Genomic DNA, 54,053 nt, shown 5'->3' with positions numbered 1-54,053 from the left:
GTAGGCGACGCTGAACACCGCGAATAGCCCCCCGCCCCCGAGGATCAGCCAGGTCTCGTTGCCGTCCCAGATGGGGGCGACCGAGAGCATCATCTGATCGCGCCAATTGCCGCGCTCGGCCGCCGTGAACAGGATGCCGACGCCGAGGTCGAACCCGTCGATCACCACGTACATGGCGACCGCGAGCCCGAGCAGCACCGCCCAGACCAGCGGCAGCCAGAACGCCGCCCCCTCATATTCCAGACCGAATCCGAACATCCGCCCTCGCCGCTCCGGGACGCCGTCAGCTAACCACAGGCAGCCGCCGCAGGCCAAGCGGGTCGCAGCAACCGCGCGGGCCGGCCGTGCCCCGGAGCGGGCTCAGGGCGCGACGCCGCGCCAGCCGAGGGCGCGGTCGGCGGGCGAGAGCGTGTCCTGCGAGGCCGGATCGGGCACGGCGGGCACGGTCTGGCCGGCGCGCCGCACGAGCTCGGCGAGCGCCGCCTTGGCGACGCGCTCGCGGGCCTCGGTGGGGACCGAAGCGACGGAGGCCGCGAGGATCGAGGAGACCGCGTCCGGGACGGCTGCGACCGGGGCTTCGGACGGGCGCGCGTGTTCGCCGCGCTGCTGCAGGGCGAGATAGGAGAGCGCACCGATCACCAGCGCGGCGCGCAGCAGGAACGACATGGCCTCTCTCGCGAACTTCGGATACGGGGCGCGCGGGAGCCTCGCGCGGCAAGCCTGAAGCGCGCGTCAACGCCGTCCCGAAATCCTCCCGGATGGTAAATCCCGCCGGGTCAATCCGCGGGGGCGCCGGTTACCTCGCGGAAAGCATCCGGGCCGATCGGGCTCGCGCCGCAACACTCGTTTAAGCCGCCCCTGCGACCGTCAGGCCGTTGTTCGACGGTCGAACCGGAGGCGTGGGGACCGCGAGGTCCCGCGTTGCGCGTGCCAGTCTTGCGTATCAAAGATGTCCTCCCTTCGGTGATCGACGCCCGCCTCGCGAGCCTCGTCCACGAATCCGCCCATCGGGATCCGAACGTGCGCGACCGGCACGAGCGCTTCCTGGTGTCGCGGCTCGCGACGGGCGCCGTGATGATGGCGGCGCTGCCCCCCTACCTGCTCTGGCGCGGCGTGCCCTCCCTCATCGAGGCGATGGCGGTGGCGAGCCTGATCCTGCCGGTCCTGGCCGCGGTGATCCTGTCGCGGTCCGGTCATCTCTGGATCGCCCACGCGGTGGCCTCGATGGGGCTGACGGGTCTCGTGGTCTGCCTCGCCGGGATGACCGGGGGCGCCGGCTCGGCCGCCGCCGTCTGGCTGGTGGCGATCCCCCTCGAGGCCGCGGTCTCCGGCTCGAAGCGCTCGACGGTGACGGCCGCGGTGATCGCCGCCATCGGCGCCCTCGTTGTCGCCTGCGCCGGCACCTGGATGTCCCGCGCGCCGATCGTCGACGTCTCGGCCTCGATTGCGATGCCGGTCTTCGTCATCACGGCGATCGGCCACGTCGCCGCGCAGATCCTCGACCACATGCGCCACGAGCGGCGCTGGCGGACGCAGATGCAGGACAACGAGGCCCGCGACCGCATGCTGCTCTCGGCGATCGACGACCTCGTGACCTGGCACGACGCCAACGGGCGCGTGCTGGAGGCGAGCGCCTCGGCCGCCCGCTTCGTCGGCGTCGAGGCGCCCCGGCTGCGCGCCCACGGCCTGCTCGAGCGCATCCACGTCGCCGACCGGCCGGCCTTCCTCCAGGCGATCAGCGACGTCGCCGCCCATGGCCGGCCCGCCACCGTGCAGTTCCGCCTGCACCTCGACGCGGGCGCCGAGCGCGCCGACGGCGCCCGCCTGATCCATGCCGAGATGCGGGCGCACCGGATCGAGCGCAGCCTCGGCGGCGCGGCGCCGACGAGCGTCGTCGCCGTGACCCGCGACGTGACCGAGCACCGCCGCCACGCGGAGGAGCTGGAGCGCGCCCGCGCCGAGGCCGAGCGCGCCGACGAGGTGAAGAGCCGCTTCCTCGCCAACGTCACGCACGAACTCCGCACGCCGCTCAACGCGATCATCGGCTTCTCCGAGGTGCTCGGCGGCGAGGGAGCGGTCTGCCTCGGGCCCGAGCGCGCCCGGGAATATGCCGGCATCATCGGCGATTCCGGCCGGCACCTCCTCGACGTGGTCAATTCCCTGCTCGACATGAGCCGGATCCAGAGCGGCAATTTCGACTACGCGCCGGAGGTGATCGACGCCGCCGCGCTGGTGCGGACCTGCTGCGACCTGATGAAGCTCCGGGCGGACGATGCCGGGATCGCCCTCGTGCACGCCCTCGACCAGACCCCCATCGAGATCACCGCCGACGCCCGCGCCTGTCGGCAGGTCCTGATCAACCTGATCTCCAACGCGGTGAAGTTCACGCCGCGCGGCGGCCGGGTCGAGATCGGCCTGCGCCGCAGCACGACTGGCCTCGATATCGTCGTCTCCGATACGGGCAGCGGCATCCGGGCCGTCGACCTGCCCCGCCTCGGCACACCGTTCTTCCAGGGCGGCGGCGGCGATTACCGGCGGCCGCACGAGGGCACCGGCCTCGGCCTGTCCGTGGTCCAGGGGCTCGTCGGCCTGCACGGCGGCACCATCGCCATCGAGAGCGCGCCCGAGGCCGGCACCAGCGTGACGGTGACGCTGCCCCTGCAATGCCGCCCGGCCGATGCGCCGCTGGCCCCCGCCCCGGTCTCGACCGTGGTGCGCAGGGCCGCGGAGGCGGCGACGGTCGGCGCGAGTGTGGGCCGGCGCCCGCTCGGGCTGTTCGAGCCGGGGCCGATCCATCCGAGCGACCCCGTTCCGCTGAGACGGGCCGGCTGACGGCCCGACCGCAACGCAGCGCGCCCGTCCCGGATCCCGGGCGGGCGTGCAGCCATGAGGAGACAGGATGCCAGAGTACCGCGAGATCACCCTTCCGGCCGACGAGCGGGCCGTGCGTCGTGGCGCGGCGAGGGTCGCTCCGAAGGCGGCCCCCAAGCGCCGCGCGCCCGCCCGCCGGGCGGGCGGCATCGACTGGACGGGGCTGCTGCGCAGCGGCCTCGCCGGCACCCTGCGCGTCTGCCGCGAGCGGCCGGCGAGCGTGCTCGGCTCGCTCGCCGCGCTCGGGGCCGTCGCCGCGGTCTCGATGAACGCGCTGGGCTCGCAGGCCGGGCGCCATCCCGCCCCGATCCTGCCCAAGGTAGCGCTCCGTCAGGACGGCCTGCCGAAGCCGGCGCCGGAGAAGCCCGCCGACGGCCGCGCGGTCCCGGGGGCTCTCGCCGCGGCTCAAGCCGCCCCGTCCGCCGCGCAGCCCGGCGAGAAGCCGAAGCCCGACGGCGCGCCCGGCCGCGACGCGATCGGTGCGCTCATCCGCAACGACGAGACGACAGCCTCCGTCACCCCGAAGTCCGAGAAGGTCGAGAAGTCCGGAGCCGCCGTGCTCCAGGCGCAACGCGCGCTGATCAAGCTCGGCTACGGACCGATCAAGGCGGACGGCCGGATGGGACCGGGCACGCGGGCGGCGCTGGAGAAGTTCGAGCGCGACCGCAAGCTGCCGGTGAAGGGCGAGCCGGCCGGGCGCACGCTGCGCGAGCTCGCGGCGAGGGCCGGGTCGCCGCAGGGGTAGGGTCCGGTTGCCAGATGCGTCGGGCCCGACCATCTCGGGCGGACCACGAGGTCCGACCATGCCGCGCCTGCGCTCCGATTTCTTCGTCTCCGCCCATCTGCGCCGCCTCAACGACGCGGCGATCCCGGCGGTGCTACGCCGCCGGGGTGCGGCGGAGGCCGGCGCCATCTTCGTCAAGGTCGACCGCCTCGACGGCAGTGCCGACCTCTACGGGCCGGCGCCCCAGGCGCTGCTCGACGGGGACGATTCCGGCGACCGGCGCTTCAGCCCCCTCCTCCGGGGCGCCCCGCCGCTGGAGGTCGAGGAGCGCTTGAGCCGCGAGATGCGGTTCGATTCCGATCTCTGGGTCTTCGAGATCGACGACCGGGAGGGCCGCCACTTCCTCGATCTGGCGGAGTGAGTCCGCGGCCTCAGCCCCAGAGCGCCCGCTCGGGCGGATGGATGGTGCTGCCGTCGAACCGCAGCCCCGGCTCCCGATCGCGGGCGAGCAGCAGGGGGCCGTCGAGATCCACGTAGTCGGCTTGGTCGGCGAGCAGCATCGCGGGCGCCATGGCGAGGGACGTGCCGACCATGCAGCCGATCATGAGCGCCAGGCCCCGCGCCCGCGCCGCCTCGGCGAGCATCGCCGCCTCGGTGAGGCCGCCGGTCTTGTCGAGCTTGATGTTGATGGCGTCGTAGCGGCCGGCCAGCGCGTCGAGCCCGGCGCGATCGTGCAGGCTCTCGTCCGCACAGATCGGGATCGGACGGGCGATCTCGGCGAGCAGGTCGTCGGCACCGGCCGGCAGCGGCTGCTCGATCAGCCCGACGCCCGCGGCGACGCAGGCAGCAAGGTTCGCTTCCAGGGTCTCGGGCCGCCACGCCTCGTTGGCGTCGACGATGAGGCGCGCATCCGGCGCGCCCCGGCGCACCGCGGCGATGCGCTCGGGATCGCCGGCGCCGCCGAGCTTCACCTTGAGGAGCGGCCGGGCCGCGGCTCCGCGCGCCGCCGCCTCCATGCTCTCGGGACTTCCGAGGCTGAGGGTGTAGGCGGTGATCGCGGCGCGCGGCGGGCCGAGCCCCGCGATCTCCCAGGCGGGGCGCCCGGTGCGCTTCGCATCCAGGTCGAACAGGGCGCAATCGAGGGCGTTGCGGGCGGCGCCCGCGGGCAACAGGCCAAGCAGCCCGGCCCGGTCGAGGCCTGCGGCCACCGGCCCGGCCTGCGCCTCGATCAGCGCGGCGACGCTCTCCACGCTCTCGCCGTAGCGGGCGTAGGGCACGCACTCGCCGAACCCCGAGGCCCCCGAATCGTCGTCGATCCGCGCGACGACGACCACAGCCTCGGTGCGGCTGCCACGGGCGATGGTGAAGGCGCCCGCAATCGGGAAGCGCTCGACGGCGACGGTGAGGCTGCGGCTCATCGGATCCTCAGGCGGGCGGGAAATCGACGAGCAGGCGGTTGACCAGCCCCTCGACGCCGAAGCGCACCGGGTCGGTGGCGGGCAGATCGTGCTCGGCGGCGAGGCGCTCGAGTAGCGTCTCCGCCTCGGATGTCTCCAGCGCCTGGGTGTTCACCGCGATGCCGACCGGGCGGATCCCAGGGCTCGTCAGGCGCCCGAGCTGCACGGTGAGATCGATCACCTCCTGGATCGTCGGCAGCGGATGGGCGACGCCGCGCATCGTGGTGCGGGTCGGCTCGTGGCAGACCACGAAGGCGTCGGCCTGCGCGCCGTGCAGCAGCCCGAGGCTGACCCCCGCGAAAGAGGGGTGGAACAGCGAGCCCTGGCCCTCGATCAGGTCCCAATGCTCCGGGTCCGCGGCCGGCGCGATCCACTCGACCGCGCCCGAGATGAAGTCGGCCACCACCGCGTCGATGGCGACGCCTCTTCCCGAAATGAACACCCCGGTCTGGCCGGTGGCGCGGAAATCCGCATCGAGGCCGCGCGCGCGCATGCCCTTCTCCAGCGCCAGCGCCGTGTACTTCTTCCCCACCGAGCAATCGGTGCCCACGGTCAGCAGCCGGCGTCCGGGCCGCGGCGTGCCCTTGCCGGTGGCGAAAGTCTCGCTGGTATGGCGCACGTCGTGGAGCTGGCGGCCCCGGCGCGCGGCGGCTTCGGCGATGGCCGGCACCGCGCCGAGGCGGGCGTGCAGGCCGCTCGCCACATCGAGCCCGGCCTCCAGCGCCGCCACGATCTCGGCGACCCAGTGCTCGGGCAGCACGCCGCCCGCGTTGACGACGCCGACCACCAGGGTGCGACAGCCCTTCGCCAGCGCCTCGGGCAGGGTCATGTCGGGGATCCCGAGATCCGCGGCGCAGCCCGGCATCCGCATCTGCCCGATGCACCATTCGGGGCGCCAGTCGGCGATGCCGTAGGCCGTCTTGGCCGCCAGTGTGTCGGGCACGTCGCCGAGAAACATCAGGTAGGGCGTGGCGATCTGCATCCGGATGGTCCCTGCTCGCTCCGTCGGGCTCGGCGCGCCACTATGCGGGAACCGGTGCCCGGGGCAACGCCCGGCCGGACAATGCACGATCGCAGCCAGGGCATCCGCCGCCGCCTGCACCCCACCACTCTTGCGTCCCACGGCTCTTGCGCCCCACCGCTCTTGCGGCCGACGCCGATGTAGGGTGTCCTCACCGCCCCTCACGCCGCGAAGGCTCGTCGACGATGAAGATGTACGGCAACTGGCGCTCGGCCGCCGCCTTCCGGGTCCGGATCGCCCTGAAGCTGAAGGGCATCGCCTACGAGGAGACCTTCATCGACCTCGACGCGGGCGACCAGCACAAGCCGGAGTTCCGCGCCATCAACCCGCAGGGCGCGGTGCCGGCCCTGTTCGACGGCGACGGGCCCCCGCTGACGCAGTCGCTCGCGATCCTCGACTACCTGGAGGAGACGCGGGGCGGTCCCGCCCTGCTTCCCGCCGACCCGCGCGAGCGCGCCCGGGCCCGCTCCCTCGCCCAGGTCGTCGCCTGCGACACCCACCCACTCTACGTGCCGCGGGTGCGGACCTACCTGATGGAGGCCTACGGCCTGCCGCGCGAGCGCATGATGGAGTTCGTGCGCCACAGCTTCGTCACCGGGCTGAAGACCCTGGAGACGCGGCTCGCGACCGAGCCCGGCACCGGGCGGTTCTGCCAGGGCGATGCGGTGAGCCACGCCGACCTCTGCCTCGTCAGCCTCTGGGTCGGCACCGGGATCTTCGACGTCCCGACGGAGCCCTATCCGACTGCGCGCCGCATCGCGGAATCCTGCCTCGCGCTGCCGGCCTTCGCCGAATCCCACCCCCTCCGCCAGCCCGGCGCGCCCGCACCCTGAGCCGGCCGCGCGGGAAGATCTGGCACAGGGCCGGCCGAGTTGTGTAAGCAGGGCGTGACACGGGCGGCCGAGAAAGCCCGGTCGGCAGGCTGCGGGGAACGCGATGGTACCATCCGAGAACAAAAGCGGCCTTCACCGCATCGTCGTGGTGGGCGGCGGGGCCGCCGGTCTGCAGCTCGTCACGAAGCTCGGCGACAAGCTCGGCCGCAGCGGGAAGGCGCATGTCACGCTCGTGGACCGGGCGCGCACCCATATCTGGAAGCCGCTGCTCCACGAGGTCGCGGCGGGCAGCCTCGACATCGGGCACCACGCCGTCGACTACCTGCACCACGCCCACCAGCACCATTTCCGTTACCGTATCGGTCAGATGACCGGGATCGACCGCACCGCCCGGGTGATCGAGCTCGCCGCGAGTCATGATTCGGAGGGCCGCGAGGTCACGCCGCAGCGCACGGTGGGCTACGACACGCTGGTGATGGCGGTGGGCTCGACGACCAACGATTTCGGCACGCCGGGGGTGGCGGAGCACGCCATCGCGCTCGACACCCAGGCCCAGGCGGTGCGGTTCCACCAGCGCCTCGTCAACGCGATGCTGCGCGCCCACACCCAGAGCGGACCGGTGCGCCCCGGCCAGCTCCACGTCACGGTGATCGGGGCCGGCGCCACCGGGACCGAGCTCGCGGCCGAGCTCCACCGCACGATCCGCGACGTGGTCTCCACCGGCATGGACCGCATCGACCCGGCCAAGGATCTCAAGATCACCCTGGTCGAGGCCGCCGACCGCATCCTGCCCGCCGTGCCGCACCGGCTCTCCGGCGAGGTGATGGCGCTCCTCGCCAAGATCGGTGTCGAGGTACGGGTGCGCGCCCGCGTCACCGAGGTGCGGGCCGACGGGGTGGCGCTGGCCGACGGCAGCTTCATCCCCTCCGAGCTCGTGGTCTGGGCGGCCGGCGTGAAGGCGCCGCCCTTCCTCAAGGACATCGGCGGCCTCGAGACCACGCGCACCAACCAGCTCGTGGTGACGCCGACGCTCCAGACCACGCGCGACCCCGACATCTTCGCGATGGGCGACTGCGCCTACCTCGTCGAGGCCGGCTCCGACACGCCGGTGCCGCCCCGCGCCCAGGCCGCCCACCAGCAGGCGAGCTACCTGATCAAGCAGATCCCGGCCAAGATGGCCGGCCGGCCGCTGACGCCGTTCAAGTATCGCGACTTCGGCTCGCTGGTCTCGCTCGGCGAGTACTCGACGGTGGGCAGCCTGATGGGCTTCATCCAGGGGAAGAACATGTTCATCGCCGGGCTGTTCGCCCGGATGATGTACCGCTCCCTCTACAAGATGCACGAGCAGGCGCTGCACGGCACGGCCAAGACGGTGCTCGACGCCATCGCCCGCGCGCTGACCCGCCGCACCGAGTCGCGGGTGAAGCTGCACTGAGGCCGACCGATCCGGATTGCGCGGACCGGCATTCGGTGGTTCCGTCCGCGCCGGCCCGCAGGAGACGGGCCGTCAGGGAGTGACGCGATGGTGCTCGTGAGCGTGATGTACCCGGCCGGCGGCCGGTTCGACATGGCCTATTACCTCTCCCACCACATGCCGATGGTGCGCGAGCGCTGGTCCTCCTTCGGCCTGCACGAGGCGAAGGTGCTGCGCGGCGCCTCGACGCCGGACGGCGGGACCGCGCCGTTCCAGGTCATGGCACTTCTGACCTGGGATTCGGCCGAGTCCTTCGGCAAGGCCGCGGCGGCGCACGGCAAGGAGATCTTCGGCGATATCCCGAACTTCACCGACATCCAGCCGCAGGTTCAAATCAACGAGCTGCCCGAGGCGGCTGCGTGATCGACATCGTCAAGGCGGTCCAGGACAAGGATCCGAGCCTCGGCACCTGCGTGATCGTGCTGCGCGCCGATTCCCGCGCCCTCGACGGGGCGGGCCGGCTCAACGCCGAGGCGCAGGCCTGGCTCGACGCCCAGGCCCCCGGGGCGCGGTTCACGGAGGTCAGCGTGCTGCTCGCGCCCTATCCGGGCGCGATGCCGTCCGAGCGCACGGTGCCGGTGCTGGCCTTCACGGAATCCCGGCACCTCGCCGCCTTCGCCACGGCCTGGACCGCCGATCCTGAGCCGGAGGAGGACGCCGCCGTCTGAGGCGGCCCAGCCTCCGGGACCGTTCGGGCGCGGCGCCCGGCCGCCGGCCAGCTAGCGCCGCGCGGGACCCGGCGCCACCTCGGTCCGCGCCCGGAGCACGTCGATCAGCGCCCGGTCGCGCCGCGCCTCCAGCTCGGGGAGGGAGAGGCCGGCCGCCTCCGCCTCCACGCCCTCGGCGATCGCCGCCTTGACCGCTTCGGTCAGGCTCGGGCTTCCCAGGCTCGCCCAGCGGCGCTCCTGGCTCGGGCCGAGATGATCGAGATAGTGGCGGATGCCACCCGCGCCGCCGCCGAGATGGTAGGTCATGTGCGGGCCCATCGCGGCCCAGCGCAGGCCGGGCCCGTTGCAGAGCGCCGCGTCGATGTCGGCGACGCTCGCCACGCCCTCGGCCACGAGGTTCACCGCCTCCCGGTAGAGCGCCGAGGCGAGGCGGTTGGCGATATGGCCCGGCATCTCCCGCCGCAGGATCACCGGGCGCCGGCCGATCCGCGCGTAGAACGCGGAGGCGCGCTCGCCCGCCTCCGGCGTACCCGCCACGATCTCGACCAGCGGCACGAGATGGGGCGGGTGGAACGGGTGGGCGACCAGGACGCGCTCGGGGCGGGCGCAATCGCCGACGATCCGGCTGCGCAGCATCGCCGAGGTGCTGGACGCCACGAGCACGTCCGGCGGCAGGGCGGCGTCGATGCGGGCGAGCAGGCTCCGCTTCAGCGCCTCGTCCTCGGGGGCGTTCTCCTGGACGAAGCCGGCGCCCGCGAGGGCGGAGTCCAGCTCCGCGTGCGCGGAGAGCCGACCGGCGCCGTCGAGCCCGAGTTCGGCGAGCTGGGCGCGGGCGCGGGCGACGGCCGCGCGCAGGCGATCGCCGAAGCCCGGGGACGGATCCCAGGCCGAGACGTCGAGGCCGTGGGCCAGGAAGAGCGCGGCCCAGCTCGCGCCGACGGTACCGCAGCCGACCACGGCTACGCTGCGGATTTCATCCATGTCAGGATCTGCCCCGTCGTCTCCCACCCGCGCTTTACTTTCCGGGCGCCCCTCGCTTAGTCAATGGGACACCATCCGTATTCAGGATGCACAGCGGGCGGCACGACCCGCGATCCGGAGGAAGCCCATGTTCAAGCGCGCCGTCGCCTGTGCCGCCCTGTTCGCGCTCGCCGCCGCCGGCCCCGCCCGGGCCGAGGACGTGGTGCGGCTCGGCAACCTCAAATTCGCCCATTACGGCGCCATCTCCTACATGAAGGAGATCGCCCCGAAATTCGGCCTCAAGATCGACGAGCGCCAATTCGCCAAGGGCGCCGACATCTACCCGGCCATGGCGGTGGACCAGATCGACATCGCGGCGTCCGGCGGCGACGGGGCGGTGGCGGCGCGCGGCAACGGCGTGAAGCTCTACGTGGTGGCGGGCTTCGCCGACGGCGGCGTGCGCATCCTCAAGCGCCCCGACCTCCCGGCCAAGACCGCGGCCGACCTCAAGGGCCTGAAGGTCGCCACCGTCCGGGGTGGCACCCAGGACCTGATGCTCCTGGCCGAACTCGACAAGTACGGCATGACGTGGTCGGAGCGGCCCGGCAAGGACGTGCAGCTGACCTACTTCAACAACTACGCCGATCTGAACCAAGCGCTGGCGCAGAAATACGTCGACGTGATCTGCCAGAGCGAGCCGCAATCGACCCAGGCGATCAGCGCCGGCTGGGGCGTCGAGCTGGTCAAGCCCTACGACACCCCGATCGGCCGCCCAGTGCGCCCCCTGGTGATGACCGAGAAGATGTACAACGAGCGGCCCGAGGTCGCCGCGCGGGTGCTCAAGCTCTTCGTCGCCGCCACCAAGGCCTTCATCGACGATCCGGCGCTCGCCGAGAAGTACGTGCGCGAGCAGGTCTTCAAAGGCCAGCTCACGAGCCAGGATTTCCGCGACGGCATGGCCAACGCGACCTACACCTACGACGTGCCGGCCGGCCATATGCAGACCACCACCGACTACATGGTCAAGTACGGCCTCGGTAAGATGGTCAACCCGCCCAAGAGCGACGCCGAGTGGGTGAAGACGGATCTCCTCGACAAGGCCAAGGCCGAGTTGAAGACCAACTGATCGATGCGCCTCTCCTCGCTCCGCGGCGCCATCGTCCCGCTCGCCCTGCTGGTCCTCTGGGAGATCCTGAGCCGCACGGGCGTGTTCTCGCCGATCGTGCTGCCGCCGCCGACCGCGGTGGCGGTGAAGTGGTTCAACGGCCTGCTCCCGGGCCTGCCCTACGAGCCCGGCAGCCAGAGCTACGTCGCGTGGCTGTTCTCCGGCGAGATGCCGCACGACGCGGTCTCGAGCCTCGGTCGGGTGGTGAGCGGCTTCGTCATCGGCGCCGGCCTCGCGGTGCCGGTCGGGCTCGTGCTCGGCACGAACGACCGGCTCTACGCCCTGTTCAACCCGCTGCTGCAGGTGCTGCGGCCGATCCCGCCGATCGCCTACATCCCGCTCGCCATCGTCTGGTTCGGCCTCGGCAACCCGCCGGCCCTGTTCCTGATCGCGCTGGGCACCTTCTTCCCGGTGCTCGTCAACACCATCGCGGGCGTGCGTCAGGTCGATTCGATCTATATCCGCGCGGCCCGCAATCTCGGGGCCGGCTCGTGGACGATGTTCCGCCGGGTGATCCTGCCGGCGGCGAGCCCCTTCGTTCTCGCCGGCATGCGCATCGGCATCGGCACCGCCTTCATCGTGGTGATCGTGGCCGAGATGATCGCGGTCTCCGATGGGCTCGGCTACCGCATCCTCGAGGCGCGGGAATACATGTGGTCGGACAAGATCATCGGCGGCATGCTGACGATCGGTATTCTCGGCCTGATCATCGACGGGGCGATGAGCCGCCTGAACGACCATCTGCTGCGCTGGCACCGCGGCCTGGAGCGCTAGAGCCCGTCCCGATCGCCGCGCGGAAGGGAACGGCTCCGCGCTTTCGGTGTGGCGCGCGTCACGTCGCCGAACCGGCATCCACCTCAGGGGAAAGCACGCTCACGTATGTCGGCAGAGATCGTGGTCTCGAACGCCAGCAAGGTGTTTGGCAGCGGCAGCAGCGGCGTCGCGGCGCTCCAGGACATCGACGCCACCGTGCCGGAGGGGCAGTTCCTCTGCCTGCTCGGGCCCTCGGGCTGCGGCAAGTCCACCCTGCTGAACGCCATGGCGGGATTCACCCCCCTCAGCGCCGGCCGGATCACGGTGGGCGGGCGTCCCGTCATCGAGCCCGGGCCCGACCGGGGCATGGTGTTCCAGGAATACGCGCTGTTCCCCTGGATGAGCGTGGAGGACAACGTCCGTTTCGGCCTCGACGTGAAGGGCGTGCCGAAGGCGGAGGCCGCCGTCACCGTCGACCGCATCACCGCGACGCTGGGCCTCTCGGATTTCCGCAAGCGCTACCCGAAGGATCTGTCCGGCGGCATGCGCCAGCGCGTGGCCATCGCCCGCATCCTCGCCCTCGACCCGCCCGTGATGCTGATGGACGAGCCGTTCGGCGCCCTCGACGCGCTGACGCGGCGCACCCTGCAGGACGAGTTGCTGCGGATCTGGTCCGAGCTCGGCAAGACCATCGTGTTCGTCACCCACTCGATCGAGGAGGCGATCTACCTCGCCGACCGCATCCTGGTGATGACCTACCGGCCGGGCCGGATCAAACGCGACGTCGCGGTGACGCTGCCGCGCCCGCGCGACACCGCCTCCGGGGATTTCAACGCGATCAAGCGCGAGCTCGCCGGGCTGGTCATGGCCGAGCAGCAGCGCTTCACCGAAGCGGAGATGCACGCCCCGGCCGTCGATTGAGGCGCCTCGACGGAACCTCAGATTCGCCGCTTTCCTGACGGATCCGTCCCGGCCGAGGCCCTCGCCGGCGGAGCCGGCGCTCAGAGAGCATGGTCAGGCGACGGTGATCCGCTTCGACAACGTGTCCAAGATCTATCGGACGGACGGCAATCGGCGCACCATCCTGGAGCGGGTGTCCATGACCCTGAAGCCGGGGGTGAGCTACGGCATCCTCGGCATTAACGGCGCCGGCAAGTCGACGACGATGCGCATGATCGGCGGCGTCGAGGAGCCGACGAGCGGGCGAATCCACAGGGGCCTGCGCGTCTCCTGGCCGCTGGGCTTCGGCGGCGGCTTCCACGGAGCGATGAGCGGACGCGACAACGTCATCTTCGTGGCGCGCATCTACGGCGAGGACCCCAAGCGCGTGCTCGACTTCGTGGAGGATTTCTCGGAGCTCGGCAGCTACCTCGACGTGCCGATCAAGACCTACTCGTCGGGCATGGGCGCGCGGCTCGCCTTCGGGATGAGCATGGCGATCCAGTTCGACTGCTACCTGATCGACGAGGTCACGGCCGTGGGCGACGCGCGCTTCCAGCGCCGCTGCGCGGAGGTCTTCGCGAGCCGCCGCAAGAACGCCGACGTGATCATGGTCTCGCACGGCATGGAGACGCTGCGCGAGTGGTGCCACCAGGGGATCGTGCTGATCAACGGCCGGGCGATCGTCTACGAGAACATCAACGACGCGATCGAGGTCTACCATCGCCTGAACGCCTGAGGGGCGCGGCTCGGCGGACATGGTTTCGCCGCGGAAACGCGCGACATCTGCGTCCACGCCTCTTCGGCGGACCCGCAACGGGATGTGAACACCGCCCATGAACGTCGAGATCCGCAATCCGCAGGGCCAACCGCTCAGCACCGCGGACAAGTCGAACGCGGTCGCCGAGTCGCTTCGGCAATTCGCCCGGATGTCCCGCTTCGCGGACCGGAAAAAGGGCATCCGGTCCTATCAGACCCATGTCCGGCGCGACCCGTGGCTGCCGTTGCTGTTCGTGCTCTGCTGTGCGCTCCCGACCCTGGCGGCGGGCGTCTATTACGGGCTGATCGCCTCCGACCGCTACGTGAGCGAGGCACATTTCGCGATCCGCCCGGCGCTCGGCGGGGTCGAGAAGGCGACACCGGATTCGATCGGTACGAATACGGGCGTGCCGAAGGAGCTGATCGCCCAGGACACCCTGATCACGTGGCAGTACCTCTACAGCCGGCCGATGCTGGAGGCGCTCGAGGCGAAGCTCCCGCTCCGCACCTGGTTCAGCCGCGACAGCATCGACTTCTTCTCGCGTCTCGATCCTGAGAAACCGATCGAGAAGGTGCTGAAATACTGGCGCCAGCGCGTCGACCTCGAGGTCGAGAGCGGTTCGGGCATCATGAGCCTGACCGTCAACGCGTTCGACCCGCAGGAATCCCTGGCGATCACGAAGGCCGTCATCGCCGAGGCCGAGCAGATGGTGAACACGCTGACCATGAACGCCCGCGCCGACGCGGTGGCCGAGAGCGCGCGCGAGCTGAAGCTCGCGGAGGAGCGGATGACACGGATCCGCGTCGCTGTGCGCGACCTGCGCAACCGGGACGGCGTTCTGGACGCGCAGAAGTCCAACGAAGCCAACCTGAAGACGATCGGCGAGCTGAGGCTGACCCGCATCAACCTCTCGGTGTCGCTCAACCTGGCGATGCGCGACCTCGGGCCGAACTCGAACCGCATCATCGAGCTGAAGGCGCAGATCAAGGAACTCGATGAGAACATCGCGCGGCTCGAGAACCAGGCCACCAGCATGGACCCGGAGAGGAAACGCCTGCTCTCCGACGCGCTGACCCGGTTCGAGGCCCTCGACAACGAGCGCAAGGATGCCGAGAAATACTACGCCAGCGTGCTCGCGGCCAACGAGCGCGCGCGCATCATCGCGGCTCGGCAGGTCGAGTTCTTCAGCCTGATCGTGCCGCCGGTCCTCGCCGAATCGGCGACGCAGCCGCGCCGGCTCCTGATGTTCAGCCTGATCGCCGCCGGCTCCGCCGCCCTGTTCGCGGGCGTCGTGTTCGCCCGCAAGCAGATGGCTTGACCTGCACGCCTCCCGCGCGGATGGCGCGGGAGGCCGCTTTAGGGCTCAGCGTGTGGTTGAGCCGAGAGTCTGGCTCGGCGCGGGGGGCGAACCGGCCTGGCGCCCCGCCCCCGGATCCGCCTCGGTCGATCGCGCGGACACGTCCGTCGTGCTCGGGATCGCGCCCTCTGCGGTCGCGGCGCCCACCGTCCCGCCGGTCCAGCCCTCGGCGCGCCAGCCCTGCGCCCGCTCGTCGAGATCGATCGAGCCGTGCCGGTCGAGGATCGTCATGGCGCGGTCCGCGATCTCGTCGGGCGCACGCACCGTCACCAGCGTGCCGCCGCGGCGGACGCCCTCCGCGTAGGTCTCGGCCTCGTGCTGGCTCAGCCCCGCGCCCGTGAGGCCGCCGATCAGGCCGCCGGCCGCAGCTCCGACGCCGGCCCCCGTCAGGGTGGCGACGAGCCAGCCCGCGGCCACCACCGGCCCGACACCCGGGATCGCCAGCAAGCCGAGCCCGGCGAGCAGGCCCGCGCCGCCGCCGAGCACGGTGCCCAGCGTGGCCCCGGTGCCGGCTCCGTCCGCGGCATCGGATTCTCCGGGCTGATCGGAGGCCGGCTTGCGGGTCTCCAGCCGCTTGTCGGGATCGCTGGCGACGATGCTGATGTCGCCGTGCGGGATGCCCTCGGCCTCAAGCTTGTCGACGGCGCGGGCAGCGGCGTCGTAATCGTCGAACAGGGCGGTGACGGCGCGTGTGGCCATGGTCGGTCTCCTGGCTTGGGCGCTCTCCGCCGGGGCGGCGGAAGCGCGTGACTGCGGGGGCCTCGGGTCGTGCCGGCCGCCTCTCGCGGTTCGAGCGTCGGCGCCCGCGCGGGGCGACCGCGCGGCGGCGTTTTCAATGGGCGGCGACGCGGCCGCGGACATCCATCCCGATCCGGACGTCAGGGCCCGCCCGGGTCGCGGTGCCGGCCCAGAACCCGGCTTCGTCCTTGGTCAGGTCGCGCACCTCGTCGAAGCCCATCTTGCCCAGGCGCTCCCGGACCTGGGCCTCGGTGAAGCTGTTGACCCCGGGCTGGAGCAGCCTGCTGACGGCGCCCTGCCCGTCCGGCCGCATCGGAGCTCCATCGGCCTGGGCCAGCGCACAGCCCGCGATCGAGCTCGCGGCCAGGGCCGCCGCGAGGGCGAAGGGTCTCTGCATCGGCGCTCCGTCAGGCTTTCGTCCGGCGTCTCCCGTCTCAAGCCCGGGCGGCGGCGGCGGTTCCAGGGCGGAGGTTAACGCGGCGCTAACCATCCGCCCGGCAAATCTTGCCGGGTCCGTCCGGCGCGGACGGCGGCCCTGGACACGAGCGGGACATGAGCGAGACGGCAGCGGCGCCGGCAACAACCAGGGTCGGCAGCGGGCTCGCGGCCCTCGGCGGCCTGTCCATGCCGACGCGCGGGGATTTCCAGGCGCTCTCGCGGCGCTCGGACCTGTTCTTCGCCACCGCCGTGATGGGCATCCTGGCGGTTCTGATCTTCCCGCTGCCCTCGGTGCTGCTCGACCTGCTGCTCGCGGTGTCGATCATCATGTCGGTCCTGATCATGATGACCGGGCTGTTCATCGACAACCCGCTCGAGTTCACCGTCTTCCCGACGCTGCTGCTCATCGCCACCATGCTGCGGCTGGCGCTCAACCTCGCCTCGACGCGCCTGATCCTCGGCCACGGCCACGAGGGCACGGCGGCGGCCGGCCACGTCATCGAGGCGTTCGGCAACTTCGTGATGGGCGGCAACTTCGTCATCGGGATCATCGTGTTCGCGATCCTGATCATCGTGAACTTCGTGGTGATCACGAAAGGCTCGGGCCGCATCGCCGAGGTCGCGGCGCGCTTCACCCTCGACGCCATGCCGGGCAAGCAGATGGCGATCGACGCCGACCTCTCGGCCGGGCTGATCGACGAGAAATCCGCCAAGGCCCGGCGCGCGGCGCTGGAAGAGGAATCGGCCTTCTTCGGCGCCATGGACGGCGCCTCGAAGTTCGTGCGCGGCGACGCGGTGGCCGCCTTGCTCATCACCTTCATCAACGTGATCGGCGGCATCATCATCGGCGTCGCCCAGCAGGGGATGCCGATCGGGGCGGCGGCCAAGAGCTACACCCTGCTCACCATCGGCGACGGGCTGGCGAGCCAGGTGCCGGCTCTGATCGTCTCGACGGCGGCCGGTATCCTGGTGTCGAAGGCGGGCGTGCGCGGCTCGGCCGACAAGGCCTTGGGCAAGCAGCTCGCCCATTATCCCAAGGCGCTCGGCATGTCGGCCGGCGTCATGGTGCTGATCAGCTTCCTGCCCGGGATGCCGATGCTGCCGTTCCTGCTGCTGGCGGCAGGCTCCGGCTACGCCGCATGGCGCACCGCCAAGACGGCGCGGGAGGCGCCGCCGCTCGACGCCGAGGGCAAGCCGACCGACCCGACCGCGGCGGCCGGAGCCAAGGAGGAGACGGTCACCGACCTCCTCAAGCTCGACGACCTCAAGCTCGAGATGGGCTACGCGCTCCTCGCCCTCGTGAACGGCGACGGGGGCGACCGCCTCACCGATCAGATCAAGGCCCTGCGCCGCCAGCTCGCGGCCGAGCTCGGCTTCGTGATGCCCTCGGTGCGCATCCTCGACAACGTGCAGCTCGAGGCCAACGCCTACGTGGTGCGGGTCAAGGAGATCGAGGCCGGCACCGGCCGGATCTTCCCCGGCCAGTTCATGGCGATGGATCCGATGGGCGGGCAGGTGCAGCTGCCCGGCCAGCACATGCTGGAGCCGACTTTCGGACTGCCCGCCACCTGGATCGACGCGGGCCTGCGCGATCAGGCGCAGCTCAAGGGCTACACGGTGGTCGACGCCGCAACCGTCGTCTCGACGCACCTGACCGAGGTGATCAAAGCGCACGTCTCGGAACTGCTCAACCATGTCGAGGTGCAGAAACTGCTGCGCGAGCTGCCGAAGGAACACGGCGAGCTCCTGAAGGAGATCACCCCGAGCCAGATCTCGACCACGGGCATCCAGCGCGTGCTGCAGTTCCTGCTGGCCGAGCGTGTCTCGATCCGCGATCTCGGCGCCATCGTGGAGGGTATCGCCGAGGTGGCGGGCGGGGTGAAGAACCCGCGCGACATCGTCGAGCACGTGCGCGCCCGCCTCGGCCGCCAGATCTGCGCGCAGTATCAGGGCCCGGACGGCATGCTGCCGATCATCACCCTGTCGCCGGCCTGGGAGCAGGCCTTCCTCGATTCCATCGTGGGCGAGCGCGACGAGCGCTACCTCGCGATGCAGCCCTCGAAGCTGACGGAGTTCGTCACCCTGGTGCGCGACCGCTTCGAATCCGCCGCCCGCCAGGGCGAGATGCCGGTTCTCGTCACCTCGGCCCAGTCGCGTCCCTTCGTGCGCTCGATCATCGAGCGCTTCCGGCGCGAGACCCCGGTGATGAGCCAGGCGGAGATCCATCCCCGCGCGCGGCTGCGGACGGTGGGCTCGGTGTGATTGCGGCGCCCGGAGCCTGCCGTCCGAGGGGGTCGATGAAGCGGGCGGCCCGCCTCAGACCGTCTTCTTCTCCATGCGGCGCTCGATGGCGTGGGCGTCGAGGCCCGGCGCCGTGAAGGGCGCTTCCGGGGCGGTGGGGTCGTGCGGGCTGCCCTTGAGGACGCCGGCGAGACGGTTGCGCTCGTAGAGCAGCACGACGATCACCGAGATCACGAACGGCAGCCAGAAGTAGAACAGCCGGAACACCAGGAGGGCGGCGATCACGGAGGGCCGGGCGATGTCGGGCATCGCCACCACGAAGACCAGCTCGAACACCCCGAGCCCGCCCGGCGCGTTCGAGACCAGCGCCGCCGAGAACGAGGCGAGGAACACGGCGAGCACCACGAGGAAGCCGGGGTTCCCGGCCTCGGGCAGCGCGAAGTAGATGATGCCGGCCGCGCCGAGCAGTTCCAGCGGTGCCGCGATGAGCTGGCGCACCATGATGCGCGGGCGCGGATATTCGAGCTTGAAGGCGCGGATCGTCAGCGGCTTCAGGTGCAGGAGCGAGCCCGCGACGTAGAGGGCGACGAAAGCGAGCAGGCCGGCGCCGAGGATGCGGGCGGTCGCCGGGTCGGTCAGCACCGAGGGCAGGTAGCCGTTCAGCCGGGTCAGGGTGTCGGGCAGCACGGTGAGCACGAAGCCGCCGAGCAGGATGGTGCCGAGCCCGAAGGTGAACGAGCAGAGGGCGACGAGGACCGCGACCTGCGCGGCCGAGAGGCCCTTGGCCGTATAGGCCCGGTAGCGCACCACCGCCCCCGAGAACACCGAGGCGCCGATGTTGTGCGACAGCGCGTAGGTGGTGAACGAGCAGAGCGAGACGAAGAACCACGAGATGTGGCGGACGCCCAGGTGCAGCAGGGCGATCCGGTCGTACCAGGCGAGCGCCGCGTAGGCGACGATGGTCGAGAGGGCCGCGAGCAGGAAGCGGTGGACCGGAATCGCCGCGAAACTATCCCGGATCTCCGCGATGGAGATGCCGCGCAACTCGCGATAGAGCAGGTATCCAGCGACGACGACCGCGGCGAGGCCGACGATCGGCCAAATAAAATCGCTGATCTTCTTCATGGTACCCTTGCGCCCCCGGTGGCGATCCTGATGCGCCAGGACGCGGCGCCTCGCAAGCGGAGCCAGGGCGCCGCCTCGGGCGCGTCATGTCAGGCGATCATGACTGTTTCGTGCAAGCCGTGGCGGGGAATGCGGCGGGCCCCGGGCCCTGCCCGCCGCGTGCGGGCTCGGGGCCGGAGCGCCGGTCGGCTCAGGCGCGAGCCCGGGACAGGCCGATCCCGTCCATGGCCGCCTGCTCGCGGCCGGCCTCCGCGGCGCGCTCGGCGGAGCGCTCGCGGTCGTCCAGGATCTCGACCTTCTTGAGGTCCTCGAAGGCCTCGCCGAGCTCGGCCTTGGCCTCGGCGAGCTGGTCCTCCAGGGCGGCGGCGGACTGGCGCATGTTGTCCCGGCGGCCGGCGGCGGCGCGGGCATAGGTCGGGTACGCGAAGTGACCGGTATCGGTGATGCCGGCGCGCGCCTCCTCCTGGGCGATCTCGCGGTCGAGCTCCATCGCCATGCGCTGGAAGTCGGCCATCATCATCTCGATCTGGGTCACGCGGCGGCGCTTCTCGTCGACCTGGAAGCGCCGCAGGCGGATCAGCGTGTCACGCGATTTCATGGGGGACGCTCACTCCACGCTCAACGAGAGGCCGCGTCCCGGACGCACGCGCAGGACCCGCTCTCAGCCCGTGCCCACGATCTGGGCCAGCCGAGAGTAACCATCGCCGATGGACGTTGCTTCTTCCTTACCCTGACCCAGAAAAGCCTCCAGATCGGGCATCAGCGCCACCGCCTCGTCGACCTCCGCGGAGGCCCCCGCGCGATAGGCGCCGAGCCGGATCAGCTCCTCCATGTCGGCGTAGGTGGCGAGCACCCGGCGGGCGCGCCGCACCACGGGCAGGAAGGCCGGGTCGCAGGCGCGCGGCATGGTGCGGGAGACCGAGCGCAGCACGTTGATCGCCGGGTAGCGCCCGCGCTCGGCGATCGAGCGCTCCATCACGATGTGGCCGTCGAGGATGCCCCGCACGGCGTCGGCCACCGGCTCGTTGTGGTCGTCGCCCTCCACCAGCACGGTGAAGAGGGCCGAGATCGTCCCCTCCCCCACCCCGGGTCCGGCCCGCTCGAGAAGGCGGGGCAGCTCGCTGAACACGGTCGGGGTGTAGCCCTTGGCGGTGGGCGGCTCGCCGGCCGCGAGGCCGATGTCGCGCTGGGCCATGGCGAAGCGGGTGATCGAATCGATCATGCACAGGACCTTGGCGCCCTGATCGCGAAAGTGCTCGGCCACCGACAGGGTGACGTAGGCCGCGTTGCGCCGCATCAGGGCGGGCTCGTCGGACGTCGCCACCACCACGACCGAGCGGGCGAGCCCCGCCGCGCCGAGGTCGTCCTGGAGGAATTCCTGCACCTCGCGCCCGCGCTCGCCCACGAGCCCGATCACCGCGACGTCGGCCGCGGTGTAGCGGGCGAGCATCGACAGCAGCACCGACTTGCCGACCCCCGAGCCCGCGAAGATGCCCATGCGCTGGCCGGCGCACATGGTCAGGAAGGTGTTGATGCAGCGGATGCCGAGATCGAGCGGCCGGCCGACCCGGCGCCGCGCGTGGGCGGGCGGCGGATCGGCCCGCAGCGGGTAGATCGCCGGGCCCGGCGGCAGGGGGCCGAGCCCGTCGACCGGTCGACCGAGAGCGTCGATCACCCGGCCGAGCCAGGCCTGCGAGGGCCGCACCGCGCCTGCCGCCTCGTCGCGGACGAAGGCCGGGCAGCCGCGGCGCACCCCCTCGAGCGAGCCGAACGGCATGGCGAGCGCCCGATCGCCCTGGAAGCCGATCACCTCGCAGGGGATCAGGCCGTTGGCGCCCTCGACGTCGAGCCGGCCGCCGAGGCGCATCGCGGCCACCGGCCCCGCGACCTCGACGAGGAGCCCCCGGATCGCCACGATCCGGCCGTAGGTCTCGACGGGCTCGATTCGCTCCGCCGCCGCGCGGAGGGCGGCGAGCGAGGACGGCCCGGAGGGTTGAGGATTCTGCGACACCCGGCCCGCCTCTCAACGCTTCGTTTACCTCCCTCCTTAACACTGAGGTCATCGGGCTTGTAACGGGTCCGAATTCCCCGACTTTCGGGCGTCCTCTCCGAGGGCCGTCCGACGAGCCCGACCGGCGTTGCCGGGCGGACACAGGGAGAACGGAACCGTTACGGGCGAGGGACTTGACCAGGGGTTGGATACGATCTGCGCGCTCTCGACGGAGGCCCTGTGAGAACAGACCGTCAACGGCGCGGACAGGGTCTCGCAAGAGACTCAAAAGGATCGCTTGCAACCGAGAATCAGGTTTTGTTAACGATTAACCCATAGCGTCCACGTCAATCTCGGGGGAACGCTCGTCCACAGGCCGGTGGCGGGCGAACGACGGGGACGTGACGGAACGCTGATGCGGCCGGCCGGGCTGGGGACCGACGATGCGGGTACTTCTGATCGAGGACGACAGCGCCACGGCGCAGAGCATCGAACTGATGCTCAAGTCCGAGAACTTCAACACCTACACCACCGATCTCGGTGAGGAGGGTGTCGATCTCGGTAAGCTCTACGATTACGATATCATCCTGCTCGACCTGAACCTGCCCGACATGTCGGGCTACGAGGTTCTGCGCTCCCTGCGGGTCGCCAAGGTCAAGACCCCGATCCTGATCCTCTCCGGCATGGCCGGGATCGAAGACAAGGTGAAGGGCCTCGGCTTCGGCGCCGACGACTACCTGACCAAGCCCTTCCACAAGGACGAGCTCGTCGCCCGCATCCACGCGATCGTGCGCCGCTCGAAGGGCCATGCCCAGTCGGTGATCACCACCGGCGACCTCGTGGTCAACCTCGACCAGAAGACCGTCGAGGTGGCCGGCGCTCGGGTTCACCTTACGGGCAAGGAATACCAGATGCTGGAGCTGCTCTCGCTCAGGAAGGGGACCACGCTCACCAAGGAGATGTTCCTCAACCATCTCTACGGCGGCATGGACGAGCCGGAGCTGAAGATCATCGACGTGTTCATCTGCAAGCTGCGCAAGAAGCTCGCCAACGCCAGCCACGGTCGCAACTACATCGAGACCGTCTGGGGTCGCGGCTACGTGCTCCGCGAGCCGATGGACGGCGAGGAGCGCATCGCGGTCTGATCCGCCGAGGGCTCCGCCACGGACGACCGCGCTCGCGCGGAACAGGGCCTGCCGCCGCGATCGGGATCGCGCCGGCGGGCCCTTTCGTGTTCGGGTCTGGCCGATTCCGCGACGCGCCCTCGCCGGTCATTCCACCGACCGGTCGGTTCGTGCATCGGTGATTCCGCGCAGAGGGGAATGTTCGCGGCCCCTCCCCCGCGTCTTGCCAGAGACACTGATCGTACGAGCAGGACTACCGTCAGCAAAGGCGTAACGTGCCGGCTGGCTCAACGCGTCCGATAGGCGACGTTGCTGGGAACGCGGCAAAATCTGCAGCCCCAAAACGAGACGCGCGGCGACGCACCGGCATACCCGACCTTTACCGTATCGGACGCATGGTCCCCTGGTCAGTCGCGTAACCGGTGTTTGCCATGGCTTCCCCGCGTACCGTGGTCGCTGGCGCACCCGCCCGGAAACAGGTCTCGCGTGCCGGGCGGCCCGCGTCAGCGCCACGGATGGGTCTCGTACCCGCCACCCAGCGCCTTCCCCTCGACGAGATCCTCGTCGGCGACTGCGTCAGCGCCATGAACGCGCTGCCGGCAGCCTCCGTGGACTGCGTGTTCGCGGACCCGCCCTACAATCTCCAGCTCGGCGAGGGCGCGCTGCTGCGCCCCGACCAGAGCCGCGTCGACGCCGTCGACGACGACTGGGACAAGTTCTCGACCTTCGAGTCCTACGACGCCTTCACCCGCGATTGGCTGACCGCCTGCCGCCGGGTGATGAAGCCGAACGCGACCCTCTGGGTGATCGGGTCGTACCACAACATCTTCCGCGTCGGCAGCGCCTTGCAGGATCTTGGTTTCTGGATCCTCAACGACATCGTGTGGCGCAAGGCCAACCCGATGCCGAACTTCCGCGGCAAGCGCTTCACCAACGCCCACGAGACGCTGATCTGGGCCTCGCGCTCGGCCGACTCGAAGGGCTACACCTTCCATTACGAGGCGCTGAAGGGGGGCAACGAGGACCTCCAGATGCGCTCGGACTGGTTCATCCCGCTCTGCACGGGCGAGGAGCGCCTGAAGGGCGCGGACGGTCAGAAGGTCCACCCGACCCAGAAGCCCGAAGCGCTGCTCGCCCGCACCCTCCTGTCGGCGACCAACCCGGGCGACGTGGTGCTCGACCCGTTCTTCGGGACCGGGACCACCGGGGCCGTGGCCAAGCGCCTGGGCCGCCGCTTCATCGGCATCGAGCGGGAGACCGTCTACGCCGAGGCGGCGCGCGCCCGCATCGACGCGGTGTCGCCCCTGTCCCAGGCCGCGCTTCTGGTGGCCCCGGCCAAGCGCGCCGAGCCGCGGGTGCCCTTCCTCAGCGTGGTCGAGGCCGGGCACATCCGCCCCGGCGAGACGCTGATCGACGAGCGCCGCCGCTTCAAGGCGACGGTTCGCCCCGACGGACAGCTCGGGATCGGCCCCGTGGTCGGCTCGATCCACAAGATCGGCGCCCTCGTCCAGGGTCTGCCGGCCTGCAACGGCTGGACCTTCTGGCACGTCGAGCGCGGCGGCCGGCCCGTGGTGATCGACACGTATCGGGACGCGCTCCGGGCCGCGATGGGCAAGGCGGGCTGAAGAGCGTCACAGGGTGGGCCGCCATCGGGCGGCCGCCCTCACCGCCTGCGGCGCGCGGGCCTGCGCGCGGCGGGCCTCGGCTCCGGTTCCCCCTCGAACGACTCGTCGGCCTCGGGCGGCGGCGGCGGCAGCCTCGGGGCGGGCTTCGGCACCGGGCGGAAGCGCGGCTCCGGCTCGGCCACGGTCTCGGGCGCGTCGAAGACCGCGAGCAGCGGCATCGGCGGCGGGTCCTTCCGGGGCCTGCCCCGGGGCTTCTTCTGGGGTTCCGGCTTCGGGTCGAAGGCGTGGGCCAGGACCTTCTTCATCAGGCCGGGCAACGGCTCCTCGCCGAGGTCACGCCGGGGCGTGAAGCGCATGCCCGGCGGCGCCTGTGCGGCGAGCCCGACGCGGGCGAGGAAGACCGTCAGCTCCAGCGGAAAATGCGTGAAGCCGTGGCGGACGAGGCCGGGCAGGCGCTTCCAGCGCGCGTCGAGCGGCGCGTCGAGGAGCGCGCCCGCGGGGTCGTAATCCGGCTCCCAGGCGCTCGTCGGCGGCTCGGCCATGGTCCCCAGGAGTCCCTCGGCCGGGCGGGTCCGCAGCAGGACCGCCTCGTCGCCCGCGCGCACCGCCACGAAGGCCGCCCCCTTCCGCAGCGCGCCCTTCTGCACCTTGAGCTTGCGCGGATAGGTCTCCTGCATACCCGCGGCCCTGGCCCGGCACGGAGCCATCCAGGGGCAGAGGGCGCAGGCCGGGCGCTTGGGGGTGCAGATCGTGGCGCCCAGATCCATCACAGCCTGGGCGAAGTCGCCGGGCCGGTCCGCCGGCACCAGCCCTTGCGTCAGGCGCCGGATCTCGGGACGGCTCTGGGGCAGCGGGGCGTCGACCGTGAACAGGCGGCTCATCACCCGCTCGACGTTGCCGTCGACCGCGGCCTCCTGCCGGCCGAAGGCGATCGCCGCGATCGCGCCGGCCGTGTAGGCGCCGATCCCGGGCAGCTTGCGCAGGCCCTCGGCGGTGTCGGGAAAGCGCCCGGCCGCGGCCACCAGCTTGGCGCAGGCCTGGAGGTTGCGCGCCCGGGAATAGTAGCCGAGCCCGGCCCAGGCCGCCATCACCTGCTCCTCGGGCGCGGCGGCGAGCGCCGCCACGTCCGGGAAACGGGCGAGGAAGCGCTCGAAATAGGGACGGACGGCTGCGATCGTGGTCTGCTGCAGCATGACCTCCGAGAGCCAGACCCGGTAGGGCTCGGGCGTCTCGCCGGCGAGCGCGCGCCAGGGCAGGACGCGGCGATGCCGGTCGTACCAGGCGAGCAGGTCGGCGGCGCGCGGGGGCGGAGGGCCCGGGTCGGCTGGGGCGGGCGCTGGCATCGGCTCCGGTGATACCCCGCCGGGCGGGCCGGTTCCAAGGGCCTCCGGCCGGGCCGAGGCGAGACTCCCGCGTTAACGCGACGCGGGGTAAGGTCGGCGCCCCGGCGAAACGGAACTGCACTGATGGCGCGCGTCAAACCGCTGGCCGAGCTGATCGAGGGCTGCATCGGGCCGGCCTTCGCCGCGCAGGGCTTCGCCTCGACCGACATCCTGGCGGCCTGGCCCGACATCGTCGGCGAGCGGCTCGCGCGGTTCTGCCGGCCGGCCAAGCTCGAATGGCCGCGCAAGCGCCGGACCGGCTCGGAGGCGCCCGATTCCGGCACCCTGGTGGTGCAGGTCGAGAGCGTGTTCGCGATCGAGTTGCAGCACCTCGCACCCGTGGTGATCCAGCGCATCAACGCCCATTACGGCTGGGCCTGCGTCGGCCGCCTCGTGCTGAAGCAGGATCGCGTCGGGATCCGGGGCCGAGCGGCGCGGCCGGCCGAGGTCGATCCGGCCCGCCGCGGAGAGGTCGCCCGCGCGGTCTCGCACATCCCCGACGACGGGCTGCGCGACGCGCTCGACCGGCTCGGCCTGGCGGTGGTGGCCGCCCGCCGCGGCTGAGGCCCGCGCAAACGCGCCGCCTTGCCAGCCCCGGCGCGCACGATTAACCGCAGGGGGACAATTCGAGGACAACCGAGGGATCCCGGCGGATCTCGCAGCGGAGCCAGTCACGACATGATCACGCGGCGCGACGCTTTGAAACTCACCGGGCTCGCCGTCGGCGCGGCCGTCCTGCTGCCGAAGCTCGGCCTGCCGGCCCTCGCCCAGAGCGCGGATCTCTCGACCCTGATGCAGCCGGGACCGCTCGGCGACGTCTGGCTCGGACCCAAAGACGCCAAGGTCACGATCATCGAGTACGCCTCGATGACCTGCTCGCACTGCGCCGCCTTCCATCGCACGACCTGGCCGGCCCTGAAGGAGCGCTACATCGACACCGGCAAGGTGCGCTTCACCTTGCGCGAGTTCCCGCTCGACCCGCTCGCCACCGCGGCCTTCATGCTGGCGCGCTGCGATGGAGACGCGAAATACTATCCGATCACCGACCTGCTCTTCGACCAGCAGCCGGCCTGGGCCTTCCAGCAGAAGCCGGTCGACGCGCTGGAGCAGATGCTGAAGCAAGCCGGCTTCTCGAAGGAGAAGTTCGAGGCCTGCCTGAAGGACCAGAAGCTCTACGAGGCGGTCAACGCCGTGAAGAGCCGCGGGCTCGACACCTTCAAGGTCGATTCGACGCCGACCTTCTTCATCAACGGCGAGCGCTACAAGGGCGAGATGACGATCGAGGGCATGGAGAAGGTGATCAAGCCGATCCTCGGCGCCTGACCCACCCGGGAGAGCCGCTCCCGGGGCCCGTGAGACCCCGGTGAAGCTTTCCCGGAAAACCTGCCCGCGCGACGTCCCGAAAACGCCGAAACCTCAATCCGCGCAATGTCTTGATTGGTATTTCGGACGCCTTGACACGCCATAGGGGCGAAACTATGGTGCGCCGCGCTTGAAGGGGGCAAGCAGCGGTTCCCGTCCTCTCGCCAATGTGAGTTTTCGCCGTGAGCGGCAACGACGCAAGCGACGAGGGGAAGGCGGACCGCTCGCCGACGGACAGCGAACTCTCCGCGAGGCTCAGACGTCTCGAGACGCAGATCGACCGGAAGCGGCCCGCGGCTGCTCCCGATCCTTCGCCGCGTTCAGGGTCGTCTGCGCAATCCTCGCTCGGCCAGGCGATGACGCTCTCGACGGAGTTCATCGCCGGGGTCATCGCCGGCGGGATCCTCGGATGGATCTGCGATCATTTCCTCGGGACGAAGCCCTGGGGTTTGATCGTATTCCTGATGTTGGGCTTCGTGACGGGCGTCTACAACCTCATGCGCCTGTCGGGCTTCAACCGGTCGGACGACCGGAAGGGCCCGGGGCAACCATAAGATCGATCGGGTTCTCGGCCCGGGCACGGCCTCAACGGCCGCACGGGTACGAAGGGAGCAGAAGCAGAGCATGGCGGCCAGCATCGACCCGATCCACCAGTTCGAGCTGAAGCCGCTCGTGTCGCTCGGACATATCGGTCACCAAGAGATCGCGTTCACCCAGTCCGCGCTCTACATGTTCGCGGCCGTCGGCGTGATCGCGCTGATCACGGTCGTGGCGACGGCGGGCCGCTCGGTGATCCCGGGGCGGATGCAGGCGCTCGCCGAGATTTTCTACGAGTTCATCGCCGACACCTTGCACCAGGCGACCGGCGACAAGGAGCAGCGCTTCCTGCCGCTGGTGTTCTCGCTGTTCATGTTCGTGCTCGTGCTGAACATGTTCGGGATGATCCCCTACGCCTTCGCGGTCACCAGCCACCTGATCATCACGTTCGGGCTCGCAGCCCTGGTGATTTCCACCGTGGTGATCTACGGGGTGATGAAGCACGGCAGCCATTTCCTCGGGCTGTTCATTCCCTCGGGCGTTCCGAAGCCCCTGCTGCTGATCATGGTCCCGATCGAGATCGTCTCCTTCCTGTCGCGGCCGATCAGCCTCTCGGTGCGTCTGTTCGCCAACATCCTGGCGGGGCACATCGCGCTCAAGATCTTCGCCTTCTTCGTGGCGCAGCTGCTGCTCGCCGGAGCCTGGAGCGTGCTCTCGCCGCTGCCCCTGTTCCTCACCATCGCGTTGACCGCACTGGAATTTCTGGTGGCGGCCCTCCAGGCCTACGTCTTCGCGACGCTGACGGCGGTCTATCTCGCCGACGCCCTTCACCCCGGCCACTGATCTCGGTCGGCTTCCCTCCGCCGTAACGAAAATCGTTCGAAACTCCAGGAGCTTACTATGGATCCCGTCGCTGCGAAGTACATCGGCGCCGGTCTCGCCTGCCTCGGCATGGCGGGCGCGGGCATCGGCCTCGGCAACCTGTTCGGCCAGTTCTACGCCGGTGCGCTTCGCAACCCCTCCGCGGCCGACAGCCAGCGCACCAACCTGCTGCTCGGCTTCGCGCTGACCGAGGCGCTCGGCATCTTCTCGCTGCTCGTCGCGCTGCTGCTCCTGTTCGCCGTCTAAGCAGCGGTCGATCCCCGCCCCGGCGCCCGGCGCCGCGGCGGAGGGATCGTCTCGGCCGGTCCGCCGGCCCGGTCGAGCGCTCCGCCCTCCAGCGCGAGCGCTCATTCTCTTTCCCGCAAGCATCCTCACGGACGGGGTCATGGCGCAGCCGAATCCTCTCACCACCCCGCCCGCCGGGACCGACACGTATGCGGGCCACGGCGAGGTCCTGCACCCGGCGGATCACCACGCCTTTCCGCCCTTCGAGAGCCACACCTTCCTGGCGCAGCTCGTCTGGCTCGCCCTGGCCTTCGGCCTGCTCTATTACCTGATGTCCAAGATCGCCCTGCCGCGGATCCAGGCCATCCTGCACGACCGCGCCACCCGCTTGTCGAGCGATCTCGACGAGGCGCAGCGCATGAAATCCGAGGCCGACACGGCCGGCGCCGCCTACGAGAAGTCCCTGCGGGACGCGCAGGGCAAGGCCCGCGAGATCGCCCAGGAGACCCGCAACGCCCTCACCGCGGAAGCCGAGGCGAAGCGCAAGACCCTCGAGGCCGAGCTGAACCAGAAACTCGCCGCCGCGGAGGCGACCATCCGCACCCGCACCGACGCGGCGATGGGCAACGTTCGCGCCATCGCGGGCGAGACCGCCGTGGCGATCGTCGAGCGCCTGACCGGCCAGGCGCCCGACCCGGCGAGCCTCGCGCGCGCCCTCGACCAGACCGCGACCGCGCACTGAGACGACGCCCGCTCGATCGGAGCGGGGTCGTATCCGGCAAGCCCGCGCGGCTTTTGAGCGAAGCCCGAATCCGCCATCCCGAGGGGGATCATCCGGATTTGCTATGAGACGGAATCGATAAGCCATGCTGCTCACCGCGGAATTCTGGGTCGCCGTCGCCTTCGTCATCTTCCTGGCGATCGCCGCCAAGGCCGGTGCCTTCGGTGCGATCACCAAGGGGCTCGACGCCCGTGCCAAGCGCGTCCGGCACGAACTCGATGAAGCCAAGCGCCTGCGCGAGGAGGCCGCCACCGTGCTGGCCGATTACAAGCGCCGCCGCTCCGAGGCCGAGAAGGAGGCCGAGACCATCGTGGCGAGCGCCCGCGAGGAAGCCCAGCGCATCGCCGACGAGGGCCACCAGCGCCTGAACGATTTCGTCACCCGCCGCACCAAGGCCGCCGAGGTCAAGATCGCCCAGGCCGAGGCGCAGGCGGAGGCCCAGGTCCGCGCCGCGGCGGCCGACGCCGCGATCCGCGTCTCGGAGACCATCCTGCGCGAGCGCATGCAGGGCGAGGCCGCGCAGGGCCTCATCCGCACCAGCCTCGGCGAGGTCCGGACTCGCATGCGGGCCTGAGCCTAGACGCCGTCGATCCTGTCGCGAGCCGCCTCCGGGCGGCTCGTCGCGTTTCCGGCCCCTTCCCGGTCCGGCACGTGCCCTTTGGCACCGCCCGGATCCGGGGCCGGGATTAACGAGGCGACCCTGCTTCGGCCCTCGCGCCCGCCATGATGCAGGGCGGATCCGGTCCCGGACGCCGCACCGGACACCCCAAGAGCGATGCAGCCGATCCTCTCGATCCAGAACCTGTCGAAGACCTACGCGTCCGGCCTGTCCGCGCTCAGCGACATCAACCTCGCGATCACGCGGGGCGAGATCTTCGCGCTGCTCGGACCGAACGGGGCCGGCAAGTCGACCCTGATCAACATCGTCTGCGGCATCGTCACGGCGAGCACCGGCACGGTGACGGTCGACGGCCACGACATCGCCCGCGACTACCGGCAGGCGCGGGCCACGATCGGGCTCGTGCCCCAGGAGCTGACCACCGACGCCTTCGAGACGGTGATCAAGACGGTGAGCTTCACCCGCGGCCTGTTCGGCCTGCGCAAGGACCCGGCCCATATCGAGCGGATCCTCACCGAGCTGTCGCTGTGGGAGAAGCGCGACAGCCGGATGATGCAGCTCTCGGGCGGCATGAAGCGCCGCGTGCTGATCGCCAAGGCGCTGTCCCACGAGCCCCGCGTGCTGTTCCTCGACGAGCCGACGGCGGGCGTCGACGTCGAGCTGCGCCAGGACATGTGGCGCCTCGTGCGGCGCCTGCGCGATCAGGGCGTCACCGTGATCCTGACCACGCACTACATCGAGGAGGCCGAGGAGATGGCCGACCGGATCGGCGTGATCCGGAAGGGCCGCATCATCCTGGTCGAGGAGAAGGCCGAGCTGATGCGCAAGCTCGGGCGCAAACAGCTCAGCCTGCAGCTCTCCGAGCCGCTGGCGGCGCTGCCCGAGGCGCTCGCCGGGCGGGCGCTGGAGATCGCCGGCAACGGGCGCGAGCTGGTCTACACCTACGACACCAAGGCCGAGCGCACCGGCATCACGCGGCTCCTCACCGATCTCTCCGCCGCGGGCATCACCTTCACCGATCTCCAGACCCGGCAGAGCTCCCTGGAGGATATCTTCGTCGGCCTCGTCCGGGAGCAGGCATGACCACCATGAACTGGCCGGCAGTCCGCGCCATCTACGCGTTCGAGATGAACCGCTTCTGGCGCACGGCGATGCAGAGCATCCTGGCGCCTGTGATCTCGACGTCGCTCTACTTCGTGGTCTTCGGCGCGGCGATCGGCTCGCGGCTGCAGGTGGTGGACGGCGTGCCCTACGGGCTGTTCATCGTGCCGGGGCTGATCATGCTCTCGCTGCTGACGCAGAGCATCGCCAACGCCTCCTTCGGCATCTACTTCCCGCGCTTCGCCGGCACGATCTACGAGATCCTGTCGGCTCCGATCTCGCCGGTCGAGGTGGTGATCGGCTATGTCGGAGCGGCGGCCTCGAAATCGATCCTGATCGGCCTGATCATCCTGGCGACGGCGGCCCTGTTCGTGCCCCTGCGCATCGATCACCCGCTCTGGATGATGGGCTTCCTCGTGCTGACCGCCGTGACCTTCAGCCTGTTCGGCTTCGTCATCGGCCTGTGGGCGGACGGATTCGAGAAGCTGCAGCTCGTGCCGCTCCTCATCGTCACGCCGCTGACCTTCCTGGGCGGCAGCTTCTACGCCATCGAGATGCTGCCGCCGTTCTGGCGCGCCCTGAGCCTGATCAATCCGGTGGTCTACCTGATCAGCGGCTTCCGCTGGAGCTTCTTCGGCCAGGCCGACGTCAGCATCGGCGTGAGCCTCGGCATGACGTTCCTGTTCCTGGCCATCTGCCTCGGGCTCGTCACCTACATCTTCCGCACCGGCTACCGGCTGAAGAGTTGACGCCGGCCGTCGCGGTCCGGTCATCCAGCGAACGCACCGCTCGGGATCGGTGTGGCGCGGCCTGAGGGGCCTCAAGCGCCCGCCGGATGATCCGTGCTCAGGGTGAGTTCGGTCCAGCGTGCCATCTCGCTCTGCATCGCGTCGCGCTGGCGCTGCGCCCGGGCGAGCGCGTCGGACCCGAGCAGCAGGTGGAGTGGCGGCTCGGGCGCATCGACGACGGCGAGGATCGCCTGCGCCGCCCGGACCGGATCGCCGACCTGCCGGCCCACCATCCCGTCGAAGGCCGCCATCCTTTGCCCGACGCTGGCGCCGTAGACGGACTCGCCGGGCGCCCGGTCGGAATGGCGGATCGAGTGGGCCGACAGGAAGTCGGTCCGGAAAGCGCCGGGCGCCACCGCGGTCACCCGGATGCCGAAGGGCTCGACCTCCTGCGCCAGGGTCTGCGACAGACCCTCCAGGGCGAACTTCGCCGCCCCGTAGAGTCCGGCCCCGACGCCGGGCGCCCGTCCGGCGATCGAGGTCACGTTGACGATGTGTCCCGAGCCCTGCGCCCGCAGGCGCGGGAGCGCCGCGCGGATCACCCGGAACGGCCCGAAGACGTCGACCGCGAACAATTGCTCCACCTCGGCATCGGTCGCCGCCTCGATCGCCCCGAGCAGGCCGTAGCCCGCATTGTTGACGATGACATCGAGGCGATCCCCCGCCAGCCGGAACGCCTCCGCGACCGCGGCATCGATCGCGCCCGCATCGGCGAGATCGAGCCGCAGCAGGTGGAGCGTCCCGCTCTGCGGGTCGATCTGCGGATCGCCCGTGCGAACGGTCCCCACGACCGTGTCGCCGCGCCCCAGGGCCGCCTCCGCCAGCGCCTTCCCGAGCCCCCGCGAGATGCCGGTGATGAACCATGCCGTCATGTCGATCCTCCGTGTGCGGCTCCTCCATCGCGCAGGGGCACCGGCCACGGAATGGCGCTTTTCCTCACAGGACTTGTAAGTTCAGCTTCATGATGATCCGCTGCGCGGCATGGATCCGATCATCACCGGCAGCGACTTCGCCCATCTGCGCGCCTTCGTGGCGGTGGCGGAGGCGCTCAGCTTCAGCCGGGCCGCCGAGGCCCTCGGCGTCTCGCCCTCGGCGCTCAGCCAGACCATCCGGGCCTTCGAGGACCGGGTGGGGATCCGCCTGCTCAACCGGACGACGCGCAGCGTCGCGCTCTCGGACGCGGGCGAGAACCTGCTTCGGCGCGTACGCCCCGTCCTGGCCGAACTCGGAATGGCGGTGGGGCAGGTCAGCCGCTACCGCGAGCAGCCGTCCGGCACGGTGCGAATCCACGCCTCACGGGCGGCCGGACGGCTCTACCTCGAACCGGCGCTCGCCGCGTTCCACGCGCGCTATCCCGAGGTAATTCTCGACGTCACCCTGGACGACGCGGTGGTGGACGTGGTGGCACGCGGCTTCGACGCGGCGCTCCGCATCGGCGAGGTGATCGCGCAGGACATGGTGGCCGTGCGCCTCGGCCCGGACCTCCGCCAGATCGCGGTGGCCGCCCCGGATTACCTCGCCCGGCACGGCCGCCCGGACACGCCGCGGGATCTTCTCGGCCATCGCTGCATCCGCTGGCGCTGGCCCGGCCGCAGCACGCCCTACGATTGGGAGTTCTACGAGGACGGGCGCTGGTTCGAAGTCGCCGTGGAGGGACCGCTGATCGTGAGCAGCAAGGGTCTCGCCCTGCGCGCGGCGCTCTCCGGCGTCGGCATCGCGTTCACGGTGGAGAGGACGGCGCGCCCCTTCGTCTCCGCCGGCCGGCTCGTGCCGCTGCTCGAGCGCTGGTCGGCCCCGTTCCCGGGCTATCACCTCTGCTTCCCGCGCCAGCGCCAGATGGCGCCGGCGCTCCGGGCCTTCATCGACCACCTGCGCGCGCATGCCGAGGAAGCGGAACCCGCGGAGGCGTGATCGCTCGCCCCGTCAGGGTTGCGCCGCCAGGAAGGCCAGAACGCCGTCCTTGTGCTCCTTGGAGCCGACCGCCGTGCTGTGGTCGCGACCCGGGATCTCGAGGGCGCGGGCGTCCGGCAGCAGGGCGGCGAGACCGGGCCCGGAGCCCGCCACCGTGTCCAGGGTGCCGACCGAGACGAGGGTGGGCGTCTCGATCTGCGAGACCTCGGCGCGCGACAGGGTCTGGCGCGAGCCGCGCATGCAGGCGGCGAGCGCCCGCAGATCGCTGCGGGTCTGCTCGGCGAAGGTGCGGAAGGCCGCGGCCGTGGGATTCGGGGCGGGCGCGCCGCGGGGCGCCTCGAGCGCCTCGGCGATGCCCTCGGGCAGGCCCCGCCCCTCGACGAGATGGAGCCCGAGCCCGCCGATCATCAGCGAGCGCACCCGGCCCGGATGGTCGAGGGCGAGGAAGGCGCTGATGCGGGCGCCCATCGAGTAGCCCATCACGTCGGCCCGCGCGATGCCGAGATGATCGAGGAGCCGCAGGGCATCGCCGGCCATGTGCTCCGAGCTGTAGAGCGCCGGATCGTAGAGCTTCTCGCTCTCGCCGTGGCCGCGATTGTCGAGCGCGATGGTGCGGTAGCCGGCGCGCGTCAGCGTGCGGACCCAGAGGGTGTTGACCCAGTTGACCGCGTGGTTCGAGGCGAAGCCGTGGATCAGGAGGATCGGCGCGCCGCTGCCGCCGACCGCCGGCTCGTCGATATAGGCGATTCGCACGCCGTCCGAATCGAAGCTCTGCATCTTGGAAAAACCCGCGCCGGTGGTCCCGTGCGCCCCGCTTAGAACGGCGCGGGCCGCCGGGGCAATGCGGGGCCGCTTGCCGCGGACGGGTTCGGCTGTCATCACGCCGCGCGATGAAAGACATAGCGCCCTTCGGCACCTACGCCCCGGCCGGCCTCGTGGCCGCGATCGCCCGGCGGACCGCACGCATCCCGGCCGGCTCGTGGACGGGGCGGCGCCTCGCCCTGTTCCTGCGCCGGATCGCGATCTCGCTGCTCGGCGGCAAGCCCCTCGACGTCGAGCGCTTCGGGGCGCGGATGCGGCTGCACCCCTACAACAACAATTGCGAGAAGAAGGTGCTGTTCACGCCGCAATTCTTCGATCCGGAGGAGCGCGCGGTGCTGCGCGAGCATCTCGAGCCGGGCTGCGTCTTCATCGACATCGGGGCGAATATCGGCGCCTACACGCTGTTCGTGGCGGCCTTCGCGGGCCCGACCGCCCGCATCGTCGCGGTGGAGCCGCAGCCCGACGTGTTCGACCGGCTGAGCTACAACATCGCCCAGAACGCCTTCCACACGGTGAAGGCGGTGGCCTGCGCGGTGGCCGACAAGGCGGGCGAACTGACGCTGTTCGTCGATCCGCGCAATCGCGGCGAATCGAGCCTCAAGATCGTGGGCACCAACGAGGGCGCCCAGATCCGCGTGCCCGCGGTGACCCTGCTCGGCCTCGTGCGGGGTGAGGGCCTGACCCGGATCGACGCGCTGAAGCTCGACGTGGAGGGGGCCGAGGATCTCATCCTCGAACCGTTCCTGAGCCAAGCCCCGCCCGCGCTGCTGCCCCGAATGATCGTGGCCGAGAACGGCACCGACCAGTGGCAGCTCGACCTGCCCAAGCTCCTGGCCGGCCACGGCTACCGCGAGCTGACGCGCACCCGGCTGAACCTGATCTTCCGGCGCGACGCGGATTAGGTCTACGCCCGCCGAAGGGGCGCCCGGGTCGCCGCGAGACGATGCGGAATGCGTCAGACCGGCGCGACCACCGGAATCGCCTCGGCGATCGTGACGCCCGCGGGCCCGACCCGGCAGCGATAGGCGTAGGCCTCGACGCCGGCCTGCCGGGCCTCGCGAAAGGCCTGATCGAAGGCGGGATCGAGATCGCGGGCGACGTCGAAGGCCTCGGCCCGCATCTGCACCACCACGATCACCATCGCCCGGCCGCCGGCCCGCACGATGCCGGCGAGCTCGCGCATGTGGCGGGCGCTGCGCGCCGCCTTGCAGTCGGGGAACTCGGCGAGGCCGGGACGGCGCATCAGGTGGCAGTTCTTGACCTCGACGTGGCAGGGCCCCTGGCCCTCGGCCTCCGCCACGAAGTCGACGCGGCTCGCGGCGCCGTAGCGGACCTCGGGCCGCAGGGTCGCGTAGCCGGCGAGCGGGGCGAGCCGGCCGGCGCGAAACGCCTCGGCCACGAGGGCGTTCGGCCGCATCGTGTTGATGCCGACCCATTGCGGGCCGCCGGGCAGGTCCGCCTCCACCAGTTCCCAGGAATGGCGGAGCTTGCGCGCCGGGTTGTCGGAGACCGAGAGCAGCACCGGGCTTCCCGGCACGGCGAGCCCCAGCATCGCGCCCGGGTTGGCACAATGGGCGGTGATGCGGCTGCCGTCGGGGCGTTCGACGTCGGCGAGGAAGCGCTTGTAGCGCTGCAGCAACCGGCCTTCGAGGAGCGGGGCGGGAAAATCCATGCGCCGGCCCTTACGGAATGTCCCGCCGGCGGGGAAGACGGCCGCGCCGCTTGGTCGGACCGCACTGCGCGCGCTATCTGCGGGGGAACACGCACAGGCCCGGACCCTCATGACCACCGATTCCACCGCCGTCACCGCCGCGATCCTCGTGATCGGCGACGAGATCCTGTCCGGCCGCACGAAGGACAAGAACATCGGCACCATCGCCGAGTATCTCACCGCGAGCGGCATCGACCTGCGCGAGGTCCGCATCGTGCCCGACGTCGCCGCGGCGATCGTCGAGGCGGTCAACGCGCTGCGCGCCCGCTACACCTACCTGTTCACCACCGGGGGCATCGGGCCGACCCACGACGACATCACGGCCGATTGCGTCGCCGAGGCCTTCGGCGTCGGCATCGACGTCGACCCGCGCGCCAAGGCGATGCTGCTGGAGCGCCACAAGCCCGAGGATCTGAACGCGGCGCGCCTGCGCATGGCCCGGATCCCGGACGGGGCCGACCTGATCCCGAACCCGATCTCGAAGGCGCCGGGCTTCCGCATCGGCAACGTCTTCGTCATGGCGGGCGTGCCGGCGATCATGCAGGCGATGCTGGACGCGGTCGGGCCGGGGCTCGCCCGCGGCGCCCCGGTCCTGTCCGAGACGGTCGCCGCCCACGGCGTGCCGGAGGGCAATTACGCGACGGCCCTGGGCGAGATCGCCGCGCGCTACCCGGAGCTCTCGGTCGGCTCCTACCCGTCGATGACCCAGAACGGCTTCGAGAACCGCATCGTGGTCCGGGGCAAGGACACCGAGGCCCTGGCGCGCGCCCGGTCCGAGATCGAGGCGCTCCTCGCCCGCCTCGCGGGCTGAGACCGAACCGCGCGTCGGAGGTTGTCCGAGCGAGACCGGCAGATTCAGGGAGCGGCATGAACGGGGACGAGACGGGCGAGCAGCGCGCCAAACGCACCGAGCGCGAGGAGACCGTCTCGTCGATCAGCCGGCCCGACGCCTACGTGCTGCACGAGGTCATCCGCGCCAACGGCAACGAGGAGTTGCGCCGCCATGGGGGCGCCCTGTTCCTGTCGGCCTTCGCGGCGGGCCTGAGCATCGCCCTGTCGCTGATCGTGCCGGGCGTGCTCTCGGCGCACCTGCCCAGCGGGGACTGGACGAAGGTCATCACCACCATGGGCTACGCCGTGGGTTTCCTCGTGGTGGTGCTCGGGCGCCAGCAATTGTTCACCGAAAACACCATCACCCCGGTCCTGCCCCTGCTGCACGACCGCACGGCGAAGACCGCGTGGCGGGTCCTGCGGCTCTGGGGCATCGTGCTCGCCGGCAACATCCTGGCGACCGCGGCCATCGCCGCGACGATCGCCCATTCGGGCGCCTTCCCGCCGGAGGTTCAGGCGGCCTTCGCCGAGATCAGCCACACCACCATAGCGTTCGGGTTCGGCGCCACGATGGTGAAGGCGGTCTTCGCCGGCTGGATCATCGCCTTGATGGTCTGGATCCTGCCTGCGACCGGCACGGCGGCCACCCTCGTCATCATCCTGATGACGTGGCTCGTTGCCCTCTGCGGCCTCGCGCACGTGGTGGCGGGCTCGGTCGAGGCCTTCTACCTCGTGGTCACGGGCGCGGCCACGATGGGCGACTATCTCTGGCGCTTCTTCCTGCCGACGCTGATCGGCAACGTCTTCGGCGGCGTCACCCTGGTGGCGGTGCTGAATTTCGGCCAAGTGGCGCCCGAGGTGGAGGAGACGCGGGAGGTCGAGGGCACGGAGCCGGATTGAGGCCGCTCACCCGCCCTCCGCGTCCTGCTCCAGGCCGCCGCGCACGTAGCCTCGGGAGATCAGGCGGTCGCGTCGCAGCGTGCGCCGTTCGGCCTCGCAGAGGTCGGTCAGCGCGTCGCTGATGACCCGGCGCATCGCCAGCACGGCATCGCCCTCCGCCGCCGCCAGATAGGCAGCCATGATCGTGTCGACGGACGGAGCGGGGGACGGCGTCGTCGGGCGCGGAGGCATCGCGAATCCATGCGTGAACATAACAAGAACACGCCACGGTCGAACCGGTTCGGTCAAGGCTCGCGGGGCCGTTGCATGAACGGTTGTGGACAACCGCCTTTCGCGGCCGTTCAGCCATCACGGCGCAGGATCCCGCCATCGATGGCTCGAGAGGATGACACCCCGTGTCGAACAGGATTCGCGTTGCAGGGCTCGTCGCCCTGGTGCTCACAGCCGCGACGGCGCAGGCCGCCGATTTCGACGGCCCCTACCCGCCCCGCCCCGACGAGGCCGAGGGCTACGAGCATCGCCCGCCGCCGGAGCCGGTGCTGCGCGCGCCCCGCTTCAGCGCCGGTCCCCGCTTCGTACCGGCGCCGGAATCCTGCCGGGTCTTCGTGAAGCGCCGCTTCGACGCCGACGGCGAACCGGTGATCCGACGCGTCCGCGTCTGCGACGAGCCGGACGACCGCGGGCCGCCGCAGCGGCATTTCGGCGGGCCGCGCTTCGAGGGATCGGATTTCGGCAGGCCGGATTTCGACGGGCCGCGCCCGCCCGCGGACATCCCGTACAGGCACTGGGACGGGCCGCGCTGGTAGGCCGGACTCGGACGGGCCCCGCTTCTTCGGGAAGCGGGGCCCGCGCCGTATCCGGGTTCGCTTGACGGAAGCGGGTTGGCGAAGGTAGGCGCCGGTTGCGCGATGAAAACCGGCGCCAGCAACGCTCTGGAGCCGGTCCCGATCGCTCCGCGACAGGGCACGGCTCCAGCCCCTTGCTGTGCCGCGCCTCCCGTCGCCGAACCGCCCCCACTCCGTCGGACAGGTCGGCGCGCGGAGGAAGCGTCGGCCCGCCGGCGCAAGGCCGCTCGGCTCAGGCGCGAACGGGCGCCTTCTTCAGGGCCGCCGCGAAGGCCTTGAGCTGGCGGTTCAGGTCCGCCAGCTCGTTGAGCGCGATGGTCTTGTGACCGTCCTTCACGGCCCGCTCGATATCCTCGACCTGGGTCGCCACGAGGCGGCGCAGGGCATCGGCGAGTTGTTCACGGTTCATCGGTCGTGCTCCCCGATCGGTGGCCGGCAGTGATCCGGTGATACGGGGGTAGCCTTAACCGTCGGTTGTCGGAGACGCCGGAAACCGGATCCCGCTCACGTGCGCCAGGGATGGGCCGGGAGTTCGGTCTGGCCGACCGCGCGGGCGCCTGCCTCGGCCACGGTCTCGTCGTTCTCCACCGTCGAGCCGCTGACGCCGATCGCGCCCGACATCACGCCCTCCGCGTCGACGATCGGGATGCCGCCCGGGAAGGTGATGAGACCGTCGTTCGAGTGCTCGATGCCGTAGAGCGAGCCGCCGGGCTGGGAGAGCTGCCCGATCTGGCCGGTCTTCATGCCGAAGAACACCGCCGTCTTGGCCTTCTTCTGCGCGATGTCGATGGAGCCGACCCAGGCATCGTCCATCCGGTAGAACGCCTTCAGGTTTCCGCCGGAATCGACCACGGCGATGCACATCTGTGTGCCGAGTTCGACGGCCTTGTCGCGGGCCGCACGGATCGCGGTCTCGGCCTGATCGATCGTGACGTGCATGAAACTCTCCGGTTTGGGCGCCGACCGGCGCCGGGTGTCGGGCGCGGCATTGGCGCGCCCCGGTAGAAACGGCGCCGGCCTCGCACCGGTGCCGCCAAAAAGAAACGGCCGCCGGATCCCGTCCGGCGGCCGTCTCCGCGACCGATGGCGCCGGCCTTACTTACCCGACATCGCGTCGGCCTTCTCGATCAGCGCCTCGGCCATGCGGATCGAGGCGATGTCGATGAGGCGGCCGTCGAGGGCCACCGCGCCGCGGCCGGCCTTGGCGGCCTCGTCCATGGCCACGAGGATGCGGCGGGCCTTCTCGACCTCCTTCTCGGAGGGCGTGAACACCTCGTTGGCGAGCTCGATCTGCGAGGGATGGATCGCCCACTTGCCCTCGTAGCCGGCGGCGGCACAGCGGCGGGCGGCCGAGAGGTAGCCGTCCTGATCCGAGAAGTCGCCGAACGGGCCGTCGATCGGGCGCAGGCCATAGGCGCGGCAGGCCACCAGCATGCGCTGCTGAGCGAACAGCCACGGGTCCTGCCAGTGCGTCTCGCGCTTGCCGGCCTCGTCCTTGTCGGTGAGCACGGAATAGTCGGGGTTGACGCCGCCGATCACGGTCGAGCGGGTGCGGCAGGAGGCGGCGTAGTCGGCCACGCCGAAGGACATCGCCTCCAGGCGCTTGGAGGAGGTGGCGATCGCCTCGACATTGGCCATGCCGAGCGCGGTCTCGATCAGCACCTCGAAGCCGAGCTTCTTCTCGCGCTTCTTGGCCTGCTCGATCTGCGTGACGAGCACGTCGATAGCGTAGACGTCGGCCGGCACGCCGACCTTGGGGATCAGGATCATGTCGAGGCGCGGACAAGCCTCCACGATGTCCACGACATCGCGGTACATGTAGTGGGTGTCGAGACCGTTGATGCGGATCATCATGGTCTTGGTGCCCCAATCGATCTCGTTCAGGGCCTGGATGATGTTCTTGCGGGCCTGCTCCTTGTCGTCGGGGGCGACCGCGTCCTCGAGGTCGAGGAAGATCACGTCCGCGGCCGAGGTGGCCGACTTCTCCATGAAGGTCGGGTTCGAGCCCGGCACCGCGAGTTCGGAGCGGTGCAGGCGGGGCTTGGCCTGCTGGATGAGGGTGAAGCTCATGATCTGTGTCTCTCTCCTGATGAAAGCGTTCCGACGCCGCCCGGCTTGCGCGCGGCTAGGCCGTCTCTGCGTCGGCGAGCCGATGCGTCGTCGAGCGAGGCTCCCGATGCGGCGCAGGTTCTTCTCGCAAAACCGGGGACCACCTGTGCGAAACCCGCTTAGAGCGTCCGGGCATCCGGGTACAACATGGAGTCCGGCGGCCCGCGCGACAGGGCGGGCGCCTCCGTCTCAGCCCGTCGCGCCGAAGCCCACGGCGATGCAGTTGATCGAGAGGAGCAGCGCCGACTTCACAGCCTCGCGGCGGTCGTCGTCGCTCTCCTGGCGGAAGCGGCGCAGCAGCTCGACCTGCTCGCGGCTCACTTGATTGATCGTCGGCAGGCGGCCCTGCAGACGGTCGCGGAACAGGGGGAAGCGCTCGGCCAGCTCGCTGCCGCCGCTCACCCGCAGCACCATCTCGCGGGTCAACGCGTACTCGGCCTCCACCATCCCGAAGATGCGGTCGCGGATCTCCGCGTCGGCGACGAGCCCGGCGTAATCCCGGGCGATGCCGAGATCGACCATCAGCAGCGTCTTCTCGACCTCGTCGAGGACGAGGCGCAGGACGCGCGATTCCTCGAACAGGCGCCGCAACTGCGCCTCGCCCTCGGCGCCCCGCACGTCGAGGAAGCTGCGGATGCCGGACCCCACCCCGTACCAGCCGGTGACGACGTGCCGGTTCTGCGACCACGCGAAGACCCAGGGGATCGCCCGCAGGTCGCCCAGCGAGCGCGCGCCGAAGCGGCGGGCCGGCCGCGAGCCGATATTGAGCAGCGCGATCTCGTCGAGGGGGCTCGCGGCCTGGAAGTAGTCGACCAGGCCGGGCGTCTGCAGCAGGTTGACGTAGGCCGCCCGGGAGGCGCCCGACAGAGCCTCCAGCGCGTCGTCGGCCCCGAGCCGGGCGGCGCCGTTGCGGCCGATGCTGCGCTCGCTCGTGAGCGCGTGCTCGAACACCGAGGCCGCGAGCAGCTCCATCTGGTACGCGGCCGTGCCCCGGTTGGCGTATTTGAACGAGACCACCTCGCCCTGCTCGGTGATGCGGAAGCGCCCGTTGATCGAGCCCGGCGGCTGGGCCGCGATGCCCCGATGCGTCGGCACCCCGCCGCGGCTGACCGAGCCGCCGCGCCCGTGGAAGAAGGCGATCGGCACGCCCATGTCGCGCCCGAGCGCGGTGAGCCGGGCCTGCGCCTTGTAGAGCTCCCAGTTCGAGGCGACGAAGCCGCCGTCCTTGTTCGAATCCGAGTAGCCGATCATCACCTCCTGGACGCCGCCCTGCCAGCGGGTGGACCGGCGCACCACCGGGGTGGCGAGCAACTCCTTCATGATGGCCGGCGCGGCGCGCAGGTCGTCGATGGTCTCGAACAGCGGCACGATCGGCAGGGGGCAGATCTCGGTGCCCGCCGTGTCGAGGTAGAGGCCGGCCTCCTTGGCCAGCAGGTAGGCGCCGAGCACGTCCTCGACGGAGCGCGTCATCGACAGCACGAAGGCGCCGAAGGCCTCGCGGTCGAGGGAGTCCCGCATCTCGCCCACCAGCGCGAAGGTGGCCAGCGTCTCGCGGGCGGCGTCCGGCAGGTCGTCGAAGCTGCGGTCGGGGTTGCGCGGGGTGGCGAGTTCCGAGAGCAGCCAGTCGCGCCAGGCCGGGGAATCGGGCTCGGGCGCGGGCCGGCCGCCGAATTGCTGCGCCCACAGCGCCCGCAGGGTCTCGGTGGTGCGGGTGGTGTTCTCGCGCAGGTCGAGGCGGACCGTCGAGAAGCGGAAGATCTCGACCATCCGGCGCACCGGGCGCACGAGGTCGGTGGCGAGCCCCGTGCACTTGGCGTCGGCGAGGCCCTTCTCCAGCACACGCAGGTCGTTGATGAGCCCGTCCGCGCTCGGATAGTCCGGCCCGGCCGGGCGGCCGCCAGAATTGCGCTCGATGGTGGCCTCGAGCTTGCGCAGCACGCAGGTCAGGAACTGGCGATAGGCCTCGCCGGGGTTGCGGCCGGTGATCGCCCGGGCGTCGTTGCTCTCGGCGAGCTGGCGGGCGAGCTCCTGCCGGAAGGCCTCGGGCACCGGCAGCGCGCGCTCGGTCAGCGAGAGCATGCGCCCGAGATGCAGCAGGCCGTCGCGGTAGCGGCAGAGCGAGGCCAGCGCGTTGCGCTTCAGGGTTTCGCGGGTGACGCTCGCGGTGACGTAGGGGTTGCCGTCGCGATCGCCGCCGATCCAGGAGCCGAACTGGAAGAAGGGCGGCACCTCGAAGGTCTCGTCGGGATAGTGGCGCGCCAGCGCCTCCTCCAGCGAATACATCACCTCGGGCAGCATCTCGAACAGCGTCTCGTCGAAGAAGTGCAGCCCCCAGGCGACCTCGCGCTCGACGGTGGGCTTCTCGAGGTGCAGCTCACCGGTCATCCAGACCAGCTCGATCTGTGCACGCAGCTCGTTCATCAGGCCGTTGCGCTCGCGCTCGGTCCAGCGCGGCATCTCCAATTCGCGCAGCACGAGGTAGATCCGGCGGAACTTCTCCAGCACGGTGACGCGCTTGCCTTCGGTGGGATGCGCCGTGATCGTCGGGCGGATGCGCAGGTCCTTGAGCAGGGCCTGGATCTGGGGCGCCTTGATGCCGCTGCGGGCGGCCTCCGACAGCACCTTGGCGAAGGAGCCGCCGAGCGCCTCGCGCCCGTCGCAGCGCTCGATCTGGCGCCGTCGGCGCATGGCCGCGTTCTGCTCGGCGATCGAGATGAGCTGGAACCAGATCCCCTGCACCTGCAGGGCGCGGGCCAGCATCTCGGGCGTGAAGCGCGAGATGTCGGCGGTGCCGTGCAGCACCGCCTCGAGCTCGGGCTCGTGGCGGCGCGCCACGTCGAGCAGGGCGTGGAACAGGATGTCGAGCGGTTCCTTCGCGGAGGTCCCGGTGATCACCGGGGGCGCGAAGGCGGCCTCTGTCACGGCCGCGGGCACCGCATGGAGCGTGGCGGGCATCGGGGCGACCTCCTTGAGGGGTTTTCTCGTGAGCGGGCGACGGGTCGCGCCGCTGCGGGCCCTCCTCCCGACGGGGAGGAGGGCGTGGCGGCCGCTCAGGCCGCGCGCTTCATCACCTGCGCCACCGTCTCTCCGAAGGATCCCGGATCGGGCGCCACGGTGAGGCCGTAGGAGCGCATGATCTCGGCCTTCTCGGCGGCGCTGTCGCCGGTGGCCGAGATGATGGCGCCGGCGTGCCCCATGCGGCGCCCCTTCGGGGCGGTGAGGCCGGCCACGAAGCCGATCACGGGCTTCGACATGTTCTCGCGGATCCAGGCCGAGGCCTCGGCCTCCTGCGGGCCGCCGATCTCGCCGATCATCAGCACCGCCTGGGTGTCCGGATCCTTCTCGAACAGGGCGAGATGGTCGAGGAACGAGGAGCCGTTGATCGGGTCGCCGCCGATGCCGACCGAGGTCGAGATGCCGATGCCGAGCGCCTTCATCTGCGCGGCGGCCTCGTAGCCGAGGGTGCCGGAGCGCGAGATCACCCCGACGTTGCCCTTCAGGTAGATGTGGCCGGGCATGATGCCGAGCATCGACTTGCCGGGCGAGATGATGCCGGCGCAGTTCGGGCCCACCACCAGGGTGCGGCGGTCCTTGGGGTAGCGCATCAGGTAGCGCTTCACCCGCATCATGTCCTGGGCCGGGATGCCGTCGGTAATGGAGCAGACGAGCTTCAGCCCGGCATCGGCGCCCTCCATGATGGCGTCCGCGGCGAAGGGCGGGGCCACGAAGGTGATCGACGTGGTGGCGCCCGTGGCCTCCACCGCCTCCTTGACGGTGTTGAACACCGGCAGGCCGAGATGCGAGCGCCCGCCCTTGCCGGGGGTGACGCCGCCGACGACGTTCGAGCCGTATTCCAGCATCTCACGCGCGTGGAACGTGCCCTTGTCGCCCGTGATGCCCTGGACGATGATCGGGGTCTTCTCGTCGATGAGAATGCTCATGGGGTGATCTCCCTCCCGATCGTTCAGCGGTTGGCGGTGGCGCGGGCCTTGGCCGCGTCGCAGGCCTCGACGGCCTTGCGGGCGGCCTCCGACAGGGTGTCGGCGGTGATGAGGTCGAGGCCGCTCTCGGCGAGGATCTTGCGGCCGGCCTCCTCGTTCGTGCCGGCGAGCCGCACCACCAGCGGCACCTCGATCTTCACCTCGCGGGCCGCCTTGATCACGCCCTCTGCGACCCAGTCGCAGCGGTTGATGCCCGCGAAGATGTTGACGAGGATCGCCTTGACGTTCTTGTCCGACAGGACGAGCCGGAAGGCCGTGGCGACGCGCTCGGGGCTCGCGCCGCCGCCGACGTCGAGGAAGTTCGCCGGCTCGCCGCCCGCGTGCTTGATCATGTCCATGGTGGCCATGGCGAGGCCGGCGCCGTTGACGATGCAGCCGATCTCCCCCTCGAGCCCGATGTAGCTGAGGTTGTGCTCGGCGGCCTGGGCCTCGCGCGGGTCGCTCTGCGAGGGATCGTGCATGTCCGCGATGTTGCGGCGGCGGAACATGGCGTTGTCGTCGAAGGACATCTTGGCGTCGAGCGCCAGCACGCGGTCGTCCTTGGTGACGACGAGCGGGTTGATCTCCAGCATCGTGCCGTCGCAGTCGCGGAACGCCCGGTAGGCGTTCATGATGGTCTTCACCGCGGCCGAGACCTGCTTGATGTTGAGCCCGAGCTGGAAGGCGATCTCGCGGGCCTGGAACTGCTGCAGGCCCACCGCCGGCTCGACCACCACCTGGATCAGCGCCTCCGGCTCGATCGCGGCGATCTCCTCGATGTCCATGCCGCCGCGCTGCGAGGCGATGACGCGCACGCGCTCGGCCTTCCGGTCGAGGACGTAGCCGAGATAGAGCTCGCGCTCGAACGGGTCGGCGGTCTCGACATAGACGCGCTGGACCGGCTTGCCCTCGGGGCCGGTCTGGAGGGTGACGAGGCGCTTGCCGAGCAATTCGCGGGAGGCGTCGCGCACCTCGTTGTAGGTGCGGCAGAGCTTGATCCCGCCGGCCTTGCCGCGGGCGCCCGCATGGATCTGGGCCTTCACCGCCCAGAACGAGCCGCCGAGTTCGGTTGCCGCGTAGACCGCCTGATCCGGGCTGAAGGCCACCGCGCCCTTCGGGACCGCGACGCCGAAGCTCGCGAGAAGCTCCTTGGCCTGGTACTCGTGGACGTCCATTCGCGCCTCCTCCTGTGTTCTTGAACAGGGTGTACGCCCAAGTTTTGTTTCATGGGAGCACCCGGAGAGGTCAAATTTTTTCACGCGCGCATTGAGTTCACCTTGAAGGCAACGCGGATGGCGCCTGTATTCAATGCTGCACCGCAAGATAGCCCCGGTGAGCAGAGAAGATCTTGAAACAAAACGGCCCCCGATCCGTCGGATCGGGGGCCTGATCTTGCGCCGGCGATCAGACGACTTTCGCCTTGACCACCTCGTAGACCCGTTCGTTCAGTGCCGCGGCGTCGGACAGCAACCCTTCAAGTTCCTCCAGCCGCTCGTCGGCGAATTCGCGGTCGTCGAGGCCCTTGGCGTTGATGTAGACGTTGAGCGCGGCGCTGCGCAGACCCGCATAGGCCGAGAGCACCGCGACGCCCGCGTCGCTGATCACGTTGAGATTGCCCTTGTCGGCCGCGATCGCCGCGAGGTCGATCACCGCGCGGCAGGCCCGGCAGCAGGCGAGCGGCACGTCGGTGGCCGTCCTGAGCGCCGCCTGGATCGCCTCGGCGCGGGCCGCCTTCTCGTCGTCGCTGGCCTTGGGCAGGCCGTAGGCGCCCATCACCGCGTCGAAGGCCGCGACGTCCTCGGCGATCATGCCGGTGAGGGCGACACGCAGCCCCTCGGACTTGGCGAGCACGTCCTTGAGGTCGGCCTCGACCTCGACGTACTTCTTCTTGCCGATCGTCAGGTTGCAGACCATCGAGACCAGGGCCGCACCCATCGCCCCCGAGATCGCGGCGGCCCCGCCGCCGCCCGGCGTCGGGCTGGAGGAGGCCAGCCCGTCGAGAAACGTCGCGATCGTGTCGTGCTCGGCCATGGACGTCTCCTCAGGCCATCTTCTTGGCGAGCGCGTAGATCTCCTCGGCATCGAGCACCTGCTCGGTGTTGTCGAAGAGCTGGCCGACGCAGGCGCGGTGGAGCTTGAGCTTCAGGCCGCCGATGCCGAGGGCGCCGAAGACCTTCTTGCCGTGCCGGTCCTTGCCCTTGTCCATGGCCTCGATGCCGCCGAAGCCGAGCGGGGGCTGGGCGTTGTAATCGGCCAGGAACTCGATCGAGGCCTCGTCCTTCCAGGCGTCCTCCGGGAGGAGCTCCAGGCCGATCGCGCCGGCCGAGAACACGAGGTTCTGGCCCTTGACGATCCGGGCACGCGAGCCGGCATCCGGGGTCTCGGCCGCCTGGATCTCGACCTTGAAGCGCTTGTTGATGGCGTCGGCCGCGGCCTGCGCCTTGTCCATCGAGCGACCGCACAGGGTCACCTGGGCGCCCTCGCGGGCGAGCAGCGCGGCCGAGCGCATGCCGACCGGGCCGGTGCCGGCGAGCACCACGGCCTTCTTGCCCTCGAGGGAGCCCGCGGCCTTGGCCACCAGCGCCACGCCGGCCGCGGCGGTGGTGTTGGAGCCGTTCGAATCGAGCATGGTCGAGACGCGGAAGGGACCGAAGAAGCGCTTCTTGACCGCGGCCAGCACCGCCTCGCCCGCCGCCATGCTGCCGCCGCCGACGAAGATCGCCGTCGACTTCTTCTCGGAGCCGCCGCGGGTGTAGATCGTGCCGTCGACGAGCGCGCCGACGTTCTCCGGCGTGACGTTGCCGTAGCCGGTGATGTGATCGGCGCCGCCGTCGTAGCCGACGACCGTGTCGAACACGCTCGGCACCGCGTCGGTATCGAACAGGAACAGCAGCTTCTTCATCGTTTCCAATCCCTTGTCGCGCCGTGGCGCGGTGTTGCTTGCCCGCGCGCGGCGCGGTTCCGGCTGTGATGGGTTGAGGCCGTCAGGCCTCGACCACGTTCTGCGGCTTGCCGGCGACGAAGGCCTCGACATTGTCGACGAGCTGGTCGGCGAGGATCTGCATCGCCTCCTTGCTGGCCCAGGCCACGTGCGGCGTGACGATCAGGTTCGGCAGGTCGGCCTCGCACAGGATGTTGCCGTCTTTCGGGGGCTCCTGCGCCACCACGTCGAAGCCCGCGCCCGCGATCGTGCCGTCCTTCAGGGCCGCGAGCAGCGCCGCCTCGTCGACGAGGCCGCCGCGGGCGGTGTTGATGAGGATCGCCGAGCGCTTCATCTTGGCGAGCTGCTCCGCCCCGATCATGTTGCGGGTGTCGGGCGTCAGCGGCACGTGCAGCGTGATGACGTCGGACTGCGTGAGGATCGTCTCGAAATCCACGAGTCCCTCCTGCGGGAAGACGTCGTAGGCGAGCACCGTCATGCCGAGGGCCTCGGCGCGCTTGGCGATCGACTTGCCCAGCGCCCCGTAGCCGACGATGCCGAGCGTCGAGCCGGCGATGTCGTAGATCGGGTAGTCGAAGTAGCAGAACTGCGTCGACTTCGCCCAATCGCCCCGGCGCACGGAGTTCGCGTAGGGCACGATCGCGCGCCGCAGGGCGAACATCAGGCCGACCACGTGCTCGGGCACGGTGTTGAAGGCGTAGTTTCGGATGTTGACGACGGTGATGCCCTGGGCCTTCGCCGCCGCCTTGTCGACCACGTCGGTCCCGGTCGCCGCCACCGCGATCAGCTTCAGGTCGGGAAGCTGCTTCAGGGTATCGGCGCGCATCGGCACCTTGTTGATCAGCGCGATCTCGGCACCCTGCAGGCGCGCGACGATCTCGTCCGGGGTCCAGGTCGAGTCGTACTCCACGTACTCGTGCGGGAAGTTGAATTCCCGCACCTTGGCGTCGAGGGATTCGCGGTCGAGGAACACGATCTTCTTCGTCATGGAAACCCTCTCCTCATACCAGATCCGGATGATCCCTTCGGGACGGCGGATCTGGGCTTGGCTCAAGCGCCGCGCGTCGCGCGCTACGGGCCCGCCTTCGTCGAGCGGAACCCGTATCGGGCGCGCCAACGGCGCGCGGCGTTCCTCCGGGCGGCCCTCGATCGACACAGCACGGCCGGCGCCCCGTGGGACGCCGGTCGGTTCCGGCAGCGCCGATGGATCCCGTACTTGTTGGACCCGGATCGATGTCGCAGGTCGGGCCGCGGGGCGGTGGAGCGCGCCGCGGCCGTCAGGTCCGGTGCGGCCCGAGGCTCCGGCTTCAGGCCTTGGCGAGCGGGTGCTCGCGCAGGTAGCTCGACGCGGCCGCGACGCCCGAGCCGGGGGTCACCGAGACGCCGTTGTCGAGCATCGCCATCTCGGCGCCCGCGATGGCGCCGAGCAGCGACAGCTCGTTCAGGTCGCCCACGTGGCCGATGCGGAAGACCTTGCCGGCGACCTTGCTCAGACCTGCGCCGAGGGCGAGGTTGTAGCGCACGAAGGCGTGCTTGATGATCTTGGCCGCATCGACGCCCTCCGGCACGACGATCGCCGTGACGGTGTCGGAGTTCCACTTGGGCTCGGACGCGCAGGTCTTCAGGCCCCAGGCGGCCACGGCCTGACGGGTCGCCTCGCCGAGCACGTGGTGACGGTGGTAGACGTTCTCGAGCCCTTCCTCGAACAGGCAGGCCAGAGCCTCGCGCAGGCCGTAGAGCAGCGGCAGGGACGGCGTGTAGGGGAAGTAGCCGGCCGGGTTCTGCTTCTTGTGGTCTTCCCAGTCGAAGTAGACGCGGGCGAGCCGGTCGTTCTTGCCGGTCGAGCCCTCGGCCACCTTGAGGGCCTTGGGGCTGACGCAGATCACGCCGAGGCCGGCGGGCAGCATCAGGCCCTTCTGGGAGCCCGCGATGGCGCAGTCGACCTTCCACTCGTCCATCTTGAAGGGCAGCGAGCCGATCGACGACACGCCGTCGACGAAGAGCAGGGCCGGGTGGCCGGCAGCGTCGATCGCCTTGCGCACCGCGCCGATGTCGCTGGTGACGCCCGTGGCGGTCTCGTTGTGGACCACCATCACGGCCTTGATCTCGTGCCCCTTGTCGGCGCGCAGGGCCTCCTCGATCTTCTCGGGCTTGGCGCCGGTGCCCCACTCCTCCTCCTGGACGATCACCTCGAGGCCGAGGCGCTGGGCCATGTCGATCCAGAGATGGCTGAACTGGCCGAAGCGGGCGGCGAGCACCTTGTCGCCGCGCGACAGGGTGTTGGTCAGCGCCGATTCCCAGATGCCGGTGCCGGAGGCCGGGAACAGGAAGATCGTGCCGTCGGTCGAGCCGTAGACCTTCTTGGTGTCCTCGAAGAGCGGCTTCGTCAGCGCCGGGAAGTCGACCGAGCGATGGTCCTCGGAGGGCACCAGCATCGCGCGCTGCACGCGGTCCGGGATGTTCGTCGGACCCGGCACGAAGAGGTGATTGCGCCCGGGGCGTCGTGTGGCCGCCATGATGTGTCCTCCAATTCTCAAGATTGCAGCCGGCTTCGCGGCCCTGTCCGTGATGGTGCGCGTCGGCAGGCGGCCATGCCCGGGCCGGTCACGTCCGAACCGACCGGGATTCCCGGATCGGGCCGGTGCGCGGCCGGTCGGTCGATGGCTCGGATCATCGGGCGATACGGAGCGGCAGGGCGGCCTCTCGCCGCTCGCGTCGCGGCATGCCTGATGCCGGTCGCCTCCGAATTGCCGCGCTCTCCATGCTGCGGCCGGGCCTCGCGCGCAAGCGCTCCGGCCCGTCATCGACATCTTCCTTGAACGATCGCCCCGCACACCCGAGACTGGTCCGCGCCGCCACTCGGCTCGGGCCGGATTATGGCCGCCCAAGTCACGGAAAGAAAACCGGAAAAACTTCGCGGGACTGGAAAAAAAATTTGCCGTGCAGCGCAGCGTTGCGCCGCCTGAGTTTACGATTTCGGGTTGCAGCGCAGCAATCAAGCCCCGCATCCCGCGCATCCGCAAGGCTCTCCGAAGCGTCATCAAACTGATACCGGATTTCGGTTTGGCTCTGCCCGCATCGGACCGGAGGCGCGCGTGGCAGAGGAAGCGGAGACGACCCGCGTCCGAACATTGTTTCTGTCGGACATGCATCTCGGAACGCGGGGCTGCCAGGCGGCGCTGCTCCTCGACTTCCTGAAGGATTACGACGCGGACGCGATCTTCCTCGTCGGGGACATCGTCGACGGCTGGCAGCTGCGCTCGGGCTGGTACTGGCCCCAGGCCCACAACGACGTGGTGCAGAAGCTGCTGCGCAAGGTGCGCAAGGGCTCGAGCCTGATCTATGTGCCGGGCAACCACGACGAGTTCCTGCGCGACTACATCGGCACCACCTTCGGGGGCATCGAGATCGCCGACAGCCTGATCCACGAGGCGGCGGACGGGCGCCGCTACCTCGTGATCCACGGCGACCAGTTCGACATGGTGGTGCGCCATGCCCGCTGGCTCGCCCATCTCGGCGACGGCGCCTACACCCTGGCGCTCTGGATCAACACGGGGCTCAACCGCCTGCGCCGGCGCCTCGGCCTGTCCTACTGGTCCCTGTCGGCCTGGGCGAAGCTGAAGGTGAAGAACGCCGTCAACTTCATCGGCCAGTTCGAGACCTTCCTGGCCGACGAGGCGCGGCGCCAGGGCGCGGATGGGGTGATCTGCGGCCATATCCACCACGCGGCCAACCGCGAGATCGACGGCCTGCGCTACCTGAACACCGGCGACTGGGTGGAATCCTGCACGGCGATCGTCGAGCATTACGACGGCCGCATGGAGGTACTGCACTATCCCAGCGTGCTGCGCGCCCGGGCGGCCGCCGAGCCGCAGGCTTCCGAGCCCGAGGCGCTGCCCGGACGACGGGCGGTCGCGTGAGGCTGCTCATCGCCACGGATGCCTGGCACCCGCAGGTCAACGGCGTGGTGCGCTCGCTCCAGCACATGGTGGAGGCGGGCGGCACCCACGGCTGCGACACGGTGCTGCTGACCCACCAGGATTTCCGCTCCGTGCCGATGCCGGGCTACCCGGAGATCCGCCTCGCCCACGCCACTCGCCGGAAGGTGGCCGAGCGCTGGGCCGGGCTCGCACCGACCCATGTCCACATCGCCACCGAGGGCACGGTGGGCTACGCCACCCGGCGCCACTGCCTCGCCGCGCGGCGGCCCTTCACCACGAGCTACCACACCCGCTTCCCCGAATATCTCGCGGCCCGTCTGCCGGTGCCGGAGGCCTGGAGCTACGCGTGGCTGCGCCGCTTCCACGGCGCGGCGAGCGCCACCATGGTGAGCACGCCCTCCCTCGAGCAGGATCTGCGCGCACGGGGATTTTCAAACCTGATGCGCTGGACCCGGGGGGTCGACACCGAGCTGTTCCGTCCGGCCCGACCGGGCGAGGCGCCGCCCGAACTCGCCGGCCTGCCGAGGCCGCTCTTCCTGTTCGTCGGGCGTCTCGCCGTCGAGAAGAACGTCGAGGCCTTCCTGCGTCTCGACCTGCCGGGCAGCCGGGTCGTCGTCGGCGACGGGCCGGACCGGGCGCGCCTCCAGGCACTGGCGCCGGGCGCGCACTTCCTCGGCACCCGCACCGGTGCGGCGCTTGCCCGGATCTACGCGGCGTCCGACGTCTTCGTCTTCCCGAGCCTGACCGACACGTTCGGGATCGTGCTCCTCGAGGCGATGGCCTGCGGCACGCCGGTCGCGGCCTACCCGGTGACCGGTCCACTCGACGTGATCGGGGGGACGGGGGCCGGCATCCTCGACGCCGATCTCCGGGCCGCCGCGCTGGCGGCGCTCGCCCTGCCGCGCGAGGCCTGCCGGGCCGAGGCCCTGCGCCACACCTGGGCCGAGAGCGCGCGCCAGTTCTTCGGCAACATCGCCAACGCGCACGCGCAGGGCGCGGGCGCCGCGATGCAGGGCGAGCCGCTGCTCGGGGTCGGCTGAGCCGCGGGCGGGACACGCGGCTGCTTGACGCGTACGGCACCTGGGGCAAGACACGCCGATGCCTCCCTTCGATCCCGCCCTCGCCAGCCGCTATCCCGTCGCGATCGGCTGCGACGAGGTCGGGCGCGGGGCCCTGTGCGGGCCGGTGGTCGTCGCCGCGGTGTGGTTCGACCCGGCCGCCTTTCCGGCCGATCTCCTGGCGCGGCTCGACGACAGCAAGCGGGTTCCGCCTCCCCTGCGCGAGGCCCTGGCGCCGCTGATCCGGGCGCATGCCCGCGTCGCGGTGGCGGCGGGCTCGCGCGCCCTGATCGACCGCGTCAACGTCCGCGTCGCCACCCTCGACGCCATGCGCCGCGCGGTGCTGCGCCTCGGCCTCGATGGCCCGGTTCTGGTCGATGGACGCGACACGGTGCCGGGCCTGCCCCAACCCTGCCGGGCGGTGATCGGCGGCGACCGCGCCGTGCCGCAGATCGCTGCGGCCTCGATCGTGGCGAAGACCCTCCGGGACGCGTTGATGCGCCGGCTCGCCGGACGCCACCCGGATTATGCCTGGGAGCGCAACGTCGGCTACGGCACCGCCGCCCACCGGGCGGGCCTCGAGGCCCGCGGCCGAAGCCCGCACCATCGGCTGAGCTTCACCCGCGCCTTCGCCTGAGGCGCCCTCCCCTCGCTCGGATCGGCCTCCGCGCCGAGCTCGCGCGACGGCGCGGCGGGCTTCGTCGGCCGAACCTCCCGGGCCCGATCCACGGCCCCGAGCAGCCGGCGCTCAGAACAGGGCGAGCTGGGTGCCCGGCACCGCGAAGGCCCCCGCATCGAGGGTGACCCGATCGCTCGCGTAGCCGAGGCGGTCCTTGGCGAGGCGCATGCGCTGCGCGATCAGCGCGGCGTAGGCCCCCTGCCCGGTCATCCGGGTGCCGAACGTCGCGTCGTAGTCGCGGCCGCCGCGCGCCTGCCTGACCAGCGAGAGCACATGCGCGCGCCGGCCCGGATAATGCTCGCCGAGCCAGTCCGCCACGAGGTCCTTCACGTCGTGGGGCAGGCGCAGCAGGACGTGATTGGCCTCCCCCGCGCCGTGCTCGCGC

General features: G+C 70.6%; 58 protein-coding genes (2 of these 58 running past the window's edge). 32 read left to right on the top strand and 26 right to left on the bottom strand.

Going from position 1 to position 54,053, the window contains the following annotated elements:
• Positions 1-258, bottom strand: partial view of a cytochrome d ubiquinol oxidase subunit II gene (gene cydB / locus ACS5RC_RS02410; protein ID WP_478342221.1) — the start only. The gene continues 789 nt to the left of window position 1, outside the view; only the first 258 of its 1,047 coding nucleotides appear in the window; the start codon lies at positions 256-258; the stop codon falls past the left edge of the window.
• Positions 259-360: 102 nt separating this feature from the next.
• Positions 361-666 carry a hypothetical protein gene (locus tag ACS5RC_RS02405; protein WP_478342220.1) on the bottom strand — a complete coding sequence of 102 codons (306 nt, stop codon included), beginning with the start codon at positions 664-666 and terminating at the stop codon, positions 361-363.
• 261 nt (positions 667-927) lie between these two features.
• Here ACS5RC_RS02405 and ACS5RC_RS02400 point away from each other — a divergent pair, with 261 nt between their 5' ends.
• The 3 genes from ACS5RC_RS02400 to ACS5RC_RS02390 all read left to right on the top strand — a co-directional run bounded on the left by ACS5RC_RS02400 (position 928) and on the right by ACS5RC_RS02390 (position 4,016).
• Entirely contained in the window at positions 928-2,832 is a 1,905-nt protein-coding gene (locus tag ACS5RC_RS02400; RefSeq protein WP_478342219.1) for a PAS domain-containing sensor histidine kinase, read from the top strand.
• A 67-nt stretch (positions 2,833-2,899) separates the two neighbouring features.
• Positions 2,900-3,616 (top strand): peptidoglycan-binding domain-containing protein, encoded by a 717-nt coding sequence (locus ACS5RC_RS02395; protein WP_478342218.1) that lies wholly within the window; start codon positions 2,900-2,902, stop codon positions 3,614-3,616.
• A 58-nt stretch (positions 3,617-3,674) separates the two neighbouring features.
• Complete coding sequence (locus ACS5RC_RS02390) at positions 3,675-4,016, top strand: DUF1491 family protein (protein WP_478342217.1); 342 nt, start codon at positions 3,675-3,677, stop codon at positions 4,014-4,016.
• Between the two features lie 10 nt (positions 4,017-4,026).
• On the opposite strand, the gene dgcA is transcribed toward ACS5RC_RS02390, so the two are convergent.
• Positions 4,027-5,013 (bottom strand): N-acetyl-D-Glu racemase DgcA, encoded by a 987-nt coding sequence (gene dgcA, locus ACS5RC_RS02385; RefSeq protein ID WP_478342216.1) that lies wholly within the window; start codon positions 5,011-5,013, stop codon positions 4,027-4,029.
• A gap of 7 nt (positions 5,014-5,020) precedes the next feature.
• Positions 5,021-6,034 (bottom strand): N-acetyltransferase DgcN, encoded by a 1,014-nt coding sequence (dgcN, locus tag ACS5RC_RS02380; RefSeq protein ID WP_478342215.1) that lies wholly within the window; start codon positions 6,032-6,034, stop codon positions 5,021-5,023.
• A 224-nt stretch (positions 6,035-6,258) separates the two neighbouring features.
• Between dgcN and maiA the strand changes: the two genes are divergently transcribed.
• The 4 genes from maiA to ACS5RC_RS02360 all read left to right on the top strand — a co-directional run bounded on the left by maiA (position 6,259) and on the right by ACS5RC_RS02360 (position 9,048).
• Positions 6,259-6,906, top strand: a complete 648-nt coding sequence (gene maiA / locus ACS5RC_RS02375) for a maleylacetoacetate isomerase (protein WP_478342214.1) — start codon at positions 6,259-6,261, stop codon at positions 6,904-6,906.
• 103 nt (positions 6,907-7,009) lie between these two features.
• Positions 7,010-8,341, top strand: a complete 1,332-nt coding sequence (locus ACS5RC_RS02370) for an NAD(P)/FAD-dependent oxidoreductase (RefSeq protein WP_478342213.1) — start codon at positions 7,010-7,012, stop codon at positions 8,339-8,341.
• An 87-nt stretch (positions 8,342-8,428) separates the two neighbouring features.
• Positions 8,429-8,743, top strand: a complete 315-nt coding sequence (locus tag ACS5RC_RS02365; RefSeq protein ID WP_478342212.1) for an EthD family reductase — start codon at positions 8,429-8,431, stop codon at positions 8,741-8,743.
• A complete protein-coding gene (locus ACS5RC_RS02360) occupies positions 8,740-9,048 on the top strand; it encodes a hypothetical protein (RefSeq protein ID WP_478342211.1) in 309 nt (102 codons plus the stop codon). The genes ACS5RC_RS02365 and ACS5RC_RS02360 overlap by 4 nt, the downstream gene beginning before the upstream one ends.
• Before the next feature lie 51 nt (positions 9,049-9,099).
• Here ACS5RC_RS02360 and ACS5RC_RS02355 read toward each other — a convergent pair whose 3' ends face one another.
• Positions 9,100-10,029: a 3-hydroxyacyl-CoA dehydrogenase NAD-binding domain-containing protein gene (locus ACS5RC_RS02355; protein ID WP_478342210.1), complete on the bottom strand. Its 930-nt coding sequence runs from the start codon at positions 10,027-10,029 to the stop codon at positions 9,100-9,102.
• Between the two features lie 127 nt (positions 10,030-10,156).
• Between ACS5RC_RS02355 and ACS5RC_RS02350 the strand changes: the two genes are divergently transcribed.
• The 5 genes from ACS5RC_RS02350 (at position 10,157) to ACS5RC_RS02330 (ending at position 14,943) form a co-directional block, all read left to right on the top strand.
• Positions 10,157-11,134 carry an ABC transporter substrate-binding protein gene (locus tag ACS5RC_RS02350; RefSeq protein ID WP_478342209.1) on the top strand — a complete coding sequence of 326 codons (978 nt, stop codon included), beginning with the start codon at positions 10,157-10,159 and terminating at the stop codon, positions 11,132-11,134.
• A 3-nt stretch (positions 11,135-11,137) separates the two neighbouring features.
• Entirely contained in the window at positions 11,138-11,947 is an 810-nt protein-coding gene (locus ACS5RC_RS02345; RefSeq protein ID WP_478342208.1) for an ABC transporter permease, read from the top strand.
• A 105-nt stretch (positions 11,948-12,052) separates the two neighbouring features.
• On the top strand, positions 12,053-12,847 hold the full coding sequence (locus tag ACS5RC_RS02340; RefSeq protein WP_478342207.1) for an ABC transporter ATP-binding protein: 795 nt from the start codon (positions 12,053-12,055) through the stop codon (positions 12,845-12,847).
• 103 nt (positions 12,848-12,950) lie between these two features.
• Positions 12,951-13,604 (top strand): ABC transporter ATP-binding protein, encoded by a 654-nt coding sequence (locus ACS5RC_RS02335; RefSeq protein ID WP_478342206.1) that lies wholly within the window; start codon positions 12,951-12,953, stop codon positions 13,602-13,604.
• Positions 13,605-13,701: 97 nt separating this feature from the next.
• On the top strand, positions 13,702-14,943 hold the full coding sequence (locus tag ACS5RC_RS02330; RefSeq protein WP_478342205.1) for a KpsE/RkpR family capsule polysaccharide export protein: 1,242 nt from the start codon (positions 13,702-13,704) through the stop codon (positions 14,941-14,943).
• A gap of 45 nt (positions 14,944-14,988) precedes the next feature.
• On the opposite strand, the gene ACS5RC_RS02325 is transcribed toward ACS5RC_RS02330, so the two are convergent.
• Together ACS5RC_RS02325 and ACS5RC_RS02320 are read right to left on the bottom strand one after the other, a co-directional pair.
• Positions 14,989-15,681, bottom strand: coding sequence for a general stress protein (locus tag ACS5RC_RS02325; RefSeq protein WP_478342204.1), 693 nt, complete (start codon positions 15,679-15,681; stop codon positions 14,989-14,991).
• Positions 15,682-15,814: 133 nt separating this feature from the next.
• Positions 15,815-16,117, bottom strand: a complete 303-nt coding sequence (locus ACS5RC_RS02320) for a hypothetical protein (RefSeq protein WP_478342203.1) — start codon at positions 16,115-16,117, stop codon at positions 15,815-15,817.
• A gap of 155 nt (positions 16,118-16,272) precedes the next feature.
• Between ACS5RC_RS02320 and flhA the strand changes: the two genes are divergently transcribed.
• The gene (flhA, locus tag ACS5RC_RS02315; protein ID WP_478342202.1) at positions 16,273-18,420 is read left to right on the top strand and encodes a flagellar biosynthesis protein FlhA; all 2,148 of its coding nucleotides are present in this window, start codon (positions 16,273-16,275) and stop codon (positions 18,418-18,420) included.
• Between the two features lie 54 nt (positions 18,421-18,474).
• Here the strand turns inward: flhA and ACS5RC_RS02310 are convergent, their stop codons facing one another.
• The 3 genes from ACS5RC_RS02310 to fliI all read right to left on the bottom strand — a co-directional run bounded on the left by ACS5RC_RS02310 (position 18,475) and on the right by fliI (position 21,535).
• Entirely contained in the window at positions 18,475-19,524 is a 1,050-nt protein-coding gene (locus ACS5RC_RS02310; protein WP_478342201.1) for a lysylphosphatidylglycerol synthase domain-containing protein, read from the bottom strand.
• A 190-nt stretch (positions 19,525-19,714) separates the two neighbouring features.
• On the bottom strand, positions 19,715-20,122 hold the full coding sequence (gene fliJ, locus ACS5RC_RS02305; RefSeq protein ID WP_478342200.1) for a flagellar export protein FliJ: 408 nt from the start codon (positions 20,120-20,122) through the stop codon (positions 19,715-19,717).
• A 63-nt stretch (positions 20,123-20,185) separates the two neighbouring features.
• Positions 20,186-21,535 carry a flagellar protein export ATPase FliI gene (fliI, locus tag ACS5RC_RS02300; RefSeq protein ID WP_478342199.1) on the bottom strand — a complete coding sequence of 450 codons (1,350 nt, stop codon included), beginning with the start codon at positions 21,533-21,535 and terminating at the stop codon, positions 20,186-20,188.
• 422 nt (positions 21,536-21,957) lie between these two features.
• Between fliI and ctrA the strand changes: the two genes are divergently transcribed.
• Positions 21,958-22,659: a response regulator transcription factor CtrA gene (gene ctrA, locus ACS5RC_RS02295; RefSeq protein WP_478342198.1), complete on the top strand. Its 702-nt coding sequence runs from the start codon at positions 21,958-21,960 to the stop codon at positions 22,657-22,659.
• Between the two features lie 410 nt (positions 22,660-23,069).
• A complete protein-coding gene (locus ACS5RC_RS02290; protein ID WP_478342197.1) occupies positions 23,070-24,263 on the top strand; it encodes a DNA methyltransferase in 1,194 nt (397 codons plus the stop codon).
• A gap of 38 nt (positions 24,264-24,301) precedes the next feature.
• Here ACS5RC_RS02290 and mutY read toward each other — a convergent pair whose 3' ends face one another.
• Positions 24,302-25,606 (bottom strand): A/G-specific adenine glycosylase, encoded by a 1,305-nt coding sequence (gene mutY / locus ACS5RC_RS02285; RefSeq protein ID WP_478342196.1) that lies wholly within the window; start codon positions 25,604-25,606, stop codon positions 24,302-24,304.
• Positions 25,607-25,729: 123 nt separating this feature from the next.
• Between mutY and ACS5RC_RS02280 the strand changes: the two genes are divergently transcribed.
• The 9 genes from ACS5RC_RS02280 to ACS5RC_RS02240 all read left to right on the top strand — a co-directional run bounded on the left by ACS5RC_RS02280 (position 25,730) and on the right by ACS5RC_RS02240 (position 31,901).
• Entirely contained in the window at positions 25,730-26,209 is a 480-nt protein-coding gene (locus ACS5RC_RS02280; RefSeq protein WP_478342195.1) for a DUF721 domain-containing protein, read from the top strand.
• Between the two features lie 114 nt (positions 26,210-26,323).
• A complete protein-coding gene (locus ACS5RC_RS02275; RefSeq protein ID WP_478342194.1) occupies positions 26,324-26,968 on the top strand; it encodes a thioredoxin domain-containing protein in 645 nt (214 codons plus the stop codon).
• 221 nt (positions 26,969-27,189) lie between these two features.
• Complete coding sequence (locus ACS5RC_RS02270) at positions 27,190-27,561, top strand: AtpZ/AtpI family protein (protein WP_478342193.1); 372 nt, start codon at positions 27,190-27,192, stop codon at positions 27,559-27,561.
• 70 nt (positions 27,562-27,631) lie between these two features.
• Entirely contained in the window at positions 27,632-28,387 is a 756-nt protein-coding gene (locus ACS5RC_RS02265; protein WP_478342192.1) for a F0F1 ATP synthase subunit A, read from the top strand.
• Positions 28,388-28,444: 57 nt separating this feature from the next.
• Complete coding sequence (locus ACS5RC_RS02260; RefSeq protein WP_066922442.1) at positions 28,445-28,672, top strand: F0F1 ATP synthase subunit C; 228 nt, start codon at positions 28,445-28,447, stop codon at positions 28,670-28,672.
• A gap of 139 nt (positions 28,673-28,811) precedes the next feature.
• Positions 28,812-29,393: a F0F1 ATP synthase subunit B family protein gene (locus ACS5RC_RS02255; protein WP_478342191.1), complete on the top strand. Its 582-nt coding sequence runs from the start codon at positions 28,812-28,814 to the stop codon at positions 29,391-29,393.
• 127 nt (positions 29,394-29,520) lie between these two features.
• Positions 29,521-30,006 (top strand): F0F1 ATP synthase subunit B family protein, encoded by a 486-nt coding sequence (locus tag ACS5RC_RS02250; RefSeq protein WP_478342647.1) that lies wholly within the window; start codon positions 29,521-29,523, stop codon positions 30,004-30,006.
• Positions 30,007-30,207: 201 nt separating this feature from the next.
• On the top strand, positions 30,208-31,134 hold the full coding sequence (locus tag ACS5RC_RS02245) for an ABC transporter ATP-binding protein (protein ID WP_478342190.1): 927 nt from the start codon (positions 30,208-30,210) through the stop codon (positions 31,132-31,134).
• Positions 31,135-31,139: 5 nt separating this feature from the next.
• Positions 31,140-31,901: an ABC transporter permease gene (locus ACS5RC_RS02240; protein ID WP_478342646.1), complete on the top strand. Its 762-nt coding sequence runs from the start codon at positions 31,140-31,142 to the stop codon at positions 31,899-31,901.
• Between the two features lie 71 nt (positions 31,902-31,972).
• On the opposite strand, the gene ACS5RC_RS02235 is transcribed toward ACS5RC_RS02240, so the two are convergent.
• Entirely contained in the window at positions 31,973-32,812 is an 840-nt protein-coding gene (locus tag ACS5RC_RS02235) for an SDR family NAD(P)-dependent oxidoreductase (RefSeq protein WP_478342189.1), read from the bottom strand.
• Positions 32,813-32,921: 109 nt separating this feature from the next.
• Between ACS5RC_RS02235 and ACS5RC_RS02230 the strand changes: the two genes are divergently transcribed.
• Entirely contained in the window at positions 32,922-33,851 is a 930-nt protein-coding gene (locus ACS5RC_RS02230) for a LysR family transcriptional regulator (RefSeq protein WP_478342188.1), read from the top strand.
• A 12-nt stretch (positions 33,852-33,863) separates the two neighbouring features.
• Here ACS5RC_RS02230 and ACS5RC_RS02225 read toward each other — a convergent pair whose 3' ends face one another.
• Positions 33,864-34,628, bottom strand: a complete 765-nt coding sequence (locus tag ACS5RC_RS02225) for an alpha/beta fold hydrolase (RefSeq protein ID WP_478342187.1) — start codon at positions 34,626-34,628, stop codon at positions 33,864-33,866.
• A 113-nt stretch (positions 34,629-34,741) separates the two neighbouring features.
• On the opposite strand from ACS5RC_RS02225, the gene ACS5RC_RS02220 reads away from it, so the two are divergent.
• Positions 34,742-35,575 carry an FkbM family methyltransferase gene (locus ACS5RC_RS02220; protein WP_478342186.1) on the top strand — a complete coding sequence of 278 codons (834 nt, stop codon included), beginning with the start codon at positions 34,742-34,744 and terminating at the stop codon, positions 35,573-35,575.
• Positions 35,576-35,628: 53 nt separating this feature from the next.
• Here the strand turns inward: ACS5RC_RS02220 and sfsA are convergent, their stop codons facing one another.
• Entirely contained in the window at positions 35,629-36,345 is a 717-nt protein-coding gene (gene sfsA, locus ACS5RC_RS02215) for a DNA/RNA nuclease SfsA (RefSeq protein ID WP_478342185.1), read from the bottom strand.
• 109 nt (positions 36,346-36,454) lie between these two features.
• Between sfsA and ACS5RC_RS02210 the strand changes: the two genes are divergently transcribed.
• Entirely contained in the window at positions 36,455-37,195 is a 741-nt protein-coding gene (locus ACS5RC_RS02210) for a competence/damage-inducible protein A (protein ID WP_478342184.1), read from the top strand.
• A 56-nt stretch (positions 37,196-37,251) separates the two neighbouring features.
• Entirely contained in the window at positions 37,252-38,115 is an 864-nt protein-coding gene (locus ACS5RC_RS02205) for a formate/nitrite transporter family protein (protein WP_478342183.1), read from the top strand.
• Positions 38,116-38,121: 6 nt separating this feature from the next.
• Here the strand turns inward: ACS5RC_RS02205 and ACS5RC_RS02200 are convergent, their stop codons facing one another.
• Positions 38,122-38,295 carry a hypothetical protein gene (locus ACS5RC_RS02200; RefSeq protein WP_478342182.1) on the bottom strand — a complete coding sequence of 58 codons (174 nt, stop codon included), beginning with the start codon at positions 38,293-38,295 and terminating at the stop codon, positions 38,122-38,124.
• Positions 38,296-38,510: 215 nt separating this feature from the next.
• Here ACS5RC_RS02200 and ACS5RC_RS02195 point away from each other — a divergent pair, with 215 nt between their 5' ends.
• On the top strand, positions 38,511-38,921 hold the full coding sequence (locus tag ACS5RC_RS02195; RefSeq protein ID WP_478342181.1) for a hypothetical protein: 411 nt from the start codon (positions 38,511-38,513) through the stop codon (positions 38,919-38,921).
• A 271-nt stretch (positions 38,922-39,192) separates the two neighbouring features.
• On the opposite strand, the gene ACS5RC_RS02190 is transcribed toward ACS5RC_RS02195, so the two are convergent.
• From ACS5RC_RS02190 to ACS5RC_RS02145, 10 genes are all read right to left on the bottom strand, one after another.
• A complete protein-coding gene (locus ACS5RC_RS02190) occupies positions 39,193-39,369 on the bottom strand; it encodes a hypothetical protein (RefSeq protein ID WP_478342180.1) in 177 nt (58 codons plus the stop codon).
• Between the two features lie 95 nt (positions 39,370-39,464).
• Complete coding sequence (locus ACS5RC_RS02185) at positions 39,465-39,899, bottom strand: GlcG/HbpS family heme-binding protein (protein ID WP_478342179.1); 435 nt, start codon at positions 39,897-39,899, stop codon at positions 39,465-39,467.
• Between the two features lie 156 nt (positions 39,900-40,055).
• Positions 40,056-41,030: an HpcH/HpaI aldolase/citrate lyase family protein gene (locus ACS5RC_RS02180; RefSeq protein ID WP_478342178.1), complete on the bottom strand. Its 975-nt coding sequence runs from the start codon at positions 41,028-41,030 to the stop codon at positions 40,056-40,058.
• Between the two features lie 228 nt (positions 41,031-41,258).
• The gene (locus ACS5RC_RS02175; protein ID WP_478342177.1) at positions 41,259-44,024 is read right to left on the bottom strand and encodes a phosphoenolpyruvate carboxylase; all 2,766 of its coding nucleotides are present in this window, start codon (positions 44,022-44,024) and stop codon (positions 41,259-41,261) included.
• Between the two features lie 95 nt (positions 44,025-44,119).
• Positions 44,120-45,010: a succinate--CoA ligase subunit alpha gene (sucD, locus tag ACS5RC_RS02170; protein ID WP_478342176.1), complete on the bottom strand. Its 891-nt coding sequence runs from the start codon at positions 45,008-45,010 to the stop codon at positions 44,120-44,122.
• A 23-nt stretch (positions 45,011-45,033) separates the two neighbouring features.
• On the bottom strand, positions 45,034-46,224 hold the full coding sequence (locus ACS5RC_RS02165) for a malate--CoA ligase subunit beta (protein ID WP_478342175.1): 1,191 nt from the start codon (positions 46,222-46,224) through the stop codon (positions 45,034-45,036).
• A 229-nt stretch (positions 46,225-46,453) separates the two neighbouring features.
• Complete coding sequence (gene fchA, locus ACS5RC_RS02160) at positions 46,454-47,080, bottom strand: methenyltetrahydrofolate cyclohydrolase (RefSeq protein WP_478342174.1); 627 nt, start codon at positions 47,078-47,080, stop codon at positions 46,454-46,456.
• Positions 47,081-47,090: 10 nt separating this feature from the next.
• Entirely contained in the window at positions 47,091-47,951 is an 861-nt protein-coding gene (locus ACS5RC_RS02155; RefSeq protein ID WP_478342173.1) for an NADP-dependent methylenetetrahydromethanopterin/methylenetetrahydrofolate dehydrogenase, read from the bottom strand.
• Between the two features lie 82 nt (positions 47,952-48,033).
• Complete coding sequence (locus ACS5RC_RS02150) at positions 48,034-48,978, bottom strand: D-2-hydroxyacid dehydrogenase (RefSeq protein ID WP_478342172.1); 945 nt, start codon at positions 48,976-48,978, stop codon at positions 48,034-48,036.
• Between the two features lie 319 nt (positions 48,979-49,297).
• Positions 49,298-50,506 carry an aminotransferase class V-fold PLP-dependent enzyme gene (locus ACS5RC_RS02145; protein WP_478342171.1) on the bottom strand — a complete coding sequence of 403 codons (1,209 nt, stop codon included), beginning with the start codon at positions 50,504-50,506 and terminating at the stop codon, positions 49,298-49,300.
• 579 nt (positions 50,507-51,085) lie between these two features.
• Between ACS5RC_RS02145 and ACS5RC_RS02140 the strand changes: the two genes are divergently transcribed.
• From ACS5RC_RS02140 to ACS5RC_RS02130, 3 genes are read left to right on the top strand one after another with little or no spacing between them, the layout of a single operon-like run.
• Positions 51,086-51,910, top strand: a complete 825-nt coding sequence (locus tag ACS5RC_RS02140) for a UDP-2,3-diacylglucosamine diphosphatase (RefSeq protein ID WP_478342170.1) — start codon at positions 51,086-51,088, stop codon at positions 51,908-51,910.
• On the top strand, positions 51,907-52,971 hold the full coding sequence (locus tag ACS5RC_RS02135; protein WP_478342169.1) for a glycosyltransferase family 4 protein: 1,065 nt from the start codon (positions 51,907-51,909) through the stop codon (positions 52,969-52,971). The genes ACS5RC_RS02140 and ACS5RC_RS02135 overlap by 4 nt, the downstream gene beginning before the upstream one ends.
• Positions 52,972-53,029: 58 nt before the next feature.
• Entirely contained in the window at positions 53,030-53,626 is a 597-nt protein-coding gene (locus ACS5RC_RS02130; RefSeq protein ID WP_478342168.1) for a ribonuclease HII, read from the top strand.
• 111 nt (positions 53,627-53,737) lie between these two features.
• Here the strand turns inward: ACS5RC_RS02130 and ACS5RC_RS02125 are convergent, their stop codons facing one another.
• Positions 53,738-54,053, bottom strand: partial view of a PA0069 family radical SAM protein gene (locus tag ACS5RC_RS02125; RefSeq protein WP_478342167.1) — the 3' portion only. It continues 791 nt past the right edge of the window; 316 of the gene's 1,107 nt are visible here — the last part of the coding sequence; its start codon lies beyond the right edge, outside the window — the gene reads right to left on this strand; its stop codon occupies positions 53,738-53,740.

The organism is Methylobacterium sp. HJ2 (genome assembly GCF_056431005.1).
Note: the sequence above shows the minus strand (reverse complement) of the source record. Positions and strands in the feature narration are given on the sequence as shown.

What these genes read in the sequence shown, in the direction of transcription:
- ACS5RC_RS02405 (WP_478342220.1), bottom strand. Translation starts at nt 666, where the DNA reads ATGTCGTTCCTGCTGCGCGCCGCGCTGGTGATCGGTGCGCTCTCCTAT.
- ACS5RC_RS02395 (WP_478342218.1), top strand. Translation starts at nt 2,900, where the DNA reads ATGCCAGAGTACCGCGAGATCACCCTTCCGGCCGACGAGCGGGCCGTG.
- ACS5RC_RS02390 (WP_478342217.1), top strand. Translation starts at nt 3,675, where the DNA reads ATGCCGCGCCTGCGCTCCGATTTCTTCGTCTCCGCCCATCTGCGCCGC.
- dgcA (WP_478342216.1), bottom strand. Translation starts at nt 5,013, where the DNA reads ATGAGCCGCAGCCTCACCGTCGCCGTCGAGCGCTTCCCGATTGCGGGC.
- dgcN (WP_478342215.1), bottom strand. Translation starts at nt 6,034, where the DNA reads ATGCAGATCGCCACGCCCTACCTGATGTTTCTCGGCGACGTGCCCGAC.
- maiA (WP_478342214.1), top strand. Translation starts at nt 6,259, where the DNA reads ATGAAGATGTACGGCAACTGGCGCTCGGCCGCCGCCTTCCGGGTCCGG.
- ACS5RC_RS02370 (WP_478342213.1), top strand. Translation starts at nt 7,010, where the DNA reads ATGGTACCATCCGAGAACAAAAGCGGCCTTCACCGCATCGTCGTGGTG.
- ACS5RC_RS02365 (WP_478342212.1), top strand. Translation starts at nt 8,429, where the DNA reads ATGGTGCTCGTGAGCGTGATGTACCCGGCCGGCGGCCGGTTCGACATG.
- ACS5RC_RS02355 (WP_478342210.1), bottom strand. Translation starts at nt 10,029, where the DNA reads ATGGATGAAATCCGCAGCGTAGCCGTGGTCGGCTGCGGTACCGTCGGC.
- ACS5RC_RS02350 (WP_478342209.1), top strand. Translation starts at nt 10,157, where the DNA reads ATGTTCAAGCGCGCCGTCGCCTGTGCCGCCCTGTTCGCGCTCGCCGCC.
- ACS5RC_RS02345 (WP_478342208.1), top strand. Translation starts at nt 11,138, where the DNA reads ATGCGCCTCTCCTCGCTCCGCGGCGCCATCGTCCCGCTCGCCCTGCTG.
- ACS5RC_RS02340 (WP_478342207.1), top strand. Translation starts at nt 12,053, where the DNA reads ATGTCGGCAGAGATCGTGGTCTCGAACGCCAGCAAGGTGTTTGGCAGC.
- ACS5RC_RS02330 (WP_478342205.1), top strand. Translation starts at nt 13,702, where the DNA reads ATGAACGTCGAGATCCGCAATCCGCAGGGCCAACCGCTCAGCACCGCG.
- ACS5RC_RS02325 (WP_478342204.1), bottom strand. Translation starts at nt 15,681, where the DNA reads ATGGCCACACGCGCCGTCACCGCCCTGTTCGACGATTACGACGCCGCT.
- ACS5RC_RS02320 (WP_478342203.1), bottom strand. Translation starts at nt 16,117, where the DNA reads ATGCAGAGACCCTTCGCCCTCGCGGCGGCCCTGGCCGCGAGCTCGATC.
- flhA (WP_478342202.1), top strand. Translation starts at nt 16,273, where the DNA reads ATGAGCGAGACGGCAGCGGCGCCGGCAACAACCAGGGTCGGCAGCGGG.
- ACS5RC_RS02310 (WP_478342201.1), bottom strand. Translation starts at nt 19,524, where the DNA reads ATGAAGAAGATCAGCGATTTTATTTGGCCGATCGTCGGCCTCGCCGCG.
- fliJ (WP_478342200.1), bottom strand. Translation starts at nt 20,122, where the DNA reads ATGAAATCGCGTGACACGCTGATCCGCCTGCGGCGCTTCCAGGTCGAC.
- ctrA (WP_478342198.1), top strand. Translation starts at nt 21,958, where the DNA reads ATGCGGGTACTTCTGATCGAGGACGACAGCGCCACGGCGCAGAGCATC.
- ACS5RC_RS02290 (WP_478342197.1), top strand. Translation starts at nt 23,070, where the DNA reads ATGGCTTCCCCGCGTACCGTGGTCGCTGGCGCACCCGCCCGGAAACAG.
- mutY (WP_478342196.1), bottom strand. Translation starts at nt 25,606, where the DNA reads ATGCCAGCGCCCGCCCCAGCCGACCCGGGCCCTCCGCCCCCGCGCGCC.
- ACS5RC_RS02280 (WP_478342195.1), top strand. Translation starts at nt 25,730, where the DNA reads ATGGCGCGCGTCAAACCGCTGGCCGAGCTGATCGAGGGCTGCATCGGG.
- ACS5RC_RS02275 (WP_478342194.1), top strand. Translation starts at nt 26,324, where the DNA reads ATGATCACGCGGCGCGACGCTTTGAAACTCACCGGGCTCGCCGTCGGC.
- ACS5RC_RS02265 (WP_478342192.1), top strand. Translation starts at nt 27,632, where the DNA reads ATGGCGGCCAGCATCGACCCGATCCACCAGTTCGAGCTGAAGCCGCTC.
- ACS5RC_RS02260 (WP_066922442.1), top strand. Translation starts at nt 28,445, where the DNA reads ATGGATCCCGTCGCTGCGAAGTACATCGGCGCCGGTCTCGCCTGCCTC.
- ACS5RC_RS02255 (WP_478342191.1), top strand. Translation starts at nt 28,812, where the DNA reads ATGGCGCAGCCGAATCCTCTCACCACCCCGCCCGCCGGGACCGACACG.
- ACS5RC_RS02245 (WP_478342190.1), top strand. Translation starts at nt 30,208, where the DNA reads ATGCAGCCGATCCTCTCGATCCAGAACCTGTCGAAGACCTACGCGTCC.
- ACS5RC_RS02240 (WP_478342646.1), top strand. Translation starts at nt 31,140, where the DNA reads ATGAACTGGCCGGCAGTCCGCGCCATCTACGCGTTCGAGATGAACCGC.
- ACS5RC_RS02235 (WP_478342189.1), bottom strand. Translation starts at nt 32,812, where the DNA reads ATGACGGCATGGTTCATCACCGGCATCTCGCGGGGGCTCGGGAAGGCG.
- ACS5RC_RS02230 (WP_478342188.1), top strand. Translation starts at nt 32,922, where the DNA reads ATGGATCCGATCATCACCGGCAGCGACTTCGCCCATCTGCGCGCCTTC.
- ACS5RC_RS02225 (WP_478342187.1), bottom strand. Translation starts at nt 34,628, where the DNA reads ATGCAGAGCTTCGATTCGGACGGCGTGCGAATCGCCTATATCGACGAG.
- ACS5RC_RS02220 (WP_478342186.1), top strand. Translation starts at nt 34,742, where the DNA reads ATGAAAGACATAGCGCCCTTCGGCACCTACGCCCCGGCCGGCCTCGTG.
- sfsA (WP_478342185.1), bottom strand. Translation starts at nt 36,345, where the DNA reads ATGGATTTTCCCGCCCCGCTCCTCGAAGGCCGGTTGCTGCAGCGCTAC.
- ACS5RC_RS02210 (WP_478342184.1), top strand. Translation starts at nt 36,455, where the DNA reads ATGACCACCGATTCCACCGCCGTCACCGCCGCGATCCTCGTGATCGGC.
- ACS5RC_RS02205 (WP_478342183.1), top strand. Translation starts at nt 37,252, where the DNA reads ATGAACGGGGACGAGACGGGCGAGCAGCGCGCCAAACGCACCGAGCGC.
- ACS5RC_RS02200 (WP_478342182.1), bottom strand. Translation starts at nt 38,295, where the DNA reads ATGGCTGCCTATCTGGCGGCGGCGGAGGGCGATGCCGTGCTGGCGATG.
- ACS5RC_RS02190 (WP_478342180.1), bottom strand. Translation starts at nt 39,369, where the DNA reads ATGAACCGTGAACAACTCGCCGATGCCCTGCGCCGCCTCGTGGCGACC.
- ACS5RC_RS02185 (WP_478342179.1), bottom strand. Translation starts at nt 39,899, where the DNA reads ATGCACGTCACGATCGATCAGGCCGAGACCGCGATCCGTGCGGCCCGC.
- ACS5RC_RS02180 (WP_478342178.1), bottom strand. Translation starts at nt 41,030, where the DNA reads ATGAGCTTCACCCTCATCCAGCAGGCCAAGCCCCGCCTGCACCGCTCC.
- ACS5RC_RS02175 (WP_478342177.1), bottom strand. Translation starts at nt 44,024, where the DNA reads ATGCCCGCCACGCTCCATGCGGTGCCCGCGGCCGTGACAGAGGCCGCC.
- sucD (WP_478342176.1), bottom strand. Translation starts at nt 45,010, where the DNA reads ATGAGCATTCTCATCGACGAGAAGACCCCGATCATCGTCCAGGGCATC.
- ACS5RC_RS02165 (WP_478342175.1), bottom strand. Translation starts at nt 46,224, where the DNA reads ATGGACGTCCACGAGTACCAGGCCAAGGAGCTTCTCGCGAGCTTCGGC.
- fchA (WP_478342174.1), bottom strand. Translation starts at nt 47,080, where the DNA reads ATGGCCGAGCACGACACGATCGCGACGTTTCTCGACGGGCTGGCCTCC.
- ACS5RC_RS02155 (WP_478342173.1), bottom strand. Translation starts at nt 47,951, where the DNA reads ATGAAGAAGCTGCTGTTCCTGTTCGATACCGACGCGGTGCCGAGCGTG.
- ACS5RC_RS02150 (WP_478342172.1), bottom strand. Translation starts at nt 48,978, where the DNA reads ATGACGAAGAAGATCGTGTTCCTCGACCGCGAATCCCTCGACGCCAAG.
- ACS5RC_RS02145 (WP_478342171.1), bottom strand. Translation starts at nt 50,506, where the DNA reads ATGGCGGCCACACGACGCCCCGGGCGCAATCACCTCTTCGTGCCGGGT.
- ACS5RC_RS02130 (WP_478342168.1), top strand. Translation starts at nt 53,030, where the DNA reads ATGCCTCCCTTCGATCCCGCCCTCGCCAGCCGCTATCCCGTCGCGATC.